The 56,894-nt window shown below is 62.8% G+C and carries 50 protein-coding genes and 1 pseudogene (2 of these 51 running past the window's edge); 24 read left to right on the top strand and 27 right to left on the bottom strand.

Going from position 1 to position 56,894, the window contains the following annotated elements; translation table 11 throughout:
• On the bottom strand, window positions 1-885 hold the 5' portion of the coding sequence (locus tag ACF8EA_RS13560; RefSeq protein ID WP_392522312.1) for an aspartate aminotransferase family protein. Its footprint begins 498 nt before the window's first position; only the first 885 of its 1,383 coding nucleotides appear in the window; its start codon is at window positions 883-885; the stop codon falls past the left edge of the window.
• 42 nt (window positions 886-927) lie between these two features.
• Window positions 928-1,770: a helix-turn-helix transcriptional regulator gene (locus tag ACF8EA_RS13565; RefSeq protein ID WP_190869149.1), complete on the bottom strand. Its 843-nt coding sequence runs from the start codon at window positions 1,768-1,770 to the stop codon at window positions 928-930.
• A gap of 282 nt (window positions 1,771-2,052) precedes the next feature.
• Here ACF8EA_RS13565 and ACF8EA_RS13570 point away from each other — a divergent pair, with 282 nt between their 5' ends.
• Window positions 2,053-3,435 carry an APC family permease gene (locus ACF8EA_RS13570; RefSeq protein ID WP_021783118.1) on the top strand — a complete coding sequence of 461 codons (1,383 nt, stop codon included), beginning with the start codon at window positions 2,053-2,055 and terminating at the stop codon, window positions 3,433-3,435.
• Between the two features lie 235 nt (window positions 3,436-3,670).
• Window positions 3,671-5,044: an 8-oxoguanine deaminase gene (locus ACF8EA_RS13575; RefSeq protein ID WP_392522313.1), complete on the top strand. Its 1,374-nt coding sequence runs from the start codon at window positions 3,671-3,673 to the stop codon at window positions 5,042-5,044.
• An 87-nt stretch (window positions 5,045-5,131) separates the two neighbouring features.
• Here ACF8EA_RS13575 and ACF8EA_RS13580 read toward each other — a convergent pair whose 3' ends face one another.
• The gene (locus ACF8EA_RS13580; protein WP_021783120.1) at window positions 5,132-5,623 is read right to left on the bottom strand and encodes a GNAT family N-acetyltransferase; all 492 of its coding nucleotides are present in this window, start codon (window positions 5,621-5,623) and stop codon (window positions 5,132-5,134) included.
• Between the two features lie 162 nt (window positions 5,624-5,785).
• Here ACF8EA_RS13580 and ACF8EA_RS13585 point away from each other — a divergent pair, with 162 nt between their 5' ends.
• On the top strand, window positions 5,786-6,376 hold the full coding sequence (locus ACF8EA_RS13585) for a biliverdin-producing heme oxygenase (RefSeq protein WP_338443604.1): 591 nt from the start codon (window positions 5,786-5,788) through the stop codon (window positions 6,374-6,376).
• A 199-nt stretch (window positions 6,377-6,575) separates the two neighbouring features.
• Complete coding sequence (locus ACF8EA_RS13590; RefSeq protein WP_103444582.1) at window positions 6,576-6,950, top strand: hypothetical protein; 375 nt, start codon at window positions 6,576-6,578, stop codon at window positions 6,948-6,950.
• A gap of 27 nt (window positions 6,951-6,977) precedes the next feature.
• Here ACF8EA_RS13590 and ACF8EA_RS13595 read toward each other — a convergent pair whose 3' ends face one another.
• Window positions 6,978-7,133: a DUF2986 domain-containing protein gene (locus ACF8EA_RS13595; protein ID WP_252459935.1), complete on the bottom strand. Its 156-nt coding sequence runs from the start codon at window positions 7,131-7,133 to the stop codon at window positions 6,978-6,980.
• Between the two features lie 213 nt (window positions 7,134-7,346).
• Here ACF8EA_RS13595 and ACF8EA_RS13600 point away from each other — a divergent pair, with 213 nt between their 5' ends.
• Entirely contained in the window at window positions 7,347-9,101 is a 1,755-nt protein-coding gene (locus ACF8EA_RS13600) for a phosphoethanolamine transferase CptA (protein ID WP_392522314.1), read from the top strand.
• A 12-nt stretch (window positions 9,102-9,113) separates the two neighbouring features.
• On the opposite strand, the gene ACF8EA_RS13605 is transcribed toward ACF8EA_RS13600, so the two are convergent.
• The 6 genes from ACF8EA_RS13605 to ACF8EA_RS13630 all read right to left on the bottom strand — a co-directional run bounded on the left by ACF8EA_RS13605 (window position 9,114) and on the right by ACF8EA_RS13630 (window position 13,893).
• Window positions 9,114-9,644: a membrane integrity-associated transporter subunit PqiC gene (locus ACF8EA_RS13605; protein ID WP_135192803.1), complete on the bottom strand. Its 531-nt coding sequence runs from the start codon at window positions 9,642-9,644 to the stop codon at window positions 9,114-9,116.
• A gap of 11 nt (window positions 9,645-9,655) precedes the next feature.
• Window positions 9,656-11,296, bottom strand: coding sequence for an intermembrane transport protein PqiB (locus ACF8EA_RS13610; protein ID WP_392522317.1), 1,641 nt, complete (start codon window positions 11,294-11,296; stop codon window positions 9,656-9,658).
• Complete coding sequence (locus tag ACF8EA_RS13615) at window positions 11,296-11,925, bottom strand: paraquat-inducible protein A (RefSeq protein WP_103469086.1); 630 nt, start codon at window positions 11,923-11,925, stop codon at window positions 11,296-11,298. Before ACF8EA_RS13615 ends, ACF8EA_RS13610 begins: the two co-directional genes overlap by 1 nt.
• Entirely contained in the window at window positions 11,922-12,518 is a 597-nt protein-coding gene (locus ACF8EA_RS13620; RefSeq protein ID WP_014860839.1) for a paraquat-inducible protein A, read from the bottom strand. The genes ACF8EA_RS13615 and ACF8EA_RS13620 overlap by 4 nt, the downstream gene beginning before the upstream one ends.
• Window positions 12,519-12,645: 127 nt before the next feature.
• Window positions 12,646-13,557, bottom strand: a complete 912-nt coding sequence (locus ACF8EA_RS13625) for a LysR family transcriptional regulator (protein WP_392522318.1) — start codon at window positions 13,555-13,557, stop codon at window positions 12,646-12,648.
• A gap of 150 nt (window positions 13,558-13,707) precedes the next feature.
• The gene (locus tag ACF8EA_RS13630; RefSeq protein WP_103469087.1) at window positions 13,708-13,893 is read right to left on the bottom strand and encodes a hypothetical protein; all 186 of its coding nucleotides are present in this window, start codon (window positions 13,891-13,893) and stop codon (window positions 13,708-13,710) included.
• A gap of 161 nt (window positions 13,894-14,054) precedes the next feature.
• Between ACF8EA_RS13630 and ACF8EA_RS13635 the strand changes: the two genes are divergently transcribed.
• Together ACF8EA_RS13635 and ACF8EA_RS13640 are read left to right on the top strand one after the other, a co-directional pair.
• The gene (locus tag ACF8EA_RS13635) at window positions 14,055-14,441 is read left to right on the top strand and encodes a VOC family protein (RefSeq protein WP_021783131.1); all 387 of its coding nucleotides are present in this window, start codon (window positions 14,055-14,057) and stop codon (window positions 14,439-14,441) included.
• A 41-nt stretch (window positions 14,442-14,482) separates the two neighbouring features.
• On the top strand, window positions 14,483-15,052 hold the full coding sequence (locus ACF8EA_RS13640) for a hypothetical protein (protein WP_021783132.1): 570 nt from the start codon (window positions 14,483-14,485) through the stop codon (window positions 15,050-15,052).
• A 51-nt stretch (window positions 15,053-15,103) separates the two neighbouring features.
• On the opposite strand, the gene ACF8EA_RS13645 is transcribed toward ACF8EA_RS13640, so the two are convergent.
• The 3 genes from ACF8EA_RS13645 to ACF8EA_RS13655 form a co-directional block, all read right to left on the bottom strand.
• Window positions 15,104-16,783: an MFS transporter gene (locus ACF8EA_RS13645; RefSeq protein WP_392522319.1), complete on the bottom strand. Its 1,680-nt coding sequence runs from the start codon at window positions 16,781-16,783 to the stop codon at window positions 15,104-15,106.
• A 252-nt stretch (window positions 16,784-17,035) separates the two neighbouring features.
• A complete protein-coding gene (locus ACF8EA_RS13650) occupies window positions 17,036-17,455 on the bottom strand; it encodes a VOC family protein (protein ID WP_392522320.1) in 420 nt (139 codons plus the stop codon).
• Between the two features lie 75 nt (window positions 17,456-17,530).
• Window positions 17,531-18,457: an alpha/beta fold hydrolase gene (locus ACF8EA_RS13655; protein ID WP_021783135.1), complete on the bottom strand. Its 927-nt coding sequence runs from the start codon at window positions 18,455-18,457 to the stop codon at window positions 17,531-17,533.
• Window positions 18,458-18,640: 183 nt separating this feature from the next.
• On the opposite strand from ACF8EA_RS13655, the gene ACF8EA_RS13660 reads away from it, so the two are divergent.
• On the top strand, window positions 18,641-23,530 hold the full coding sequence (locus tag ACF8EA_RS13660; protein WP_392522322.1) for an NEL-type E3 ubiquitin ligase domain-containing protein: 4,890 nt from the start codon (window positions 18,641-18,643) through the stop codon (window positions 23,528-23,530).
• Window positions 23,531-23,537: 7 nt separating this feature from the next.
• Here ACF8EA_RS13660 and ACF8EA_RS13665 read toward each other — a convergent pair whose 3' ends face one another.
• Entirely contained in the window at window positions 23,538-26,042 is a 2,505-nt protein-coding gene (locus tag ACF8EA_RS13665; protein ID WP_392522324.1) for a UvrD-helicase domain-containing protein, read from the bottom strand.
• 185 nt (window positions 26,043-26,227) lie between these two features.
• On the opposite strand from ACF8EA_RS13665, the gene ACF8EA_RS13670 reads away from it, so the two are divergent.
• Complete coding sequence (locus ACF8EA_RS13670) at window positions 26,228-26,926, top strand: pirin family protein (protein WP_021783138.1); 699 nt, start codon at window positions 26,228-26,230, stop codon at window positions 26,924-26,926.
• Between the two features lie 206 nt (window positions 26,927-27,132).
• Window positions 27,133-29,904 (top strand): amino acid adenylation domain-containing protein, encoded by a 2,772-nt coding sequence (locus ACF8EA_RS13675; RefSeq protein ID WP_392522326.1) that lies wholly within the window; start codon window positions 27,133-27,135, stop codon window positions 29,902-29,904.
• 35 nt (window positions 29,905-29,939) lie between these two features.
• Here ACF8EA_RS13675 and ACF8EA_RS13680 read toward each other — a convergent pair whose 3' ends face one another.
• Window positions 29,940-30,416: an isochorismatase family protein gene (locus tag ACF8EA_RS13680; RefSeq protein ID WP_392522328.1), complete on the bottom strand. Its 477-nt coding sequence runs from the start codon at window positions 30,414-30,416 to the stop codon at window positions 29,940-29,942.
• Window positions 30,417-30,666: 250 nt separating this feature from the next.
• Between ACF8EA_RS13680 and ACF8EA_RS13685 the strand changes: the two genes are divergently transcribed.
• From ACF8EA_RS13685 to ACF8EA_RS13695, 3 genes are read left to right on the top strand one after another with little or no spacing between them, the layout of a single operon-like run.
• Entirely contained in the window at window positions 30,667-31,530 is an 864-nt protein-coding gene (locus ACF8EA_RS13685) for a sensor domain-containing diguanylate cyclase (RefSeq protein WP_103444588.1), read from the top strand.
• Window positions 31,531-31,547: 17 nt separating this feature from the next.
• Window positions 31,548-32,900, top strand: a complete 1,353-nt coding sequence (gene chrA / locus ACF8EA_RS13690) for a chromate efflux transporter (protein WP_392522330.1) — start codon at window positions 31,548-31,550, stop codon at window positions 32,898-32,900.
• Between the two features lie 11 nt (window positions 32,901-32,911).
• Window positions 32,912-33,580: a class I SAM-dependent methyltransferase gene (locus ACF8EA_RS13695; RefSeq protein WP_392522331.1), complete on the top strand. Its 669-nt coding sequence runs from the start codon at window positions 32,912-32,914 to the stop codon at window positions 33,578-33,580.
• Between the two features lie 68 nt (window positions 33,581-33,648).
• Here the strand turns inward: ACF8EA_RS13695 and quiC are convergent, their stop codons facing one another.
• Window positions 33,649-35,556, bottom strand: coding sequence for a 3-dehydroshikimate dehydratase QuiC (quiC, locus tag ACF8EA_RS13700; protein ID WP_021783144.1), 1,908 nt, complete (start codon window positions 35,554-35,556; stop codon window positions 33,649-33,651).
• A gap of 289 nt (window positions 35,557-35,845) precedes the next feature.
• On the opposite strand from quiC, the gene ACF8EA_RS13705 reads away from it, so the two are divergent.
• Complete coding sequence (locus tag ACF8EA_RS13705) at window positions 35,846-37,219, top strand: MFS transporter (protein ID WP_103444591.1); 1,374 nt, start codon at window positions 35,846-35,848, stop codon at window positions 37,217-37,219.
• 67 nt (window positions 37,220-37,286) lie between these two features.
• Here the strand turns inward: ACF8EA_RS13705 and ACF8EA_RS13710 are convergent, their stop codons facing one another.
• The 5 genes from ACF8EA_RS13710 to ACF8EA_RS13730 form a co-directional block, all read right to left on the bottom strand.
• Complete coding sequence (locus ACF8EA_RS13710; protein ID WP_021783146.1) at window positions 37,287-38,699, bottom strand: DOPA decarboxylase; 1,413 nt, start codon at window positions 38,697-38,699, stop codon at window positions 37,287-37,289.
• A gap of 81 nt (window positions 38,700-38,780) precedes the next feature.
• Window positions 38,781-39,725 carry a LysR family transcriptional regulator gene (locus ACF8EA_RS13715; protein ID WP_021783147.1) on the bottom strand — a complete coding sequence of 315 codons (945 nt, stop codon included), beginning with the start codon at window positions 39,723-39,725 and terminating at the stop codon, window positions 38,781-38,783.
• A 137-nt stretch (window positions 39,726-39,862) separates the two neighbouring features.
• Complete coding sequence (locus ACF8EA_RS13720; RefSeq protein WP_004575404.1) at window positions 39,863-40,576, bottom strand: YebC/PmpR family DNA-binding transcriptional regulator; 714 nt, start codon at window positions 40,574-40,576, stop codon at window positions 39,863-39,865.
• A 97-nt stretch (window positions 40,577-40,673) separates the two neighbouring features.
• On the bottom strand, window positions 40,674-42,065 hold the full coding sequence (locus tag ACF8EA_RS13725; RefSeq protein ID WP_330508052.1) for an FAD-dependent oxidoreductase: 1,392 nt from the start codon (window positions 42,063-42,065) through the stop codon (window positions 40,674-40,676).
• A 14-nt stretch (window positions 42,066-42,079) separates the two neighbouring features.
• A complete protein-coding gene (locus tag ACF8EA_RS13730; protein WP_103462611.1) occupies window positions 42,080-43,396 on the bottom strand; it encodes an MFS transporter in 1,317 nt (438 codons plus the stop codon).
• A gap of 243 nt (window positions 43,397-43,639) precedes the next feature.
• On the opposite strand from ACF8EA_RS13730, the gene ACF8EA_RS13735 reads away from it, so the two are divergent.
• Together ACF8EA_RS13735 and ACF8EA_RS13740 are read left to right on the top strand one after the other, a co-directional pair.
• Entirely contained in the window at window positions 43,640-44,509 is an 870-nt protein-coding gene (locus tag ACF8EA_RS13735; RefSeq protein WP_392522332.1) for a LysR substrate-binding domain-containing protein, read from the top strand.
• Window positions 44,510-44,664: 155 nt separating this feature from the next.
• The gene (locus ACF8EA_RS13740) at window positions 44,665-45,036 is read left to right on the top strand and encodes a DUF2784 domain-containing protein (RefSeq protein ID WP_392522334.1); all 372 of its coding nucleotides are present in this window, start codon (window positions 44,665-44,667) and stop codon (window positions 45,034-45,036) included.
• Here the strand turns inward: ACF8EA_RS13740 and tam are convergent.
• The gene (tam, locus tag ACF8EA_RS13745) at window positions 45,026-45,802 is read right to left on the bottom strand and encodes a trans-aconitate 2-methyltransferase (protein WP_392522336.1); all 777 of its coding nucleotides are present in this window, start codon (window positions 45,800-45,802) and stop codon (window positions 45,026-45,028) included. The genes ACF8EA_RS13740 and tam overlap by 11 nt on opposite strands.
• Window positions 45,803-45,916: 114 nt before the next feature.
• Between tam and ACF8EA_RS13750 the strand changes: the two genes are divergently transcribed.
• Window positions 45,917-46,096 (top strand): hypothetical protein, encoded by a 180-nt coding sequence (locus tag ACF8EA_RS13750; protein WP_028698076.1) that lies wholly within the window; start codon window positions 45,917-45,919, stop codon window positions 46,094-46,096.
• A 3-nt stretch (window positions 46,097-46,099) separates the two neighbouring features.
• On the opposite strand, the gene ACF8EA_RS13755 is transcribed toward ACF8EA_RS13750, so the two are convergent.
• On the bottom strand, window positions 46,100-47,512 hold the full coding sequence (locus tag ACF8EA_RS13755) for an amino acid permease (RefSeq protein WP_004575400.1): 1,413 nt from the start codon (window positions 47,510-47,512) through the stop codon (window positions 46,100-46,102).
• A gap of 325 nt (window positions 47,513-47,837) precedes the next feature.
• Between ACF8EA_RS13755 and ACF8EA_RS13760 the strand changes: the two genes are divergently transcribed.
• From ACF8EA_RS13760 to ACF8EA_RS13770, 3 genes and pseudogenes are all read left to right on the top strand, one after another.
• Window positions 47,838-49,262 (top strand): PLP-dependent aminotransferase family protein, encoded by a 1,425-nt coding sequence (locus ACF8EA_RS13760; RefSeq protein WP_252459977.1) that lies wholly within the window; start codon window positions 47,838-47,840, stop codon window positions 49,260-49,262.
• A gap of 228 nt (window positions 49,263-49,490) precedes the next feature.
• Window positions 49,491-49,718 (top strand): annotated as a pseudogene (locus ACF8EA_RS13765) (NAD-dependent DNA ligase); the annotation flags it as partial.
• Between the two features lie 361 nt (window positions 49,719-50,079).
• Window positions 50,080-50,631 (top strand): WYL domain-containing protein, encoded by a 552-nt coding sequence (locus tag ACF8EA_RS13770; RefSeq protein WP_021783158.1) that lies wholly within the window; start codon window positions 50,080-50,082, stop codon window positions 50,629-50,631.
• A gap of 75 nt (window positions 50,632-50,706) precedes the next feature.
• Here ACF8EA_RS13770 and ACF8EA_RS13775 read toward each other — a convergent pair whose 3' ends face one another.
• Both ACF8EA_RS13775 and ACF8EA_RS13780 read right to left on the bottom strand, forming a co-directional pair.
• Window positions 50,707-51,429, bottom strand: a complete 723-nt coding sequence (locus ACF8EA_RS13775; RefSeq protein ID WP_021783159.1) for a hypothetical protein — start codon at window positions 51,427-51,429, stop codon at window positions 50,707-50,709.
• Between the two features lie 79 nt (window positions 51,430-51,508).
• Window positions 51,509-51,811, bottom strand: a complete 303-nt coding sequence (locus ACF8EA_RS13780) for a DUF3077 domain-containing protein (RefSeq protein ID WP_392522338.1) — start codon at window positions 51,809-51,811, stop codon at window positions 51,509-51,511.
• Window positions 51,812-52,008: 197 nt separating this feature from the next.
• Here ACF8EA_RS13780 and ACF8EA_RS13785 point away from each other — a divergent pair, with 197 nt between their 5' ends.
• Complete coding sequence (locus tag ACF8EA_RS13785; RefSeq protein WP_392522340.1) at window positions 52,009-52,632, top strand: glutathione S-transferase family protein; 624 nt, start codon at window positions 52,009-52,011, stop codon at window positions 52,630-52,632.
• Window positions 52,633-52,684: 52 nt separating this feature from the next.
• Here the strand turns inward: ACF8EA_RS13785 and ACF8EA_RS13790 are convergent, their stop codons facing one another.
• The gene (locus tag ACF8EA_RS13790; protein ID WP_392522342.1) at window positions 52,685-53,860 is read right to left on the bottom strand and encodes an MFS transporter; all 1,176 of its coding nucleotides are present in this window, start codon (window positions 53,858-53,860) and stop codon (window positions 52,685-52,687) included.
• Between the two features lie 94 nt (window positions 53,861-53,954).
• On the opposite strand from ACF8EA_RS13790, the gene ACF8EA_RS13795 reads away from it, so the two are divergent.
• Both ACF8EA_RS13795 and ACF8EA_RS13800 read left to right on the top strand, forming a co-directional pair.
• A complete protein-coding gene (locus ACF8EA_RS13795; RefSeq protein WP_392522344.1) occupies window positions 53,955-54,854 on the top strand; it encodes a LysR substrate-binding domain-containing protein in 900 nt (299 codons plus the stop codon).
• A gap of 255 nt (window positions 54,855-55,109) precedes the next feature.
• Window positions 55,110-56,105, top strand: coding sequence for a D-2-hydroxyacid dehydrogenase family protein (locus ACF8EA_RS13800; protein WP_367251300.1), 996 nt, complete (start codon window positions 55,110-55,112; stop codon window positions 56,103-56,105).
• Between the two features lie 7 nt (window positions 56,106-56,112).
• Here ACF8EA_RS13800 and ACF8EA_RS13805 read toward each other — a convergent pair whose 3' ends face one another.
• On the bottom strand, window positions 56,113-56,598 hold the full coding sequence (locus ACF8EA_RS13805; RefSeq protein ID WP_392522345.1) for a hypothetical protein: 486 nt from the start codon (window positions 56,596-56,598) through the stop codon (window positions 56,113-56,115).
• Between the two features lie 142 nt (window positions 56,599-56,740).
• Here ACF8EA_RS13805 and ACF8EA_RS13810 point away from each other — a divergent pair, with 142 nt between their 5' ends.
• Window positions 56,741-56,894, top strand: partial view of a 5'-nucleotidase gene (locus ACF8EA_RS13810; RefSeq protein ID WP_392522347.1) — the start only. The gene runs 842 nt beyond the window's last position; the window shows 154 of its 996 coding nt (coding positions 1-154); its start codon is at window positions 56,741-56,743; its stop codon lies beyond the right edge, outside the window.

The following is a 56,894-nucleotide window of genomic DNA, read 5'->3' on the forward strand; positions in this document are numbered from 1 at the left end:
GCTGGTCAGGCCCTTGGCAATCGACAGGGTGTCGGGCTCGAAGCCGAAGTATTCATGGGCGAACCATTCGCCGGTACGGCCAAAGCCACCGATCACCTCATCGGCGCACAGCAGCACGTCGTACTGGCGGCAGATACGCTGGATTTCCGGCCAGTAGCTTTCCGGCGGGAAGATCATGCCGCCCGCCCCCTGGAAGGGTTCGGCAATGAAGCCGGCAACGTTTTCGGCACCCAGCTCAAGGATCTTTTCCTCCAGTTGCAGGGCGCAGCGGCGGCCGAACTCGGCCGGGGCCAGTTCACCGCCCTCGGCGTACCAGTAGGGTTCGTCGATGTGTGCCACATCCGGAATCAACCCGCCCATGTCGTGCATGAACTTCATGCCGCCCAGCGCCGTGGCCGCCAGGGTCGAGCCGTGGTAGCCGTTCCAGCGGCCGATCATGATTTTCTTGCTTGGCTGGCCAACCACCTGCCAGTAGCGGCGTACGGTGCGGATCAGTACCTCGTTGGCCTCGGAGCCAGAGTTGGTGTAGATCGCGTGGCTGTAGTGCCCCGGCAGCAGGCTGAACAGCAGCTCGGACAGTTCGATCACCGCCGGGTGGGTGGTGTGGAAGAACATGTTGTAGTAGGCCAACTGATCCATCTGCGTGGCCGCAGCGGCCGTCAGGTCACGGCGGCCATAACCGAGCTGGGTGCACCACAGGCCGGACATGCCATCCAGGTAGCGCTTGCCCTCACTGTCCCACAGGTGCAGGCGTTCGCCACCGACGATCACACGCGGCCCTTCGGCGTTCAGCGCCTTCTGGTCGAGGAAGGCATGAATGTGGTGGGCTGCATCGGCTGCCTGGTAGTCACGGGTCTGGCGTTGCGGGGCGAAAGGCGCGTTCATTGTTGGTTTTCCTTTGCGGTGGGGTTGCAGGGCGGCTGGCGTTCAGCGCAGCTTGCCCATGTAGCTTTCCAGCGGGTCCTTGCCCAGCACGCCCTGGGCATTGGCCAGTGCATCGATGAACAGGGAGAACAGTTCGGACTGGGTGCCGATGTCGAGCTTGGCGTAGACGTTCTTGCGGTGCGACTTGATGGTGTCTTCCGACACGCCCAGCCGCTCGGCCAGCGACCTTGTCGAGTGGCCACGCAGGATCAGCTGGGCGATACGGCATTCACGCTCGGTCAACAGCGAGCTGCCGAAGTTGTTCAGGGCGGCATGGATACGTTGCTCGAGGATGTTCTCGAAGCGGCCTGCGCGGCTGTCCAGCCCGGCAAAGTGCTTGCCGAGTACCGCCAGCACCCAAGGCGTGATCAGCCCGAACCGCGTGCGGCTTTGCCCATCCAGCTTGTCGGTGAAGGCCAGCGACACCGCGAGGCTTTGCCCGGGCGCCACCTGCAGGATGTAGTTGAGTTCATCCTCCAGGTGCGAGTGGCGATAGAACGATTGGTAGTATTCGCTGACCTCGAAGTGATCGGGTGCCACTTCGAACAGGCCGTAGCAGCCGGATTCGACCTGTTCCACGCAAGCACCGTAGAACGGGTCGAGCAGGTAGAAGCCCGACAGGTAGCGGCTGACATTGCCCTCGGGCTGCCAAGGCGCCTTGTCATCCTGCTCGAACAGCGCACAGGGCATGCCGTCGTGCGGGTACAGGTACACCGTGGTCGCCTGGATCGGCCGGATCACACCCAGTGCCGCAAACAGGCTGGCGGCAAAGCCCGGCCGGCCGATCGCCTCGGTGACCTTGGCCTGGTGCTCGAACCATTGTTCTGAAAGCAGTTGATTAGTCACTGTGGGCCTGCCGTTTCTTTTCAGTGGCACCGCCGCCAGTGCGGTGCGTCGTTGAGCAGATACTCCCACGCCGCTGCTGGCACCGGAATCACCCTTTGGGGTGAGCCGGGCAAGGGCAGTGGCCGCTCACCCCAAAGGGTGATTCCGGGTACCTGCAGGGTGTGGGAGCATCGACCTGCCCCAGCGCTGCGAGCTTTCCGCTCGACCTCCTTGCACAACACCCAACGGTTGCGAGCCCGCTCGCCTGCCGCGGTGTCCTGCATCCCTTTTCAGGAGTTAGCAATGCATACAACAACAAGTACAGCCCATAGCCCCGCCCCGCATGCACCCTCGCAACCCGGCACCAGCACAGGCCGCTTCCGCAAGTCCATGAGCATGACCGCCCTGGTGCTATTTGGCTTGGCCTACATGGTGCCCCTGGCCGTATTCACCACCTACGGGCTGGTCACCCAGATGACCAAAGGGCACCTGCCCACCGCCTACCTGCTCACGCTCGCCGCCATGCTGCTGACCGCTTACAGTTACGGCCGCATGGTCCAGGCCCATCCCTACTCCGGCTCGGTCTACACCTACACGCGCAAGGCCTTCGGCAGCCATATCGGCTTCATCACCGGTTGGACACTGCTGCTCGACTACATCTTCCTGCCGCTGCTCAGCTACCTGCTGATCGGCATCTACATGTCGGAATACTTCCCGACCATCCATGCCTGGGTGTGGGTGGCGGGCTCCATTGCCCTGGTCACCTTCCTCAACCTGATCGGCATCGAGTCGATCACCCGGGTCAACTGGATACTGGTAGTGGTGCAACTGGTGTTCATCATCGTCTTCGTCGCCTTGTCCATTCTCAAGCTCAGCGGACAGGCGGAGCCGGTGTCGCTGCTGGCCCCCTTCCACCACGAAGGCTTCAGCGTGCCGTTGATCATGACCGGCGCCGCCGTACTGTGCCTGTCGTTCCTCGGTTTCGATGCGGTGTCGACCATGGCTGAGGAAACCAGCAACCCGACCTACCGCATTCCCGTGGCGATTCTTGCGGTGTCGTTGATCGGCGGGCTGCTGTTTCTGGTGGTGTCTTACTGCGCACAGATGGTGTTCCCCGACTGGGGCAGCTTCGCCGACCCGGATTCGGCCTCGGTGGACGTGATGCGCCGGGTGGGCGGCGAGCTGCTGGTAACCGCCTTCACCGCTACCTACGTGGCCGGCTGCTTTGCCTCGGCCATGGTGTCCCAAGCCAGCGTGTCGCGCGTACTGTTCGCCATGGGCCGTGACGGCGCATTGCCGCGGGCATTCGGCCAGCTGGTGACGAAAAAGCGCGTGCCGGCCACTGCCATCCTGGTGGTCAGCCTGCTGTCGCTGATCGCCCTGGTGATCACCCTGGATACCGTGGCCAACATGATCAGCTTTGGTGCACTGTTCGCCTTCTCGGCGGTGAACCTGGCGGTGGTCAAGCACTACCTGGTCGACCAGAAACTGCGCGGTTGCCGCAACGGCCTGCTGTACGGCGTAATTCCCGGGCTGGGCTTTATCAGCACGCTGTGGCTATGGAGCAGCCTGACCAGCCTGTCGTTCACCATCGGTCTGTGCTGGATGGGCATGGGCCTGTTGGTGCTACTGGGGCTGACCCGCGCGTTGCGCGTGAAGCTGCCAGAGCTGCAGATGGCCGAGTGACACCTGAAGACTTGCGCGCCTTTGCCTCGCGGGAACCGGTGCTGGAACGCAAGGCCGGGCGCCGAGGCGGTACGCGCATTCATGGGTTTAACCTGTGCCGGCCGCTTCGCGGTCTTACCTGCTGAGAGGCCGGCACTGGTGCTCCGGGCTGTATACAATCAGTAAAAAGCTTGCTTACAATACCTAGCGCCTATGACATCGGTAATCGCCGATGCGTATTGCGCAGGCTTGCACCATGTCATCTACAAACCCTGTAAAAACGCTACTCGTCAAAAACGCCGCGCTGCTGGTCACCATGGACGGCGAGCGCCGCGAGATCAAGAACGGCGGCCTGTTCATCGAAGACAACCTGATCAGGCAAGTCGGCCCCAGCGATACCCTCCCGCAGCACGCCGACGTGGTTCTGGACATGACCGGCAAAGTGGTCATCCCAGGGCTGGTCAACACCCACCACCACATGTACCAGAGCCTCACCCGCGTGGTACCGGCAGCTCAGGACGGCGAGCTGTTCAACTGGTTGACCAACCTATACCCGATCTGGGCGCGCCTGACCCCCGAGATGATTGCGGTGTCGACCCAGACCGCCATGGCCGAGCTGATTCTCTCCGGCTGCACCACCTCCAGCGACCACCTGTATATCTACCCCAACGGTTGCAAGCTCGACGACAGCATCCACGCGGCTGCCGAGATCGGCATGCGCTTCCACGCCGCGCGCGGCAGCATGAGCGTGGGCCAGAGCCAAGGCGGCCTGCCACCTGACTCGGTGGTGGAAAAGGAAGCCGACATCCTCAAGGAGTCGCAACGCCTGATCGAGGACTACCACGATGCCAGCCACGGCTCGATGCGCCGCATCGTGGTCGCGCCATGCTCGCCGTTCTCGGTCAGCCGCGACCTGATGCGCGAAGCTGCCGTGCTGGCGCGCCAGTATGGGGTGTCGCTGCACACCCACCTGGCCGAGAACGTCAACGACATCGCCTACAGCCGCGAGAAGTTCGGCATGACCCCTGCCGAGTACGCCGAAGACCTTGGCTGGGTCGGCCACGATGTATGGCATGCCCACTGCGTGCAGCTCGACCAGCACGGCATCGAGCTGTTCGCCCGCACCGGCACCGGCGTGGCCCACTGCCCATGCTCGAACATGCGACTGGCCTCGGGCATCGCCCCGGTGCGCAAGATGCGCGACCATGGCGTACCGGTGGGCCTTGGGGTCGACGGCTCGGCCTCCAACGACGGCGCCAGCATGATCGGTGAAGTGCGCCAGGCACTGCTGCTGCAACGGGTGGGCTTCGGCCCTGACGCGATGACTGCACGCGAAGCACTGGAGATTGCCACCCTGGGTGGCGCGAAAGTGCTCAACCGCAATGATATCGGCGCCCTGGCCCCTGGCATGGTCGCCGATTTCGTCGCCTTCGACCTGGGCCATGTGGCGTATGCCGGCGGCCACCACGACCCATTGGCAGCACTGGTGTTCTGCACCCCGACCCAGGTGCATACCAGCGTGATCAACGGCCGCATCGTGGTGAAAGACGGCCAGCTGACCACTGTCGACCTGCCGCGCGTACTGGAGCGCCACAACCAGCTGGCACATCAGTTGGTCAGTGGCACTTGATGCCAGGCATCAGCTCGGCATCGCCGGGTTGAATGAAGGTAGTGCGCAGCCCTTTTGGGCTGCGCTGTCACGCAGCGAGATGTCCACTCAAAGGTCCATGACCATCTCATGCCAGGCCATGCCGCCGTGTTCCGACGGTGACGGTTTCACATACTGGTAGCCCAGCTTCTGGTACAGGGCCACATGCTGCTCCTTGCACATCAGGTGAATGGCCTGCTTGCCCGCCGCGTGCATGCGTCCAATGAATTCGTTCATCAACACTTTGGCGTAGCCTTTGCCCTGGTGGGCCGGGTCTACAACCACCGACATGATCACCACGTTCGCTGCCGCCGGGTCATGGCCGACCAGCTCTTTGAATGCCTCGTCGGACATCACGACCTCGTGGGCGCAACCACTGTTGATGAAACCAACGATCTCGCCGTCACTTTCCAGCACCAGGAAGCCTTGTGGGTACTGCGTGATACGCGTGCGGATTTTCTCCAGCGTGGCTGCCTCATCCCCTTCATAGGCGCCAATTTCGATGGCGTAGCAACGCTCGGCATCTGCGGGAACGGGGGTGCGAAACTGGAGGGCGCTCATGGCAAGTATCCTTGGCAATGGTAAAGGCAGCCGCCATGATAAATGAGCATCGTCCTTGCGCTCCATCATTGCGAACTCGCTCAGGTCGGGCGTGTGATGCTTGCTGCTTGCCAAGGACGGCAAGCATCATGGAAGCCTTGCTCTATTGCCACGGATACGCCGATGACCGCTGTAACTTCCCCCACCACCGAACCAAGCCGCTGCAAACGCCTGAAAGCGGCCAGCAGCAGGGATCATGACAGCGTTGATCAACTGGTGATGGCAGCGCGGCCTTTCGAGAACCGCGTGCGCTATGGACGCTTCCTGCAGGTGCAGCACCGCTTTCATGGCAGCCTGCTGGCGTTGTATCAGGATGAACAACTCAACCAGCAACTGCCTGGGCTGGCGGCGCTGTCGCGTTTCGCGGCGGTAGAGGCCGACCTGCTCGACCTGGGCCTGCCACTGCCAACGTCCACCCAACCGGTCTGCGTCAGCTCGGCCCAGGCCCTGGGATGGCTGTATTGCAGTGAAGGTTCGAACCTGGGGGCGGCGTTTTTGTTCAGGCACACACAACGTCTTGGGCTGGATGGCGACAAGGGCGCCCGCCACCTGGCCCCCCACCCGGATGGCCGAGCGCTGCATTGGCGCGAGTTTGTTGCCAGGCTGGACAGCCTGGTGCTGGAGGAACAGGAAGAAGCAGAGGTGGTGGCAGGGGCAATTGCTGCATTCGACAGTTATCGGGGGCATCTGCGTGAGGTATTTGCAGGCAGTTGACTGAGCGCAATGGCACCTGTTGCGGGTACTGCCCAGCACCAACCACCCCGGCAAAGTTCTTCAAGTTGTTGCTGCAGCGAACTTTTTCTTGATTCCCTGTCTATGTGTGAGGCGCAGAAAGGTAGCGGAACGCGAGACAAGGTTCGCCCCACACCTGCTGGCCAGATGGCTCAATTGTTATCAGAGGTTGGCTACGCTCATGAAAATACATGTCGCAAGGTTGGTGCTGCTCGGCCTGTTCTCGTTCGCGGCGGTGGGCACGGCATCGGCAACACAAATGAAAGCCACCGAGGCAGTTGCACCGGCCGTTCAATCACCGTTGCAACCAGCCGGCAACCCTTGGTCCAGGGTGGCCAGTGCAGCCGTTGAACAGCCGGCCACGCTGCTGGCGCATGAGGACGATCGCTGGCATGGCCACCGAAGCGACTGGCGCCGCGAACAGTGGCGCCGTGAACAAGCCCGGCGGGACTGGGAGCGGCGGCGCGACTGGGAACGGCGCCGAGATTGGGAGCGCCGCCATGAGCGCGCCATGCGCCAGCGTCATCATGACGAGCATCGCTACTACCGCCGTTGAAGCCTAGGCGAGCGTGCAGGCGCGGTGTCAGTCGGCCAGCTGGTGAGCATCGCCCGCCGCCTCTGCCTCCATCTTCAAGCGGTCAGCCTTGCAGATGTACTTGGGCTTGCGCGGCGCCAGTTTGGCACTGGCCTTCTTGGCATGCGCCTGCAACAGTTGTTTGATCTTCTTACGACGGTTCATGGTCCACGGGGCCTGTCAGTACGGTTTCGCTGCCGCCATCATACCTCGGCAGCCTGGGGAAAACGCGGGCAAAGGCCAAGTTCATGCCTGCTCCGGCCGCAGCAAGACACATGATTCGCCGCGTTGACGTTATTTTCACAGTCCGCAGATTAGCGTCACGCCCTTTCCGGCCACGAGCACAACCGCTGGCCGCCAAGGTACGACGAGGCATACGTGTCACACACTACATCCCCCGCCGCGCACAAGCGCGTGGACTGGGCCGGCTTGGGCTGGCTCTTGCTGTTCTTCTGGTATTTCTCCGGCGTAACCCAGGCGCTACTGCTGTTCAGCGGGACTACCGGCTTCGCCGGTTTTCGCGATGCGCTATTCCTCAGCAGCCTGTGGCTGGCACCCGTCCTGTTGCTGCCGCGCTTCACCCGCGCCACCGCGGCAATCATCGGCCTGGTGCTGTGGGCTGCATCGCTGGTGGGCCTGAGCTACTTCGGCATTTATCGCCAGGAGTTTTCACAAAGCGTCATCTTTGTGATGTTCGAGTCCAACACCGCCGAGGCCGGTGAGTACTTCAGCCAATACTTCAACGTGTGGCTGGGCCTGGCACTGGTGCTATACACGCTGGTTGCGGTACTGCTTTGGCGGCGCGTGCGCCCGGTCAGCCTGCCGCTGCGCAGCCGCCTGCCGGTGGTCGTGCTATTGCTGGTGGCCAACCTGGTGTGGCCGTTCTACAAGCAGATGGTCACCCAGGAACGCAACTTCGCCGATGCGCTCGAAAAAGTGCAGCAGCGCATGGAACCGGCCGTACCTTGGCAGTTGCTGGTCGGCTACCGCCAGTATCGCCAACAGCTGGACAACATGCAGAAGCTGCTGGCCCAGAATGCCGCACTGCCACCGCTGCAAAACCTGCGTGACAGCAGTGGCAAGGCGCCACGCACCCTGGTACTGGTGCTGGGCGAGTCGACTACCCGCGAGCACATGCACCTGTATGGCTATAACCGCGACACCACGCCCAACCTCGACGCGCTGGCCGCCAGTGACAAGGGCCTGACCGTGTTCCGCGACGTGGTATCGCCGCGCCCGTACACCATCGAAGTGATGCAGCAGATCCTCACGTTCGGCGACGAGCAGAACCCGGACCGCTTCCTCAGCGCCCCGTCGCTGATCAACTTGATGAAACAGGCAGGCTACAAGACCTTCTGGATCACCAACCAGCAGACCATGACCAAGCGCAACACCATGCTTACCACCTTCTCGCAGCAGACGGACGCGCCGGTGTACCTGAACAACCAGCGCAACCAGAATGCCAGCCAGTACGATGACGTGGTGCTGGCACCGTTCGAGAAAGCCCTGCAAGACCCTGCGCCCAACAAATTCATCATCGTGCACCTGCTGGGCACGCACATGGACTACCGCTACCGCTACCCGGACGACTACGCGCACTTCAACGACAAGCAGGGTGTGCCAGGCGCGCTGACGGCAGATCAGGTAGAAACCTATAACTTCTATGACAACGCGGTGCGCTACAACGACTATGTGGTGTCGACCCTGATCAAGCGTTATTCGGCAGGCAACCCCAATGGGTTCCTGATGTACCTGTCCGATCATGGTGAAGACGTGTACAGCTCCGGTGACCACGACCGCCTGGGGCGAAACGAAGGCGCACCAACCCGGCCGATGTATACCATCCCGTTCCTGCTGTGGACTTCGCCTAGCTGGCAGGCCGACCACCCACGTGACTTGCAGGCAATGGCCAACCGCCCGTACAGCAGCTCACACCTGATTCACACCCTGTCTGACCTGGCTGGGTTGAGCTATGACCTCTATGAACCGGCCAAGAGCCTGGTCAGCCCACAGTTCTTGGTAGCGCCACGCTGGATCGGCGACCCATACCGCAAGGATGGCTTGCGCGAGTTCGATCAGCTACCGCGGGACAAGGCCGACGGGGTGCAGGAAACAGCCAGCACCCGGCAGTAATGAGGCCACGGGTCATGCAGGGCAGCTTCCCTGCCGGGCACTCCCCCGCACCGCCTCGGCCAACTTGCGCAGGTTGGCCTGGTGCGCAATCACCAGGCTGGTGATGCTGTTGTCCGCGGCAGTCTGCACCGACGTACGGCAGGTCAACTCGGCCTGCCCTTCCTGCTTGAGGCGCCACACGGCCTCCAGCGAGGCGTAGCGCCCTGGTACCGTGTCGAAGCGCTGCACATCCACCCGCAGCGACGCCTTGCCACCGCCCGCCGGGCCGCCCAACTGGTCCTGCAGGGCGCTGCGGAATTCATCCACCAGGTTGGCGCCCCACCATTCCGTCTCCAGGATGGCCAGGCCGCTCTGCCCTTGCCGCACCACCAACTGTGGGCGGTCGACCTGGGGCGGCACAGCCACCCTGACTACCTGTATGCGCTGGCCGCTGCCACGCACCGGTTCGCTCGGTACCAGCGTGTGGTAGTTGTTCGGCGTACTGCTGCAGCCCCCGAGCCACACCAGCAGGCTGGCCACACATACATTGCGCAGTCGTTGCATCGGCTGTCTCCTCAGGGTTCAAGGTCTGCGGCCCCGGCCGCTTTCGGCCGGCCACGAATCAGCGACTCGGGGTGGCGGCCCAGGTAATCGGCAAGGTCACGTAGCGAACGCGACATCCGCTCCAGCTCGTCCAGTGCTTCGCCCATTCGCTGGCGCTGTGGCGAGTCTTCGGAAATGGCCGAGTTGGCCGTACGCAGGGTCTTGTGCACCTCGTCCAGCGCCACGTTCACGTCCGGTAGTGTCTGGCCATTGAACTGCCTGAGGCTGGCGCGCAGCTCACGCAGACTGCCGTCCAGGTTACCGGCGATGCTTTCCAGCGGCAGCTTGGCAATGCGCTCCACTACCCGCTGCAACTGTTCCTGCAATTGCTCAAGGCTGCCGGGCAGCGTCGGGATCGTGATGGGGTTGGCAGCCATGTCGAAGGTCACCTTGGGTGCATCCGGGTAGAAGTCCAGCGAAATGAACATCTGTCCGGTGATCAGGTTGCCGCTACGCGCCTGGGCCCGCAGCCCATGTTCGACAAAAGTGCCAATCAGTTGCCGCGCACCTTCCATATCACCCTCGGTGTGCTTGAACACCGCCAGCATCTTGCGGTGCACCGGCCCTAACCGCTGCGGATAGATCACCGCATCGACCACTACCGGAAAGGTCTGCCGCGCAGCATCGTAGTCAAGCTGGATCGAGGTGACCCGGCCAAACTCCACACCCTTGAATTCCACAGGTGCGCCCACCGACAGGCCGCGCATGGCCTGGTCGAAGCGCAACTGCAGGTACTGCGCCTGGCCATGGGGCGGTGCCAGCGCCATGTCGCGGTCAGCGAATAGCTGAAAGCGGGCCTGGTCGGCAGCAGGCTCAGCTTGCGCGGCGAAATCGGGCGAGCCGAAGGCCAGCCCGCCCACCAGAATCGACGACAGCGATTCGGTATCGACCTTCAGGCCATTGGCACCAATCTGCATGTCGATGCCACTGGCATTCCAGAAGCGCGTGTCAGCAGTGACGAACGTGTCGTAGGGCGCCTGCACGAATACGCCAATCTCTACCCCCTTGCCATCGTCCTGGAGCGCAAAGGACACCACTTCGCCCACCGGGATCTTGCGGTAGTAGATCGAAGAGCCGATATCCAGCGAGCCCAGGTCGCTGGCGACAAGAACAAAACGCTTGCCCTTTTCGTCATAGGTGATCGGCGGTGGCAGCTCCAGGCCGACAAAGGACTTTTCCGGCACTTTCGAGTCGCCGGAATCGGCCCCAATGAAACTGCCCGAAAGCAACGTGTCCACCCCGGAAACCCCGCCCACGCCGATGCGCGGTCGCACCACCCAGAAGCGCGCCCCTTGGGTAGCAAACGAACGGGCATCGTTGGAAAGCTGAACCTTGGCCACCACACTCTTCTTGTCGTCGGCCAAGTCCACCGTGGTCACTTCGCCAATCACCACGCTGCGGTATTTTACCTGGGTCTTGTGCGCCACCAATCCCTCCCCGCTGTGGAAAGAAATGGTAATCACCGGCCCTTGCTGCATCCAGTTGCGCACCACCAGCGAAGCGCCGATGAGGATCGCCAGGATCGGCACGATCCATACCAGCGACACACTCCAACGTCGGGTGCGCACTTCAACCTGCCCAGGGCCCTCGCGTTTGTCAGTCTGTTGCCCCATCAATGCGGCCTCCCCTCGTTGGCATGGCTATCCCAGATCAGGCGTGGATCAAAGCTCATCGCAGAGAACATGGTCAGCACTACCACCATGCCAAAGAACAGAATGCCCACACGCGGTTCGATGGTGCCCAGCCCGCGCAGTTGCACCAGCGCAGCCACCAGCGCCACTACCATCACATCGAGCATGGACCAGTAGCCGATCAGCTCGACGAAGCGGTACAACTGCGAACGCTGCCGGCAGGCCCAGGAAGAACCACGCTGGGCAGTGAACAGCAGCAGGCCAAGGGAGAAGAACTTGATGGCGGGCACCCCCACGCTGGCAATGAAAATGATCAGCGCGATGTCCCAGGCCCCGGCTTCCCAGAACTCCAGCACGCCACCGCCAATGGTGCTTTCTGTACCACTGCCGAGCATTTCGGTGTGCATCACCGGCAGCAGGTTGGCGGGGATGTAGAAAACCAGGGCTGCCAGCAGAAACGCCCAGCCACGGCTGATGGCATTGGCCTTGCGCCGGTGAATGACGGCGCCGCAACGGTCGCAGGTGTGCGCGCCACTGCGCGTGTCGCAGGCCTGGCCACAGCCATGGCACAGACACAAGCCAAGGTCGTGCGCATTGGCTGGAGTAGTCATACCTGTTCCCACAAGTCGCGGATGTCCTTGCCGGCAATGTGGATGATCAACATGCTAAGCGCAGCCAGGGCCAGCAGGCCGATACCGGGGATCACATCGAGCAGCCCCGCCAGCTTGATCACCGCCACCATCGCCCCCAGCAGACACACCTCCAGCATGCTCCAGGGCCGCAGGCTTTCCAGGCCACGCATGCACAAGGCGAAACCGGGGGCACGCTGGCCGGCAAGGGCAAAACTCAACACCCAGCACAACAAGGCAATTTGCAGCAGCGGCGCAAAAATGATCGATAGCGCCATGACCAGGGCGATGAAGGTGATACTGCCGTGACTGAGGATCTGCACGGCGTCCCACAACGTGGCCGAGTGGGTCAGCCCCTGCATGCCGATGGTCATGACCGGGTAATAGTTGGCGAATACCAGCAGGACGCCGCCCGTCACACTCAATGCCAGCCGCTGCTCAATGGTCAGTGACCTGTGCCGGTACAGCACGCCGCCACAGCGCTGGCAAAGGGCACGTTGATGTTTGAGCAGCGGTGCCCGGTGGTACACCGTGTCGCAATACTCGCAGATGATCAGATCTTGCGTCTGGCTCATGGTTTGCCCACAGGTAGCCTTGGATCAGGCCAAGAGGCTAATCGGAACGGCGTCTGATATCCGGTGTAGCCCATCTGGGCAAAACTTCCATCACCGCGTCAAAGGCGAACTATCCTGTGAGGCGGGCTCAGTTCACGAACTTCGCCAGCTCTTCCCGACAAAATTCCACGAACAACTGCGCCGGTTTGGTCAGTTGGACTCGCTTCAACCGCGCCGCAGCCAGCCCCGACAGCGCCACCGGCTCGGCAATGTCGAGCATCGCCAGGCGCTGGCCGTCATAGGTGTATTCCGAGTGCGGGCGGGTTACCAGCAACGAAAAACCGAAACCCTGACCCACCATGCCACGCACCATCTCGATCGACGGCGAACTGAAGACGATGTTCGGTGCCAGACCCATCTCGTTGAACAGGCTGACGAAGTAGGTGCGGCTAGGGGCCACGTCCAACAGGATCATCGGTTCCGGGCACAGGTCGCGCAGCGAGACCTGGGCCTGGCCGGCAAAGCGGTGGTTCTCTGGTAGCAGCACATAGGGCTTCTGCGGCGGCATCAGCGGTTCGGCCTCGATGGTGCCGTCCAGGTCGTGGTCATAGAGAAACGCCAGGTCGAAGGTACCGGCGGTCAGGCCCTGGATCAGGTCCTGCTGTTCACCGTCGCGCAGGCGAATGTCCACACCCGGGTAACGCTGGCGAAAACCGGCGATCAGGCGAGGCAGGTACAGCGGTGCCACGGTTTCGAAACAGCCAATGTCGATTTGCCCGGCGACGGTATCGTTGTCGGCCAGGGCGTTCTGTTCGAACTCGTGGGCCATCTGCAGCAGCGACTTGGTCTTGGCGTAGAAGCGTTTGCCGCTGGGCGTCAATGACACGCCCTGGGCGTGGTGGCGGATGAACAGCTGCACACCGAAACTTTCCTCCAGACTCTTGATAGCCGTGGAGATGGACGGCTGGGCGATATACAGCTGGCGTGACGCTTCGGCCACACTGCCCGCTTCCACGGTGGTGACGAAGTACTTCAGTTGTCGCAAGGTATAAGCAGCCACAGGGTACCTCTCTGACGCTTGTCTGGGCAGACTGGGATCGTGCCTCACACTTTACCCTTGGCTATCGCTGAGCGGGCGCTGAGCGCTGAAGGATTTACCTATACCTTGAACAGTTTTTTTGTATGGGCCGGGTTGCCCCGGCCCGGTGCATCACTCAAACCCGGGGTTCGCCCGAATGCAGTCGTCACCAATCTGCTTGTACCCCGACTCACAGGGCATGCCGGAAACTGGAGCCGCACCGCGCTTACGCCGGGACAGCGTTGCAGGCGGCTCAGTGGTATCTGCCTGATTCTCATCATGGGCGTCTGGCAGGTCTTTCATCGGTTCTTCTTGCATGCATTTCACTCCTTGGTGGGTTGCTAAGGCCAGGCCAACGATAGGTCGCGCCTGCGCTGTCGCGCAGCTGGAAACAGGTCCCAGAGGCACGGCAGCCACTGGTCAAAAACGCCCGAGCGTCTTTACTGATAGTCATCGGCCCAGGTAAGCGGTGTGCGCTAATGAAGATCGTGGTCACCAGCATCCTCGTCGACGACCAGGCCAAGGCCCTGGCTTTCTACCACTACGTACTCGGTTTCGAGCCCAGACACGACATCCCCATGGGCCGGCACCGCTGGCTGACTCTGACTTCGCCCAACGACCCCAATGGCGTCGAACTGCTGCTGGAACCCGACGCGCACCCGGCGGCCAAGGTGTACAAGGCCGCGCTCAAGCAGGATGGCATCCCCGCCACCTCGTTCGGCGTGCGTGACATCCAGGCCGAATACATGCGGCTATGTGCAGCAGGTGTGAAGTTCATCCGGCCACCTACCCCAATGGGGCCGGTTACCGTGGCGGTGTTCGATGACACGTGCGGCAACCTGATCCAGATTGCCCAGAAGCACTAGTCGGTTACCCTTACCCCAATGCGCACCCACAAGGAAAAAAGATGCGCCACGAATTCAGCGAAGTGCTCAACGACCTGGTCGACTACTTTCTGCTCGGCGATATCCAGTTGCTTGAGCGCTTCAAGCAAGACCATCAACTGCCCGACGACCTGGCCCATGCGTTCACCCACGGTGACAGCGGCGACCAGGCTGTGCGCGAAGGTGTCGTGCTGCCGCTGGCCGGTGTCGACAACCTGCCCTACCGCATCCTGTTCACCCTCGATAACCACACACCGGCCCTGCGCGAGGCCGGCAGCCGTCTGAAGCACCGGCGCAATGGCTATGTACTGCGGGTCGAGCACGGTGCGCTGATGCTGTACACCTGGCGCATCCTGCAGCACTTCACGCCCAAGACCCTGGGTGACCTGATGGCGCGTTACCAGGTGACAGGGCGGCCGATCATCGAACTGGACAATGGCTGGTACGACGTGGAGGTGCTGGCGGGGGCACTGGTGCGCGACGGGTTGTACGAGCCGGCGTTCGAGTTCGTGTTGAAGAAGCGCTGGAGCCGGGGTGAGGCGACAGCTGTGGATACCGGGTATGCATTCGGGCTACGTGGCTACTTCGACTGATTGATCGCCTGTGCTTGCCCGCGAAGGGGCCAGCACAGGCAAACTCGACCTTCAGGTGTGATTGATATCCCGATCCTTGGTCTCAGGCAGGAAGAAGATCCCCAGCACCGCCGTCATCAGGGCAATCACGACCGGGTACCACAAGCCGTAATAGATATCTCCGGTCGCTGCCACCATCGCAAACGCCACGGTCGGCAGGAAGCCGCCGAACCAGCCATTACCGATGTGGTAAGGCAGCGACATCGAGGTGTAGCGGATACGCGCCGGGAACAGCTCCACCAGCCAGGCGGCAATCGGGCCGTAGACCATGGTCACGTAGATCACCAGAATGGTCAGCAGCAACAGCACCATCGGGTAGTGGATCTTTGCCGGGTCGGCCTTTTCTGGGTAGCCCGCCTCTTTCAACGCACCATTCAAGGCTGCGGTAAACGCTTCGCTCTGCACCTTGAAGTCCGCCGCTGCCAGGCTGCTGCCGTCAAAACTCGGCAGTACTCGCTCACCTATGCGGATCTGCGCCACGCTGCCGGGTTCAGCCGCTTCGTTGGTATAGGGAATGGCGCGCTTGGCCAGCAGGCTCTTGGCAATGTCGCAGGAGGTGGTGAATTTGGCCTTGCCCACCGGGTCGAACTGAAATGCGCACTGATCTGGGTCGGCCACCACCACTACCGGGTTCTGCTCCTGGGCAACGAACACATCCGGGTTGCCGTACTCGGTCAGGGCCTTGAAGATCGGGAAGTAGGTCAGCGCGGCGATGATGCAGCCGGCCATGATGATCTTCTTGCGGCCAATCCGGTCGGACAGGCTACCGAAAATGATGAAGAACGGCGTGCCGATCAACAGCGAGCCGGCAATCAGCAGGTTGGCGGTCTGCGGATCGATCTTGAGCATCTGCAACAGGAAGAACAACGCGTAGAACTGACCCGTGTACCACACCACGGCCTGGCCGGCGGTACCACCGAGCAGCGACATGATCACCACCTTGAGGTTGTCCCAGCGGGCAAACGACTCAGTCAGCGGGGCCTTGGATGCTTTGCCTTCGGCCTTCATCTTCATGAACACCGGCGACTCGTTGAGCTGCATGCGGATGTACACCGAAATCGCCAGCAACAGGATCGACAGCAGGAACGGCACCCTCCAGCCCCAGGCTTCGAACACTTCCGTCCCCATGGCCGTGCGGCATGCCATGATCACCAGCAAAGACAGAAACAGCCCCAACGTGGCAGTGGTCTGGATCCAGGCGGTGAAAAAGCCGCGTCGGCCCTTGGGTGCATGTTCAGCCACATACGTGGCCGCGCCGCCGTATTCGCCACCCAAGGCCAGGCCTTGCAGCAAACGCAAGGTAATCAGGATGATCGGCGCAGCCACGCCGATCGCACTGTAGCTTGGTAGCAGGCCCACCAGTGCCGTAGACAGGCCCATGATGACTATGGTGATGAGGAAGGTGTGCTTGCGCCCGATCATGTCGCCCAGGCGGCCGAACACGATGGCTCCGAACGGCCGTACGGCGAAGCCGGCAGCAAAGGCCAGCAAGGCAAAGATGAATGAGGTGGTTTCATTGACGCCTGCAAAGAAATGCCTGGCGATGATCGCGGCGAGTGAGCCATACAGGTAGAAGTCGTACCACTCGAATACCGTACCCAGGGACGAGGCGAAGATGACCTTGCGCTCCTCCTTGGTGATGCCGCGTTGGGGCGCGCTGCTGCCCGTGGATGCGCTGTCGAGAACCGCCATGGGTTGCCTCCGTCATGTTGTCATGCAGGCCGGAGCACCCCACAACCACTTCACCGTCGCACCCAGGCCCTTGAGCTTGCTTTGTTTGCGCGAAGCACGACGAGGCGGGCCGCCTCGGATCGCAGCAAGGTAAATATAATCGGGATTGCCTGGATATCCACCCGCCAGGCCCTGCACACGAAGGCGGCCTGGACGACACGGCAGGACCGGGTGTTGCGCGATATCTGGTTGGCGATTCTGGCGAGGGCGGTTTCACCCGCCAAGCACTACCGGCCCCTTCAACTCGACCTGATTACCATCCGGGTCATAGCAGTAAAGCGAAAGCCCCTCGCCTTCGGCACCATAACGCTTCTCTGCAGGCTCCACCTTTACCCCGGCGGCTTCCAGATAGGCAGTCAATGCGGCCTCGTCGAACGGCTCGATGCGCAGGCAGAAATGGTGCAGGTTGCGCCCCTCCACCCCCGGCGCCGCCCCACCTGGCTGCCCCAGCGGCCCGTCCAGGGTCACCAGGTCGATCATCGCCGCGCCCGTGGCCAAATGCACCATGCCCAGGTCTTCGCGCACGCGGCTGACCGTGCAGCCGAGCAGCTCGGTGTAAAAGGCAACACTGCGCGGCAGGTCGCGGACCCGCAACACAAGGTGGTCGATTTGCTTGATGGTGAACGGTCGCATGCCAGGCTCCTTGTGGCGTGTTTGCAAAAGCGTGCGCCACCATAGCGCAGGTTCACGCGGCGTGACCAGAATCAGCTATTCGTTCACCAAGCGTTGCAGTACACCCCCTTCATGGCGCGTCAGGATACGCAGCAGTTGGTCGACCAGCGCCCGGTCTGGCGCATCCAGGTGGAAGTGGTGCCCGCCTGGGTGCCAGGAGACTTTCGCGTGACTGGGCAAGGCGGCCTGACGCCGGGTGAAGGCCTCGCCGGTGAACGCCCCCTGGCGGCCGAACAACAGGTACAACGGGCAGCGGATCTGGCTGAGCAGGTCGCACGCTTCGCGCTCGGTCAGTGGCATGGGCTCGGGCAATACCAGGCGCGGGTCGTGGCGCCAGCAATAGCCATCGCCCAGTTGAAGCAGGTCGCGCAGCGCCAGCAGCCGAGCGGCATCTTCCGACAGTTCGGTGTCCAGACGCTCGCGGCGTTGTGCCAAAGCGGTGTCCAGGTCGTCGAAGCGACCGACATCGGGCTCGGCAAAACCCGGCAACTGGCTGCGCTGTACCATGCGCTTGAGCCGGTAGGCCCGCGCCAGGTGCTGCACCCGGTCATCCTCGGCCACCGTGAACGGTGCACCCATGCCGTCGAGGAAGGTCATGCTGGCAATGCCACTGGTCATGGCCGCCAGCAGCGACGCTATACCGGTGCCCATACCATGGGCCAGCACATGAAATTGCGCCAGGCCCAGGCTGTCGGTCACCGCCAACATGTCTTCGGCATGCTCCCACAGGTAATAACCACTGTCGTGGCGACGATGGCCAGAACGGCCATGGCCGATCAGGTCGGGGGCTACCACGAAGCAGCCGTCCAGCATCGGTGCCAGGCGCTCGAACGAGGCAGCGTTATCCAGCCAGCCATGCAAGGCCAATATGGGAATACCGTCTTCTTGCCCCCAGGTACGGACCGCTATTTCAATACCATCGAGGTCTAGCAGGTGGTCTTTCGGACTGCACAGCGAACGCATTGCAATTCTCCTTGGCTGAGGCCTGCACCATGACCTGTCCCACCCTCTCGCAGATCCTCCCTCGCTGCCAGCCCCTCACCGACCCGCACATGCGCAGGACCGACCGCTGCCAAACAACTATCTACCGCACACCGACGCCTTGATCAGCGTGGACTATCTCCCCCCACAAAAGAGATGGTTACCATGACAACTCCGACACCGTTGCATCAAAGCCAGATAACCCGATCGTTACCGAAATGGAGCAAGGCGCTCCAACCCACGCATACACGCAAAGTGGTGCAGAGCCTGTACAAGGAGTATCTCGATGAAGATGGCAGCCCTTACGCGTGGTATGCCACTGCCGATGAGCCAACGCGCGAGCAGTTGCACAACGCGTTGCAAACCCGTAACAAACGGCTGGCGCAAGTCAAGCAGGCGCTGGGCGAGTTCAAGGACATCATTGCGTTCTGCGGCCCTCTGCTGACCGAGCGGTTGGGGGTGAATGTGCCCGTAGACAGGGCGCAGTATGTGTTCCAGCCCTTTGAGTCAGAGGCCAACATCTGGGTCGGCGTTCCCGATGTGGAAACACCTTTGGTCCCGGACGTGGATGCGGATGTGCTGGCTACTCGCCCGGCAGGCCAGCCGCAAACACGCAGCTTGCTGGAGGCTGCCCTGCACAACTTCGAGGGGCTGGACGAAGTCGGCCCCTACAGCAGGCTCACCAACGCCGCAGGCAGCGACATGCCGCTGGCAGGCCTGACGATGGCGGACTTCGTCAGGCATTGTCGGGCGCTGGACCTTGGCAAACGCTATCAAGACCATCTGCTTGCAACCCATGAAGGCGCCAATCGCGCTGAGATCCAGCGCCTGTCGATTGCAGCGAACCGTGAGACGTTGAGGGTCCAGGCATTGATCGCCAAGCTCAAAGGCCTGCTGAGCAAGGCCGGGCTCGATGCGCTTGCGCAACTGTGCGACGGCAGCCCTCACCCCACCTATGACAACGAGGCGTTGCATTGCTGGAACTTCAACCTCTTCGATGTCCCCGTCCACGAAGTACTGTTCATTGGGCCAGACAACCCTTACCGCCAGAATCCCTGCATCGTGTATATCCCTGGCGACAGCGAGCACCCGATAAGGGAGTTCGCTTCTCGTCAGGAAGCGGGCAAGCACCTGCGCAGTCGGCTATTGCAAAGCGAGTTTCGTCGAGCCTTGGTGCATTTCGCCTACAAGGACAGGCAAAAAGAACTCGCCGGAAAGCTGGAGATCGCGCTGTTCGAAGAGAATGAAGCGGGCATACGCAAACCCCGAATCATGCCAGTGATCCCTTTCACGCTCTCGCCAATCAGAATCGATCCTTGGGCGACCTTGTACAACGCACACCTTGCGCGCATGAAGGCCGACGCAAAAACCATTGCAGTCCCTACCGCCGAAGTCGACGCCAACGCCCGCCACGAGCGTCTGAAGTACTGGTTCGATCTGGGTATGAACGTGCTGAATGTCGCCGCGTTCTTCGTGCCGGGGCTGAACACGGTCATGCTAGGCGTTTTTGCTTACGACCTGATGAGCTCGGTTTTCACCGGGTTCGAGGCCTGGGAAGAAGGAGATACCCGTCAGGCACTGGCACAGCTGGAATCGTTGGCCATCAACGCGGGGGTGATTGCCGGCTTTGCAGCGGGCGCCAGGGTTGTCCAGGCCTCTGGCTTTGTAGATGCTTTGAAGAGTGTGTGGCATGAAGACAAGGAAGTGCTTTGGCACCCCGACATGAAACCCTATGCGAGCACGGTGGCTATTCCTGAGGGGGCTCAACCCGATTTGCTCGGCCATGTGCACGTCGACGGGAAGACCTACCTGAAGCTGGATGGGACCCTGTACGAGGTGTTTCAGGACGCTGATCAGCAGTGGCGCGTGCGCCACCCCAAGGATGCGCAGGCCTATGCACCACGCTTGCTGCATCATGGTGATGCCCGCTGGCAACTGGCCCATGAACAGCCTCTGGAATGGGACCGCGAACAGCTCGCGCGCCGCCTCGGCAGCCATGGCGCAGGCCTGGACGACAGCGAACTGGACCATGCCATGCGCAGTACCGGTACCGATCCAGACGTGCTGCGACGCGCCCAGGCAGCGGGCCTGCGTCCACCCGCCTTGTTGCTCGACACGCTGCAGCGGTTGCAACTGGACAATCAGACACAACAGATCATCAACTGCGTACGCCATGGGTTGCCGCTGGCTGCGTACAAGAACTTTGCCTTGCCCGAGTTGCTGCGCCTGCCGGGGTGGCCCGAGGGGAAGGTGCTGAAGGTTTACCAAGGGCCAGAGCCCTGGGGCGAATCGGTGCGCTACGGCCCTCCTGACACGCTGGGCCAGGTAGAAATCGAGGTTACCCGAACCGATCTGGACAATGGCCAGTTGAGCCAGACCGTGCTGGATCAGATGGATGAAGAAGCCATTGAGCAGTTGCTCGGTAACACACCAACCGAGCACCGAGCGTCCGCACTGAACAACAAGCTCGCGCAACACCTGGAACAGCATCGCAAGGCGCTGTTCGAGAGCCTGCACCAAAGACGCCATCCCACACGCCCGCCAATCGCACAAACCCTCGCCCGGCAGTTTCCGGGGCTGCCGGACAGCGCGCTTGAAGAATTGCTTGCCAACATCAGCAACGCTGAACGGGAACGCCTGACAGCCGGACGGGTGCCGCTGCGCATTGCCGAGGAAGCACGCCTTCTGCAAGCTCGAGCGCGGCTTGACCGCGCCCTCCTCGGCCTGTTCAGGCCCAGCCTGGCCAACGACGACAGCCTACGCATCAAACAGGCGCTGCAAGCCGCACACCCGCAGGCTGACCCGGCCCGGTTGCTGCAACTTGCCCTTGATGATCGCCAGCACTGCGCCTCACTGATCGGCCAGCAACCCATCAACCCCAGGTTCCGCTCCCCTCTGCGGTTGGCCAACGGCCAGCTGGGCTATCCCCTGAGCGGCCGTGGCTTGCAAGGACGAGCCTTGCCGGCTGCACGTCGACTCCGGGCGCTCTACCCCGAACTCAGCAGCGAGCAAATCAGTGGGCTGCAAGCCGAACTGGCTCGAGGAGGCGACCTGGGTAGCGCCATCAACCAGCTGGAAGTCGAGCAGCGTACCCTCAACCGGGATCTCAACCGCTGGGTAAGCACCGCCCGCACCCTTGAAGAGCGCTTTGATCGCCAGCAATGCACCGAGCGACTGATGAGTGCTTCGCGCCGTGAAGGCGGCGTGCAAGCCGAGACACTGGTACTGGACCGTATGCAACTCGAAGCGCTACCCGCTTTCACTGCACGCATGCCGCATATCCGCAATCTCAGGCTCGAGGGGCTGCAGATGCGGCATCTGGAGGGCAGCTTCCTGGCAAACTTCCCTAACCTGGAAACCCTGGAAATCGTCGGCAACCCGGACATCGATGCCGAAACATTGTTCGAGGCGCTCAGGTCAGCACCGCGGCTGCGCGAGCTGGGCCTGACTGACAATGGCTTGACCACCCTTTCACCCACCGCCCAACAGGCCATCGGGGCAATGCCCGGCCTGCGGCTACTGTGGCTCAGCCGCAACCGGCTGCAACTCGACACCAACAGTTTAGGCTTCCTGACGCGCTTGCCCCTGGACGCCCTCGGCCTGGGTCACAATCAAATCACCCTCGACGAAAGCCTTGCCGCCCAGTTTCAGGACATGATCCACCCCACTGTACTGCACCTGTCAGGCAACCCACTGCGACTGGCGCCCGACCTGCGCTTCATGGCGCGTCTTGTCCACCTGGAACTTGAGCGTTGCGAACTGCAGCAATGGCCCGACAGCCTGACAGTCCTGATGAGCCAGCCCCAGTACCAACTGCGCTATCTGAACCTTTCGTCCAACCGCATTCGTACCCTGCCAGACTTGCCTGGCGTGCTGCGTACCCCTTTTGCCCGCGATGTCGCCGCGCACTTGCCGGAGCGCCGCTGGCTGTTCAACTACAACACCCTGGAAGCCCAGACACGTGCACGCCTGGGCAGTAGCGGCGTCAACGTTTTCGAGCACGCAGAAGACGTGCCACTGTGGCAAGGCATCTTCCGTGGCGAGGCGAGCAGTGCCGAGGAGCAGCTGTGGAGCGACCTGTTCGACCAAGGTGAAAACGCAGCGCTGCTGGGGGTACTCGAACGCCTTGCCCAATCGGCCGAAGCGCAGCGTGATGGCGAGGCCCTGAGGGCACGCGTCTGGAAGCTGTTGGATGACGCGGCCCACGACACCGCCCTGCGTGAACGCCTCGCCACCGTGGCCGGCGACTTCCCGCCAACCTGTGGCGACGCAGGTGCCGACGCGTTCAGTGCCCTGGAGATAGAAGTGCTGGCCCACGAAGCAGCCGCCGCCGCCGGTAGTCGACCGGCTGATCTACTGAGCCTGTATGGCAAGTTGTATCGACGCAGTCAGGTCAATCAACTGGCCGACCGCATCAGCTGGAGAAGGTCCTTGCGCAAACAGGCACTGCTCGATGGGGTCTTCGATGAAAACCTCCCCGCATACGATGAGCTCGACGATCCCTCAGCCTTTCCAGACAGCGAACTTCAAACGGGGCTGGTGGACGATATCGAGGTACGCCTGGCCTTGCGCCAGTCCTTGGCCAGCGCGCTGGACTATCCTGAGCCGAGCCGAGGCATGCTGTACCGCCATACGGCCAGAATCAACGATACAGTCATCGAAAGGGTGCAAGCTGCGGTCCTTTCCCTGGACAGGGATGTCACCGCCCGGGAGCAATGGTTGAACCAGCAGCCGGGCTGGGTCGAGTACTTGAAACGAGAGCATGCGGCACAGTTCAGCCTGATCACCGACTTTTGGCGGCCGGGCCTTGATTATCTCTATTACTGCCTGGATGAAACCGCCGACCCGGTGACGTCCCTGGACAGCTCTGTGCTGCGAGCCTTGGCCACGGTCATGCCTGAAAGCCCTGTGGATGCTCAAGGCGTTCTGCGTCGCGTCGTGATCAACGAGCAGCAGTATCGCCAGGGTGTGGACGCGCTGACTGCCGAGCAGCAGCAGGTTGAAACGGGTCTGCTGACCAGTCTCACCCGCCAGACGCAAACAATCGGCCGCTAAACCCCACTCACTGCCCGCGCAGGTCTTCGAAGAAGGCCTGCTTGCCATCCACCTGGCTGGAAGCCCTTGGAGCCGCTGCGGCGTCACCGCTGGCGGCCTCCACATGCCAATAGCAGTGCCGCACTGCGCGGGTCACCGCCACGTAGGCCAAGCGCTGCACTTCGTCCTTCTGTGCCGAATCGAACGGTTGGGTATCACCTGCCTTGCCCAGCCCGGCCTGGCGGTATACCTGGTTCTTGTAGGGTGAGCTGGTCAGGTACTGGCAGTCACCCAGCATGAACACCGCATCGGCCTGCAAACCCTTGGCACTGTGATAGGTCAGCTGACGCAGCCGGCGCTGGTCGGCCGGCAGCGCCGCGTCGGCGTGTAACACGCTTTGCAGATGCTCGTTCATCAAGGCCCTGTCACTGCCCTTGCGGTACAGCATCATGACCGTCTCTCCCCGCTGGTAGTGCTCGACAAGCGTTTCGCCCAAAGCAGCCTCGTCACGGTCGAACACCTTGACCGGCGAGCCGGGCAACTCGGCCGCCGGGCCACTGGCGCGCGCTTTCTTGCCGGCAATCGCCGGGGTGCCCTTGACCAAGTGTTCGGCCGCGTCGATCACCTGCTGCTGGCATCGGTAGTTGTCGACCAGCATCACCCGCGTGTTGGCCGGCGACGGGAATGCCTTGGTGAACTCCATGAAATACTTGGGCGAGCTGCCACGCCAGCCGTAGATCGATTGCCAGTCGTCACCCACGCACAGCAACGACGAATGCTGGGCATGGCGCCCGGTGTGCATGGCCGGGCCGCGGCGCCGTATTTCAGCGAGGCTGGCACGCAACCAGCTGACGATCTGCGGCGACACGTCCTGGAACTCGTCGATCATCAGGTGCGCCAGCGGCCGCAGCAACGGATCGGGCAGCAGGTGCAGGTTTTCCGGGTTGTTCTCGCCAAACAGGGCGAACATGCGGTTGTAGCTCATCACCGGTGGCGACTGGTCCAGCAGGTGCGCTTCCAGGGCTTTCCAGTAAAGTGCCAGGGCCTCGAAGAACAGTGCATCGCTATCGCCAGACGGGAAGCTCATCGCCGCCACCGCTTTGTTCACCTCCAACCCAAGGTTTTCGATGAAATTGGCCGCACTGACGAACGCATCCAGCAGCGGCGCCGGGGCCAGTTCACCCTTGACCTTGTACTCAAAGCCAGGGCCGGCCACAGCATCGCCCGCCAACGATGCCGCCAGGCGCCTGGCCATGGCGTAGTTGTCGAGCCAGATCAGCGGCCTGTCGCAGAACGCCTGCAGCAGCGTGCGCTTGACCGCCCACTCGGCACGCACGGTCAGCTTGGCGCCGGGGCGCTGGTACTGCGCACTTTGTGCGGGATCGAAACCCAGCACCACCAAAGGCCCCTGGCCTTCCAGGCGGCCATGCACATAGAAGCGGCTGCCACGGATCTCGACCGTTTCGCGGCAGGGCTCGATGCCCTTGATCGGCCAGACGCCAGCGGCGAACCACAGGTCCTCGATCACGTCGCACAGTTCTTCGTCGCGCTGGGCCGCCAATTGGGTCACCTGTGCGCGCTTCTGCACATCGGGGTTGTTCGGGTCCAGCGGCTTCAGTTGCAAGGCTTCGCTGCGCAACTGGCCGACCAGTTCGGCAAAACGCGGGCTCTCGCCCAGCAAGCTGCTGTAGCACTGGTTCAGTTGCTGGCGCTGGGCATCGTTCAGGCGCAGGTCGAACGGGTTGCTGTCGGCCTCGGCCTCACGCCCCGCAGGCATCTCGTGGCCCAGTGTTTCAAATGCACGCACCTGCCCGAAGCCCGGCAGGCTGCGCACCAGCGGCAGGATGCGCGAATGGAACGTGCGCACCAGCTCGCGGGCCTGCACAGGCTGCAGGTTGATCTGCCACAGGGCGAACACCTGCAACAGCCGCTTGATGAAGTCTTTGCGCGATTCGCGGGTGAAGGTGACCACGGTCATCGCATCCAGCTCGTAACCCAGGTAATGACGCAGCAGCAGGATGCGCAGCACCAGCGACGTGGACTTGCCTGCCCCGGCGCCGGCCACCACGCAGGTAGACGGGGTGTCACTGAAGATCAGCTTCCATTGCGCGGGGCTGGGCTGGGCTTCGGCAGGCAGGCGCTGGGCGACATCGGCCTTGAAGCGCTTTTTCAACTCGGCCGTCAACGGCAGGCGCCAGTCGTCGAACAAGTTGTCATCCTGGCCTGGCACGGCAGCGCTGTCGGGGCGCGTATCGCGGATCACCAGCACCTGGCGCCCAGCCTCATAGCCCTCCACCCGACCACGCTCGAACCCTTCACGCACGCCATCGGCATGACCAGTGCGCTGTCCTGTGGCGTGGCCGAGGAACCACGAGTCGCGGTGCTGGGCTTGCAGGCGGGTCAGGCCACGGCCCAGCAGACGGGCGGCCAGCCGGCGAAACCAGGGCAACTGGGCAGGAGGGGTAAGGTCGGCGGGGGCCAGGGGTTGCTCGTGGGCCACGGTCACTCCGTTGAAAATCAAAACAGCAGGCATGTTCGCCGCATCGACGAAAAATCGCCAGCGAATGCTTGCAGATCAGTGGATTAGGCGATGAAGCGAATAAAGCGCAGCAGGAAAAACATCTACCAAATAGATTGTTTTAAGCCGATATTTACGCTTATTTTCGATGTTTCTTTAGCGCATCATGGCGCCATTCCATTGATTCAAGGAGCACGACCATGCTGCAACTGCGACCCTTCGAAAGCCTCGGCCACGCTAACCATGGCTGGCTCGACGCCCACCACCATTTCTCGTTTGCCGAGTACTACGACCCGGCACGCATGCACTGGGGTAACCTGCGGGTTTGGAACGACGACCTGATCGCGGCCGGCAGCGGCTTCCCGCCGCACCCGCACCGCGACATGGAAATCATCACTTATGTGCGTGAAGGCGCGATCAGCCACCAGGACAGCCTGGGCAACAAGGGCCGCACCGAAGCCGGTGATGTTCAGGTAATGAGCGCCGGTACCGGCATCGTGCACAGCGAGTACAACCTGGAGGACATCGACACACGTATTTTCCAGATCTGGATTGTGCCGGAGCGCACCGGTGAAGCACCGCAGTGGGGTAGCCGGCCGTTTCCCAAAGGCGAGCGCGGCGAAGGCTTCGTGACCCTGGCCAGCGGCCGCACGGGTGACGAGGACAGCCTGCAGATCCGTACCGATGCCCGCCTGGTGGCTGCCACCCTGCAGGCAGGTGAAACCGCCGAGTACCGCTTCGATGCCGCACGCCGGGGTTACCTGGTGCCGGCCAAGGGGCTGGTGGAAGTCAACGGGCTTCGGGCCAAGGCGCGCGATGGCGTGGCGATCGAGCAGGAAGCGGTGCTGCGGGTGACCGCCATCGAGGACAGCGAGATCGTGCTCGTGGACGTGGCCTGAACATCCGGCCAGGGATAATCCATATCGCAGTGCAAGGCTGCCCCCATAGACCAACCCGGTTTAGCAGGGTTTTGTGGGGGCTGGCTTGCGGCCCTGGACCGCCCCGGCTATCGCAAGGTAGCCATCAAACATTGGCGCCATCCGCCAGCCTGCACTAGCGTTGTGCTACCAGCCAGCCCAACGTTCCTGCGGAGCACTCGATCATCATGCCGGACCTGCGCCCGAATCCAACGCTGTGCCTGGAGTACCGTGCCGAACAACCCATTCACCACGCCTTCATCAAGCAGGCCGACCGCTGCCCGGCGGCCATTGCCATCATTGGCCAGCACACAACCTGCAGCTACTCCCAACTGGAGCAGATCAGCGCGGGCATTGCCGCGTTTCTGGTTAAAAACGCCGCCAGCGGCACCGATCGTGTAGTCATCGTCACCCACCGCAGCGCCGCCCTGGTATACGCCATGCTCGGCTGCCTGCGTGCCGGCCTGGCCTTCACCGTGGCTGACGCCGCTTACCCTGCCGCGCGTATCGAGCAAATCGTCAGCACCCTGAAGCCTGCGGTGGTCCTGCGCTGTGCCGAGGCAACCGTCGACGTCGGCCAACCCATGGTCGTCACGGTGCCTGAAGCCCCCGCTGAAGCGCTGCTGGCCTTCCCTCGCCAACCTGTCGCGCTGCCTGCGGTCAGCCCTGAGCAGGCGGCCTACATCACCTTCACCTCGGGCAGCACCGGTGAACCCAAGGGCATCGTTACCCACCACGCACCGCTGGTGCACTTCATCGACTGGCATGTGCGCCAGCACGGCTTTACCCAGGCCGACACCTTCTCGCTGCTTTCTGGCCTGGGCCACGACCCGGTATACCGCGACGTGTTCACGCCACTGTCGCTTGGCGCGACCATTGCCTGCCCGGCCCAGTCGATCCTGACCGACCCCTCACGGCTGGCCAGCTGGCTTCACCAGCACGGTGTGAGCGTGATCCACCTCACCCCGCCGCTGGGCAAGCTGATCGAAACTGGCGCACACCTGAACGGCCAGGTTCTTGACCAACTGCGCTACCTGTTCTGGGGTGGCGATGCACTCAGCCCGACGCAGTACCAGCAGGTCCGCGCCATCGCACCGAATGCCGTCAATGTGAACTTCTACGGCACCACCGAAACCCCACAGGCCATGGCTTTCCACACCCTCGACCCGGAAATGGACAATGCCCGGGTGCCCCTGGGCAAAGGCATTGCCGATGCACAATTGCTGGTGATAAATCCGGCCAACCAGCTGGTCAGCGAGGGCGAGACAGGCGAAATCCTGATCCGCAGCCCCTATCTGTCACGGGGTTACTGGGGCGACCCAGGGCTGACCGAAGCCAAATTCATCGCCAACCCGTTCACCGCTGACGCGGCCGACCGCTGTTACCGCACTGGCGACCTGGGTACCTACCTGGCCGATGGCAGCGCCAGTTTTCTGGGGCGCGCTGACAGCCAGGTGAAGATCCGTGGGCATCGCATCGAGCTGGCGGAAATCGAGAACGCCATCTGCCGTCACCCGCACATAGGGCAATGCGTGGTCCTGGCCAACCACGACAGTGCATCGACCCGGCTGGTTGCCTATTGCGTCGCACAGCAGCCCACCCGAGCTGACGAACTGCGCCAGACGCTCGCCGGCCAGCTGCCTGACTACATGGTACCGGCGCTGTTCGTGTTCCTTGATGCCCTGCCGCTCACCCCCAACGGCAAGGTCGACAAACGCGCGCTGCCTGCTGCATTTGACGACAGTATCAACCTACCCTTGTCACCCCTGGCCGAAAAGCTGAGTACAGCCTGGGCACGCATCCTCCAGGTGCCGCGCCTGGACGCCAGGTTGAGCTTTGTCGAGCTGGGCGGCGACTCGCTGTCGTTTGTGCAGGCCTCGCGCGTGCTCGAGGCGCTCATCGGCCACCTGCCTGAACGTTGGGAAACCCTGCCGGTGTGCCAGCTGGCCGAGCTGAGTACGCCGCCCAAGGGCACGTGGCGGGTAATGGAAATGCCGGTGTTCATACGCATGCTCGCCATCATCCTGATTGTGGTCGGCCACCTGGGCGAGTTCGACCACTGGATGATCGTCGGCGAAACCTCGGTGCTGTTCCTGGTCTCTGGCATCGCCCTGGCGCGCTTTCAGCTCAAGGCCATCGAAACGCGCGGTGATGCACGCACGCTGCTCAGGTCACTGGCAGCCATCGTGGTGCCAACACTGCTGTACACCGCATTGATCCAGCTGGTATTCGACCGCCTGCACTGGCAATCGCTGCTGCTGGTTTCCAACTGGTTCCCCGCCAGCGAGGTCAGCCTGTTCAACTATTGGTACATCGAAGTGTTGGTGCAGATGATCGTGATCATTGGCCTGGTGCTGTCGATCAGGCGCGTGCGCCAGGTGCTGCTTGCCGACCCGTTTCGCTGGCTGATCATCGCTGCCTGTGCACTGGTGGCGCTGGATGTGTTCCTCAACCAGTTCGTATTCGATGCCAGTGCCCTGCTCAACCGGGTTCCTCAGCACTTCCTGGCGGTGATGGTGCTGGGCATGGCCGTGCACCATGCCGATACGGCCTCACGCAAATGGGTGGCCAGTGTGGTGGCCGTGCTGGTGGTGGGTGAGCTGGACCTGATGGCGGTTGCCCATATTGGCTGGCAAGCCTTGACACACTATGTCGACATCGCCCTGCCAGCGATACTGGCGCTTGTCTGGTTCCGCTCGGTGCCAGTGCCCGCCCTGGTTGCACGGGCAGGTACGGTGATCGCTTCGTCAACCTTGTATATTTACTTGACGCATTTCCAATTCGAATCGGTAGCGGAGCATGTTTTCAGGCACCCGCTGTTCGAGGTGGCCCTGGCACTCGCTGGTGGTGTACTGGTGAGCTATTGCTGGAACACCCTGTTGCGTCTGCTGTTTACCCGCAGGCGCAAGCAGCACCAGGCGCCGGGAGCCGATCCAGCTGAACGCGTCACCTCTGCCTGAGCGAAGATGAGCCGCCACCCCATGCGCTACTCTTGTCAGGCCAGTTCGGCCAGCACCTCGGCCGAGGTGGTGACCTGCCGGAAGTGGTGCTTCCACAGGTCGGTACCCAACTTGCCCGAGCGGTCCAGCGATGACCCTATTGTCATGTCTGTCACCAGCGTGGGCATCAGCCCTGCGTCGAACAGGGCAAAGCCTGCAGCCAGCACGCAGGTTTCGGTCTGCAACCCGCACACCAGCACCCGGTCTACACCCAGTTGCCGGATGTAGTCGATAGCTTCGGCACTTTGCCCATAGCCATGCTTGACGAACACCTGGTCGGCCTCGACCAGGCTCTCGTCCTCGGCCGCCGGGTGCCAGCCAAGCTGGCGCTCGAACGGCGTGATCTGTTCATCGTGCAACTCGACCGAGGCTATGGTGGGAATGTTCGCTGACAACCGGCGCAAACCATCGACCAGCCACTCGGGCGGGCTGAAGGTGGACTGAACATCGACGATGAGCAAAACCTGGCGCATAGCGTACTCCGGCCATCATGCAAAATGGCGCGGAGTATAACGCGTGGCACCGGGCCTTGATCGCCCATCGTTGCTCCCCCCACCGACAAGGCCGGCGCAAGTTGGGCAAATACCTTGGCGAGCAGCACAAGGCAGCTTCTGCAAGCACTGGACTGTGACGACAATCGGCGCCCTGGCCCTGCAGGCTGCCGTAGCTGCGACGTATTCCTTCAGGCTATGATCGGTCACCCTGCCGCGGACCCCCTGAACCATGCCCGTAGACCTGCAAGCGTTGTACCCCAGGCTGATCCACCTGATGCTGGACACGGTATTCGTGGTCGACAGGGACAACCAGATCGTGTTCGTCAGTGATGCCTGCAAGACGCTGCTGGGCTATGAAGCCTGCGAACTGATCGGCACACCGATCACCCGCTACATGCACCCTGACGACCTCCCGGCTACGCGCGCCTCGATCATGCGGGTGATGAACGGCCAGCCGCACTACGACTTTAGCAACCGTTACCTTCGCAAGGATGGCAGCGTGGTGCACATACTGTGGGCGGCCTGCTGGTCCGACGAGGCCCAGGCACGTATCGGCGTGGCACGGGACGTTACCGCTCTGCGCGAGGCCGAAGACGAACTGCGCTTCCTCGCCCATCATGACCCACTGACCCGGCTGGCCAACCGCGCCATGTTCAATGAGCGGCTGGACACCGCCCTGGCCGCGGCCCGGCGTCACAACCGCAGGCTGGCCTTGCTGTTCCTCGATATCAATGACTTCAAGCAGATCAACGACAACCACGGCCACAGCGTGGGTGACCGGGTACTGTGCACACTGGCCCGGCGCCTGGAAAGCTGCGTAGGGGCGGCTGGCACGGTAGCGCGGATGGGCGGTGACGAATTCACCGTGCTGTTACCCGATTGCCCGTCGCCGGAGGCCATTGCCACGCACGTACAGCACATTCTCGCGGTCATGGCCAAACCGCTCGACGCCGAATTTTCCGGCATCGAGGCACCTTCCTGCAGTATTGGCGTGGCCTGCTTTCCCGAAGACGGCAACGATGCCGACATGCTACTGCGCCATGCTGACGGGCACATGTACCGAATCAAGCGCCAACGCGCTGCGACGGGCTGAAGGCAAGGGCACACCGCATGGCTGAACACCTGCAAGCAACTGCCGGGCAAACACCCGCCTCTGTCGGCCTGGGCCAGGCATTGCTGTTCTGGCTGAAGCTGGGTTTCGTCAGTTTCGGTGGCCCGGCCGGGCAGATTGCGATCATGCACCAGGAGCTGGTGGAGCGGCGCCGCTGGATCAGTGAGCGGCGTTTTCTGCATGCCCTCAACTACTGCATGTTGCTGCCCGGGCCGGAGGCCCAGCAACTGGCCACCTACATCGGCTGGCTGATGCACCGCACCTGGGGCGGGGTGATTGCTGGCGCTCTGTTCGTGCTCCCGTCGCTGTTCATTCTGATCGGCCTGTCGTGGGTGTACCTGACCTGGAGCGAAGTACCGGTGGTAGCCGGGATTTTCGAAGGGATCAAGCCGGCCGTGACCGCCATCGTCGTGCATGCCGCCCACCGCATTGGCACGCGGGCGCTAAAGAACGGCTGGTTATGGGCCATTGCCGCGGCCTCGTTCGTGGCCATTTTCGCGCTCGACGTCCCCTTTCCGCTGATCGTGCTGGCGGCCGCACTGCTGGGGTATGTCGGTGGCCGGGTGCTGCCGGCACAGTTCGCGCCAGGTGGTGGCCACAGCGCAGCCAGGGCCCGCCAGCGCCAGGCGCTGATCGACGACGAGACCCCGATACCCTCGCACGCCCGCTTCAGCTGGGGCCGTCTGGTGACCTTGCTGCTGGCAGTGGCGGCGCTTTGGCTTCTGCCCATGGGCCTGCTGACGGCGGCCTTTGGCTGGCAAGGCACACTGACGCAAATGGGCTGGTTCTTCACCAAGGCGGCGCTGCTGACCTTCGGAGGTGCCTATGCAGTGCTGCCCTATGTCTATCAAGGGGCTGTCAGCCACTATGGCTGGCTGTCGCCCACGCAGATGATCGATGGCCTGGCGCTGGGCGAGACCACGCCCGGGCCGCTGATCATGGTGGTGGCCTTCGTCGGTTTCGTCGGCGGCTACCTGCAGCCGATGTTCGGCGCCAATCAGGCGTTCCTCGCGGGCGCTGTGGCGGCGGGCCTGGTGACCTGGTTCACCTTCCTGCCCTCGTTCCTGTTCATCCTCGCCGGAGGGCCGCTGGTGGAGTCGACCCACAACGAACTGAAATTCACCGCCCCGTTGACCGCGATAACTGCGGCTGTAGTTGGGGTAATCCTCAACCTTGCGCTGTTCTTCGGCTACCACGTGCTGTGGCCGGCCGGGTTCGATGGCGCGTTCCACTGGTCCTCGGCTGCGATAGCGCTCGCGGCGGCTGTGGCACTGTTCCGTTACAAGCGCGGGGTGATACACGTGTTGATCGGCTGCGCCGTTGCCGGGCTCGCCCTTCACCTTTTCCGCTGATGGAGCCGATCATGCGCAACCCTGAAGACGCCTTGCTCGACAGTTGGCACCATAACGCCCAAGCCTGGATCGACGCCGTACGCAACGGCGCCATCGAGAGCCGTCACCAGGTCACTGACCAGGCCATCCTGCTGGCCATCCTTGGCCGCCAGCCCGAACGGGTGCTCGACCTGGGTTGCGGTGAGGGCTGGCTGCTGCGCGCGCTGGCCGACCGGGGTATCGAGGCCGTGGGCGTCGACGGCGACAGAACGCTGGTAGATGCAGCGCGAGCTGCGGGCGCGGGTGAGGTGCACCTGGCCAGCTATGCGCAGTTGGCTGAGGCGAAGGTGCATGTTGGCAAGAACTATGACCTGATCTGCGCCAACTTCGCACTGTTGCACCAGGACATCATTGAACTGTTGTCGGCAATGCGTGCTTTGCTGGTGCCAGGCGGTGCGCTGGCGATCCAGACCCTGCACCCGTGGAGCGTGGCCGACGGGGATTATCAGGATGGCTGGCGAGAGGAGTCTTTTGCCGGGTTCGTCGGGGATTGGCAACCGATGCCTTGGTATTTCCGCACCTTGGCCAGCTGGCTGATTGCGCTGGACATGGCGGGGTTGCGACTGGTCAGTCTGCAGGAACCGCAGCATCCGCAGAGCGCGGTGCCGCAGTCATTGTTGATGGTGGCTGAGCGTCACTGAATCGGGCCGTAATAATCCTGTGGAAGCAGGGTTCACCCCACTCCCACAAGACAGGCCAGTGCAGGCGACTACAGCACCGGCTTGCGCGCCGCTCCGCTACGGGCCTTGGCCATGGCTGCCAGGCGCACCGCAACGTTGGCAGCGCCGTAACCGGCGTACCCCGCCTTGCGCTGGATGATCTCGAAGAAGAAACGCTCCTCGAACGGCTCGGTATAGACGTGGAACAGCTCGCCACCTTGAGCGTCGCGGTCGTACAGCACGTTGTAGTACGCCAGTTCGCTGAGGAACTCGTCGTCGAAATCGAAACGCGCCGCCAGGTCGTCGTAGTAGTTCAGCGGGATTTCCAGCAATGGCACCCCTGCCAGCTTGGCCCGCGCCACTTCGCGGAAGATGTCGTCACAATCGAAGGCGATGTGATGCACGCCCGAACCACGGTAGCTTGAAAGCGCATGGGCGATGGCGGTGTTGCGGTTTTCCGAGATATTCAGCGGCAGGCGCAAGGTGCCGCACTGGCTGCGCAGCGCGCGGCTCTTGACCAAGCCGTACGGGTCGGGGAGCACCACTTCGTCGTCGGCGGCGAAGTCGAACAAACTCTTGTAGAACAGCACCCAGCTGTCCAGCGACTCGGCCGGCAGGGCCAGGGCCATGTGGTCGATGCGGCGCAGGCCGCCGGTCGCGGCTGCGTTCTTGTCCAGGCTGAAGTCGGTGTCGTACAGGGAGTGGCCGGCAGTGCCCTGCTCTACCAGGTACAGCAGGCTGCCATCGGGCGCACGCACGGCCGGCACTTCACATTCGTTGGGGCCGACCAGGCCGCGGAACGGCTGGCCACGGAAGGCAGTGGCACGCTTCAGGGCCGCTTGCTGGTCCTTGACCCGCAGCGCAGTGGCGCACAGCGACGGGCCATGGGCCTCGAAGAAGTTGTGGCCGAAGGAGTACGGTTCAGCGTTCAGCACAATGTTGATATCACCCTGGCGCAGCAGTTGCACTTCTTTGCTGCGGTGCTTGCCGGCTTCGGCAAAGCCCAGGCGCTTCAACCAGTTGCCCAGCCGCGCGCCGACGGCTTCGTCGACCGCGAACTCCAGGAACTCCACGCCGTCGTAAGCGCTGGCCGGCGGAGGGGTGAACAGTACGCCAGGTTCGATCGGCGTGTTTTCCTGCTCCAGGCGCAAGCGAGTCTGCTCTTCGAGGTACAGCAGCGAACGCAAGCCGTCGGCGGCATTCTGCCGGGTTGGTGCGGCGCGGAAGCCGTCATTGAAAATTTCCAGCGACAGCGGGCCACGGTAGCCCGTGGCGAGGATCGGCGCCAGGAAACCCGCCATGTCCATTTCGCCCTGCCCCGGGAAGCAGCGAAAGTGGCGGCTCCACTCCAGCACATCCATGGCCAGGATCGGCGCATCGGCCATTTGCACGAAGAAGATCTTGTCGCCGGGGATGTCGCGGATCGCGCTGGGGTCACCTTTGAGCGACAAGGTGTGGAAGCTGTCGAGGATCACCCCGAGTGCCGGGTGGTCGGCCTGGCGCACCAGGTTCCACACTTGCTGGTATGTGTTGACGTGGCGGCCCCAGGCCAGCGCTTCGTAACCAATGCGCAGGCCGCGCTTGCCGGCATGTTCGCCCAGCAGGCGCAGGTCGTCGACCAACAGCTGCTCGTCACCCAGGGCATCGGCCTGGACGTTGCTGCACACCAACACCAGGTCAGTACCCAGCTCCTGCATCAGGTCGAACTTGCGTTCGGCGCGGTCGAGGTTTTTCTGCAGGCGGTCGCGGCGGCAGCCTTCAAAGTCGCGGAACGGCTGGAACAAGGTGATGGCAATGCCCAGGTCGGCGCACATCTGGCGCACCTGGCGCGGGCTGCCAGCGTAATAGAGCAGATCGTTTTCGAAGATCTCGACGCCGTCAAAACCGGCGGCGGCGATGGCTTCGAGCTTTTCCGGCAGAGTGCCGCTCAAGGACACGGTAGCGATCGAACGCTGCATGGCGGGAGTTCCTTGTTGTTGGAGGAATACGGTGCCATTCGGGCAAATAACCCCTGTCACAGTCTATGGCACGATCGATTATTCGCAGGTAAAGTCGACGCTTCAATATCTTTGTACGGAATGGTTAGTTTTGCGTTCGATTATCGCACAAAACCCGTTTTAGCGAATTGCTAGACCGCGGGCCCGTGGTCAACATGGACCACAGACGCAGGCACACCGACCGTTGCCTCCTGCCTTGGCATAACCTCTGGCGGAACCTGCGCAAACAACAATAACAACGGAGACAACGATGGCTCACTCCAGCTCGCAAGCAAAGAAAGCGACCGCCAGTGGATGGATAGGCTCGGCACTCGAGTACTACGACTTCTTCATCTACGCCCAGGCCGCTGCGCTGATTTTCCCGCAGATTTTCTTCCCCAACACCGACCCGAAAATGGCCATCATTGCCTCGTTGGCCACCTATGGCGTGGGCTACCTGGCACGTCCGGTCGGCGCCTTCGTACTGGGCCACTGGGGTGACACCCGCGGTCGCAAGAACGTACTGCTGCTGTGCATGTTCCTGATGGGCCTGTCGACCATGGCTGTCGGCCTGCTACCCACCTACCACGACATCGGCTACCTCGCACCGGCCTTGCTGGTTGTGCTGCGCCTGATCCAGGGCTTTGCCGTGGCCGGGGAGATTTCGGGTGCCAGCTCCATGATCATGGAGCACGCGCCGTTTGGCCGAAGGGGCTACTACGCCAGTTTCACCCTGCAAGGTGTGCAAGCGGGCCAGGTACTGGCGGCGGCGGTATTCCTGCCACTGGCTTACTTCATGCCCAGCGAAGCCTTTACCGAATGGGGCTGGCGCATTCCGTTCCTGATGAGCGCCATCGTGCTGATTGCCGGCTTCATCATCCGTAAGGAAGTGCACGAAACCCCGGCGTTCGTTCAAGAAGAGAAACAGGACAAGGTTGTCAAATCGCCCATCAGCGAAGCCTTCCGCCACAGCTGGAAGCACATGGTGCTGGTGATGTTCATGGCCCTGATGAACGTGATCCCGGTCGTGGCCACCATCTTCGGTGCGGCCTACGCGGTACAGCCGGCGTATGGCATCGGCTTCGACAAGAGCGTGTACCTGTGGATTCCGGTGGTCGGTAACATCGTCGCGGTACTGGTGATCCCGTTCGTGGGCAACCTGTCGGACAAGATCGGCCGCCGCCCGACCATGATCGCTGGCTGCCTGGGCTCAGGCCTGCTGGCCTTCGTCTACCTGTATGCGATCAGCATCCAGAACGTGCCAATGGCGTTCGCCGCCTCGATCGTCATGTGGGGCATGGTTTACCAGGGTTACAACGCGGTGTTCCCAAGCTTCTACCCAGAGCTGTTCCACACCCGCTACCGCGTTACCGCCATGGCCATCGCGCAGAACATCGGCACCATGCTGACCGCCATGCTGCCCGCGCTGTTCGCAATGGTTGCCCCACCTGGCTCGGACAACATTCCGCTGGTAGTCGGTGGGCTGGCCTTCTTCATCACCGGCGTGTGCGCCCTGGCGGCCTACATTGCCCCCGAAACCCACCGCCTGGCGATGGAAGACCTGGGCAACCCAGAGGCCAAGCCGATGGAAAAGGCAGCCTATGAAGCCAGCCGTAAAAATAGCTTTCAGGCAGTAAGTCACTGATAGATTGCAGGGGCTGCTTTGCAGCCCCTTCGCGGTCAAGCCCGCTCACACACGTACCGTACAGGCTTCAGCCTTTGATCACGTCCTGCAGACGTGCCCACAGCCGCTGCACATCCCCCCGCTCGGTCGGCAGCGCACCAATCGACACCCGCACCATCCACCGCCCGTCCAGTGTAGCCGGCGTCACATAAGCATCGCCGGATGCATTCAGCCGCTCGGCCCAGCCCTTGGTATGCGCATCCAGCGCCTCCCCTTCAAGCCCCGCCGGTCGATGGCGAATGCACAAGGTTTGCAGCTGTACTGGTGCCAACACTTCCCACTCCGCCGCCGCCTCGACCTGCCCCGCCAGCCACTGGGCGTTGTCCAGGTCACGCCGCAGCCGCGCCTGCAATGCGTCGACACCCTCGCTGCGCAACATGAACCACAGCTTCAAGGCGCGGAACCGACGACCCAGCGGAATGCCCCAGTCGCGCAGGTTCTTCACCTCGCCATCCACCGCCGACTGCAGGTAGCTGGGATTGGTGCTCATCACCCGGATCAGGTGCTGCGGATCGCGCACGTAATAGATCGAGCAATCGAAGGCCACACCCAGCCATTTGTGCGCGTTGACCACCACCGAATCGGCCAGCTCGATGCCGTCCCACATCCAGCGGCACTCGGGCAGGATCATCGCCGAACCGGCCATGGCCGAGTCAACGTGCAACCACAGCCCATTGGCCCGGGCAATTTCGCCCACCGGGCGCAGCGGGTCGAGGGCAGTGGTCGTCGTAGTGCCGGTGGTGGCAACCACGGCGCAGGGCTGGTTGCCGGCGGCCAGGTCCTGTTCGATCGCCGCCTGGAGTGCCTCTGGGCGCAGGGCGTAGCGTTCGTCGGTGGGGATCAGGCGGATATTGTCGCGCCCAAAACCTGCCAGCAGTGCAGCCTTGTCCACCGAGCTGTGGGCATGAGCGCTGACATATACGATCAAAGGCTTGGCTTCGGCCTGCAGGCCGCCGCGTACCAAGGCGTAGTCGGTGGCACGTTCACGGGCGCTGATCAGCGCCACCAGGGTGCTGGTCGAGGCGGTGTCCTGGATCACGCCACTCCATTGGCCAGACAGGCCGAGCAGCTGGCGCAGCCAGTCGAGGGTGGTTTCTTCCAGTTCGCTGAGGGCCGGGCTGGATTGCCACGACAGGCCCAGCACGCCCAGACCGGTACTGAGGAAGTCACCCAGCACCGAGGACAGGGTGCCGTTGGAGGGGAAGTAGCCGTAGAAGTCCGGGTGCTGCCAATGGGACAGGCCAGGCATGACCAGGTTGTTGACGTCGTCGAGAATGGCCGCGAAAGGTTCGCCTTGTTGAGGGGCAGTTGCGGGCAAGGCGGCCTTGAGATAGCCAGGTTCGACCTGGGCCATGACCGGGCGTTCGCCCACGGTCTGGCGGTAGTCGGCGATCAGATCGATCAGCTGGTGGCCGTACTGGCGGAATTGTTCGGGGGTCACACTCGCTCTCCTGTGGGTTACGTATCGCCCCCAGTCTAGGCACCTATCCCCAGCCGAATAACCCCGCTTCCCGCATAGCTGCTATGGCGAACCCGCATGCCCGCCCTGCACACCAAACTGCGACTGGCGCCACAACTCGAATACCCGGTTACGCAACCAGCGGTGCTCGGCCGAGGCTTGCAGGCGCTGGTGCCACACAACCCAGTACCGCTGGCTGTGGTCGATAAAGCCCAGTGGCCGCCAGGCCAGATCATGCAAACGGCTCAACTGCCGGGCGATGTGCTCGGGGACCGTGGCCACGGCCTGGCTGCTGGCAATCACGTTGACCGTGGCGGAGAAAAACGGCACTTCCAGGCTGACCCGCCGCTGCAGGCCCTGCGCGCGCAGATGGCGGTCGATGAAGCTGTCCTTGTCCCCGCCGCCGGAGATACGTACGTGCTTGTGCGCCAGGTAGTCGGCCTGGCTGAGCGCGCCATGTGCAGTCAGCGGGTGATCGCGGCGCATCAGGCACACTGCGCGGTCCTCCCCCAGCAGGCGCCCGTGCAGGTTGGGCGGCGACTCGTCGAACAATGTGGTCGCCAGGTCGATTTCGCCACTGGCCAGCAAGGCATACTGGCCGGCTTGCCAGGTGCGATACTCCAGCGAAACGCCGGGCGCTTCGTGCTCCAGCGCAGCGACCAGCAACGGCAGCATGTGCTCGGCCACATAGTCCGAGGCAGCCAGGCAGAAGCGCCGCTCGCAGCGGGCCGGGTCGAATACGGCAGGTTGGCGCAGCGCCTGCAGTTCTTCGAGCACTTGGCGCAAAGGCTCGACCAGGGCTTCGGCGTGCTCGCTAAGCACGTAACCACGCCCTTGGCGCACCAGCAATGGATCATCGAAGGCTTCGCGCAGGTGGGCCAACTGGCGGCTAAGGGCCGATTGGCTGACGCCCAGGCGCTCGGCCGCGTGGCTGAGGTTTTTAAGCTGCAACAGGTGGTCGAGGGTACGCAGGTGGGCGAGGCTGAGGGAGGCGAAGGTGGGGTTCATGCAGGCTCCCTGCGGTGGAATTCAAGGGCCCTCTCGCGGGCAAGCCCGCTCTCACAGGGTTCTCACATCGTAAAGCATCGTGAAAAACCTGCGGGAGCGGGCTTGCCCGCGAACAGGCCGCAACGCGGCCCGGACGATTACTCGGTCAGGCCAACATAGACGTTCTGCACGTCATCGTGCTCGTCGATCGCTTCGAGGAACGCTTCAACCTCAGCCAGTGCTTCTGCACTCAGGCTCGCCGCGCTTACCGGGTTTTTAGGGGTGTAGCCGATTTTCGCCGCGGTCACGGTGAAACCATGCTCTGGCAGGGCCTTCTGCACCGCGTCCAGGTCGGTGGTGTCGGTGATGAACAGGGTCGAGCCCTCTTCTTCACCTTCCTCGAAGTCCTGGGCACCGGCTTCGATCGCGGCCATTTCCGGATCAGCGTCAGCGCTCGCAGGCGTGGCTTCGATCAGGCCTACATGGTTGAAGTCCCACGCTACCGAACCGCTGGCACCCAGCTGGCCCTTGCGGAACAGCACGCGGATCTGCGCGACGGTGCGGTTGATGTTGTCGGTCAGGCACTCGACGATCAGCGGTACCTGGTGCGGTGCGAAACCTTCATAGCTCACCGCATGGTATTGCACGGCATCACCGTCCAGGCCTGCGCCCTTGCGGATTGCCCGATCCAGGGTCTCGCGGGTCATCGAAGCCTTCTTGGCTTGCACGATGGCCAGGCGCAGGCGCGGGTTCATGTCGGGATCGGCACCCGACTTGGCCGCGATCTGGATTTCCTTGGACAGCTTGCCCATGATCTTGCCTTTGGCATTGGCCGCTGTTTCTCTATGTTTGGCTTTCCACTGTGCGCCCATGTCGACTCTCTTGTTTCAGCGGCCGGTTCAGGAAGCGACCGGCCAAAAGTGGGTGCATTTTATACGCCCTCGAGCATGGGATCGACAAGAAATCTCATCAGCCTTTATCGGCCTTGCCCGCCGCCGCGGCAAACCGCGCCAACCGCACGTCCAGCCTTCGCGGGCGCACACCACGATCTTCGGCCTGCTCCTTGCGGCGGATGGCATTGCGCACCATCAGCGAACCCAGGTAGCGGATCGGCTCGGGCGGGAACAGCCCCAGCGGCCCCTTGACCAGCGGCGACCGGGTCCACGGGTTGTCCAGCCCCAGCGCCAGCGACGAAAGAATCTGCCCGCCCATGTGGCACGGGCCAACGCCGCTGCCGGAGTAACCGAAGCCGTAGAACACGTTGCCCTGCCCGTCCAACCGGCCAAAGAATGGCAAGCCGGTCACCGAGCGATCCGACGGCCCGTTCCAGCTGGCCGCCAGTGGCACCTCGGCCAAGGCCGGGAAAAAGCCGCCAAGGCTTTCGCCCAGCAACCGCCGATACGGCGACGGCTGGTCGAACACCGGCAACATGCGCCCGCCATAGGCAAACGTGTTGCCGCCCTTGCCGAGCATCAGCCGGCCATCGGAGGTGTTGTGGTAGTAGTGCACGAAAATACGCGAGTCGAGCACGCTGATCCCGCTGTCCAGGCCGATCTGGCGCAACAGTTCGGGGCACGGTTCGGTAATGACCATGTCGCTGGAAACGATCGCCACACTGCGCTCGAACTGCGGAAAGACGCGCGCCATCCAGGCATTGAGGCCCAGCACTACACGGTCGGCGCGCAGCGTGCCGTGGGCCGTGCGGACCTGCACCGGGGCACCGTGCTCCAGGCCGGTCATGGCGGTGCCTTCGTAGAGGCGCACGCCGCGCTGCAAGGCCACCCGGCGCAGGCCGCGCACCAGTTTGCCCGGCTGCACGGTGGCGGCGGCCGGCGAGAACCAGCCTTCCAGGTGCCGTGCCGAACCGGCCAGGCGCTGCACCTGCTCCAGCGGCAAGCGGCGGAACGAGTTGATGCCCTTGCGCTCCAGCGCGGCGATCACCGCGTCGGTGGCACCCACCTGGGCTGCATTGGTGGCCGTGTACAGCGTGCCGTCCAGGCGGAAGTCGCAGTCGATGCCATTGGCCGCGCAGAACACACCGATGTCTGTGATGCTGCGCTCCGACTCGCGCACCAGCCGCACCGCCTCCTCCCCCCCGAACAGGCGTTCGAGGGTGAAGTACTTGGCCGACCAGGACAACGCACAGCCCCCATTGCGGCCGCTGGCACCAGCACCGCAGATGTCGGCCTCGATCAGCACCACATCCAGGGCCGGTACCGCCTCCTTGAGCATCAGCGCTGTCCACAGACCGGTGTAGCCACCGCCCACAATGCACACATCGCAACGGGTATCGCCTTGCAGCGGCGGGCATACCGCCTCCTGCGCCGAATCCAGGGCCTGTTGCAGCCAGAAGGGTCTCATTCGCTCGCTTTCCTTTAAGTACGCAGTGGCTTGATTGCCATGCTGGTGTTCGGTGCCACGTCGGTGCCTTGCGCGCTGCTGGCCGGGCGGCTGTTCCAGTGCGGCAGCAACACCAGCGCCGAGAACAGCGCGCAGCCCGCGAACACGATGAACACCGTGACGCCGTCGAAATAACCCGGCAGCAGCCCGCCCAGCACCGCGCCCACCGACCCACAGCCGTTGACGAAACCTGCTGCGGTGGCGCCGGCCTTGGCGGTGCCGAAGTCGATGGCCGCAGCGCCGCTGATCATCGAGTCCGGCCCGTACAGGGTCAGGCCCATGACGAACAGCAAGGCCACCACCAGCAGCACGCTGCCGGTGTGCATGGCCGCCATGAACAACGCCAGTGTCACGGTCAGCAGCACCAGGCTGATCACGCAGGCCGGCATGCGGCGGGCGCCAAACAGTTTGTCCGAGGCCAGGCCGATCATGATCGGGCCAAGCAGCCCGGCCAGTTCGAAAGCGGTCGGGATGATTGCCGCGCCCACCTTGCCCACCGAGGGCATCTGCTCGAAGACGATCACAGGGCCCCACAGCAAGATGGCGTAGCGCGCCGGCTTCAGCAGGAAGTACGCCAGGCCCAGGGTCAACACCGTGCGGTTGCGCAGGATTTCCCGCAGTGGCGCCCACACGCTGCACAGGTTGTCGGCCGGGGCCATGCTTTGCGGCTCGGGCTCAACCGCCGGCAAGCCGACGTCCTCAGGTTTGTTGCGCTGCAGGAAGAAGAACAGCACCGCCACCAGCGCCACCACGACCGCGCTGGAGAAAAACGCCGCATGCCAGGTGCCCACCAGGGTGTAGGCCCACCAGCCCGCGAACGGCGAGGCCACCAGGCCGCCGAAGGCATAGCAGGAACTCCACAGGCCCAGCACCCGCCCACGCTGCGAAGCCGGGAAGAAGCTGCCGATGTTCTTGCACAAGCCGGCCCAGCCAGTGGATTGCGCCAGCCCCTGTACCAGCATGCAGGTGGCGAAGATCGGGAAGGTTGCGTAACTGCCCATCACCACTGCCGCCGCCGCAGAGATCAGCAACCCGCCCAGTACGACCACGCGAGGGCCGAAGCGGTCGGCAAGCATGCCCCAGGTGAACTGGCCCACGGCATAGGCGGCCAGGTAGATGGCGTCCAGGTTGGCCATGGCGGCCTTGTCGAGCATGAAACCTGGGTCTTCGGCGATGCCCAGCTTGGCCACCGAGAAGGCTTTGCGGGTGAAGTAGAAGGCGGCGTAAGCCAGCCAGGTGATGGCGAAAATCTGGATGCGCCAGCGTTTGAACGCGGCTAGGGAATGATTCATGTAAGTCTGACCTCTTGCTCAAGTGTGCCGGCAGAATGTGAAGAAACGCCTGTCTTGTTCTTGTGTTACGCACAGCGATGACGAGGCTGTCATCGGGTCAGGTGGCGCCGTGTGAGCGCCATGGCCCTGGCGGCATTCGTGGTGCCAGCGTCGGGCTGAAATCCATGGAAACAGTTGCTGTAAGATAAATAAAATCGATTTATCGTATTACACACATAAGCTCAGCTTGTTACTGAGGTCGTCATGTCGGTTTCCCACGCTCAACTCAAGGCTTTCCACGCGGTGGCCGTGCACGGCAGCTTTACCCGTGCCGCGGAAAAGTTGTTTCTCACCCAGCCTGCGGTGTCCGACCAGGTGCGCAAACTGGAGGAGCGCTTCGGCGTATTGCTGTTCCACCGCAACAAACGCTCGGTGCAGCTCACCGACCTTGGCGAGCGGCTGCTGGGCATCAGCCAGCGCCTGTTCGCCTGCGAGGCCGAAGCCCAGGAGCTGCTGCACGACTCGCGTGCACTGCAGACCGGCAGCCTGGTGCTGGCAGTGGATGCGCCGGTGCACGTGCTGCCGCAGATCGCCCGCTTCTGCCAGCGCTATCCGGGGATCCAGGTGAAGATCGAAACCGGAAATACCGACGAATCGTTGGCGCGGCTGTTCAGCTATCAGGCTGACCTGGCCCTGCTGGGCCGGGATGTCGATGACGAGCGCCTGCATTGCCTGCCGCTGCGTCGTGACCCGATGGTGGCGTTCGTTTCCCACCACCACCCATGGGCCAGCCGCGGCTCGATCAGCCTGGCCGACCTGGACGACACGCCACTGGTGCTGCGCGAGCCCGGCTCGGTGACGCGGCAGACGCTGGAAGAAGAGATGCAACGTGCCGGCCTGCGGATGCGCGCAGCGATCCAGGTGGAGGGGCGGGAAGCGGCGCGTGAGGCAGTGGTAATAGGGATTGGCGTGGGCGTGGTGTCGGCGGCGGAGTTCGGTGCCGATGCGCGGGTATGTGCGTTACCGATAGTGGATTGCCAGCGCCATTTGACCGAGACCCTGGTGTGCCTGAGCGAGCAGCGAACCCGCCGGGTGGTGGCGACTTTCCTGCAGATGGTCGAGGAAAGGGTGTAGCCTGTGCTGGCCTTTTCGCGGGCTCGCCCGCTCCCACAGGTCCTGCGCAGCATCCACAATCCGCGGTAAAGCTGTGGGAGCGGGCGAGCCCGCGAAGGGGCCAGTTCAGGCAACCCAACTATGCTGGGATAACCTCAATCCGTGGGCACCCACCCATGCTCTACCGCCTTGCCGCCGACACCTTGGTGCTGCTGCACCTGGCCTTCATTCTGCTGGTGCTATTCGGCGGCCTGCTGGTGCTGCGCTGGCGCCCTGCCCTGTTGCTGCACCTGCCGGCCCTGGCCTGGGGCCTGGGGGTGGAATGCCTGCACCTGGGCTGCCCGCTCACCACCTGGGAAAACCGCATGCGCAATGCCGCCGGTGACGCAGGTTACCAGGGCGGTTTCGTTGAGCACTACATCTGGCCACTGATCTACCCCGCTGGCCTCACCCCGCAGACCCAGCTGCTGCTGGGCACCCTCGTGCTGGTACTAAACCTCGGCATCTACGGCTACGTGGCCTGGTGCAGGCGCCGTCCTAGCGGGTAGCGACCACGAACAACCGCGGGAAGGGCAACAGGACCTTGCCATCAGAGGCTGGCGGGTAATCGCGCTGCATGGCCTGCAGGTACATCTGCAGGAAGTCAGCCTGCTCCTGCTCATCAAGCCTGGCCAGATAAGGCCGCAACGCCGAGCCCTTGAACCATTCCACTACCGCTTCGGCGCCCCCCATCAACGGGTGATGATAGGTGGTACGCCACACGTCCACCCGTGCGCACAGCGGGCTGAGCAAGTCGTAGTAGAACGCCGCGTTGTGCCGGGGCGGCAGCTGCAAATCGGCGAACTTCGCCGCCCAGGGGCCTTGGCTTGCGATCTCGCGCAACTGCCGGTGGGCCGGTTCGTCAAGGTTGTCCGGGGTCTGCACGGCCAGGCTGGCGCCCTCGCTGAGCTGGCGCACCAGGTGCGGATACAGCAAGGCGTGGTCAGGCACCCATTGCAGCGAGGCATTGGCCAGGATCAGGTCCTGCGGCTCGGGGGCAGTCCAGCCGGCAATGTCGGCAATGACCGTGCGCACACGCGGGATGCACAGCCGCTTGCGCTCACGGGCCTTGTCGATCATGTCCGGGTCGCTGTCCAGCGCCGTCACCTGGGCATCGGGGTAACGTTGCAGCAGCACTTCGGTCGAGTTGCCGGGGCCGCACCCCAAGTCAGTGGCGTGGCGCACCGGCCGTGGCGGGATGGCGGCAATCAGGTCGCGCACGGCGCGTGTGCGTTCGTCTTCGAACAGGGAATACTGGGTGGCGGACCAGGCCATGTGCGGCTCCTTTGGGCGGGCAATGTGCCTAGCATATGCCATCTGTCGCCCGGCGGGACGGTTGCGAAGGGATAACACCGGAACTGATCACCTATGCTTGAAGTCAGTCCTTCCATGCGCACGCCCATGAAGACCTACATCGCCCTCGCCATCCTGGCCCTGATCGCCGCGGCCGCCCTGCTCGGTTCACCGTGGATGAACCAGCGTTTCCACATGCCCGCAGAAAAAGCCCAGGCCCAACAACGCGAAACGGCCGGGTCCCCAAGGGAGCCGGCCGTTTCCAGACGCGAGTAACGCTTAGTGCTGCTTGCTACCAGAGCGGATCTGGTGCACCACACCCATCGCCACCACGACCGCCGCAGCGATACCGGTGGAAATGACCAGAATCTGGTAGTCAGGCATGAAGGCCATGGTGACCAGGGCAGCCACGATGAACGCGATCACCAGGTAGGTCAGCCACGGGAACAGCCACATCTTCAGGCGTACTTCCTTGCCCTCGGCAATCAGCTTGCGGCGCATGCGCAGCTGCGAGAAGGCGATGACCAGGTACACCAGCAGGGCGATCATGCCGGTGGTGTTCATCAGGGTGTCCAGCACGTCTTTCGGGCGCAGGGTCTCGCTGAAGTTGATCAACGCACACACCACGGCCACGGCGCACGAACCCATGATCGCGTACACCGGTACACCGGTACCGGCGCGGGTGATCTTGAAGAACGACGGCGCGTCGCCACGCTGGGCCAGGGAGAACAGCATGCGCGATGCGGTGTAGTGGCCAGAGATCAGGCAGCTGCTCACCGAAGTCAGCACCACGAAGTTCATCAGCAGCTCGGCATACGGCACGCCCAGCAGTTCCAGGGTACGGCGGTAAGCGCCATAGCCAGAAACCCCCAGGTGCGGGTCGTTCCACGGTACCAGGCAGACGATCAGGAAGATCGAACCGACGTAGAACAGGCACACACGCCAGACCACCGAGTTGGTTGCCTTGACGATCTGCGCAGCCGGGTCTTTGGCTTCGGAAGCGGCGATGGTGACGATTTCGGCGCCGAGGAAGGCGAACATCACCCCGAGCAAGGCACCGATCACCGTGGTGATGCCATTGGGCATGAAGCCTTCGGCAGTGAGGTGGCTGATGCCACGCACTTCACCGAACTGCCAGATGTTCATCACGGCAGCGGTACACACGATCAGGAAGCAGACGATCGCAATCACCTTGATCAAGGCGAACCAGAACTCGAACTCACCGTAGTGCTTGACGTTGAAGAAGTTGACGGTGATCAGCAACAGGGTCGTGGCCAGCACGAACACGTTGACGCTAACGTCGGGGAAGAAGCCATGCAGGATCTTGCCCGCCACATAGGCTTCCCAGGCCATGAGAATGACCCAGTACCACCAGTACAGCCAGCCGATGGTGAAACCGGCCCAACGGCCAATGGCGCGGTCGGCGTAGGTTGAGAACGAGCCGGTGTCAGGCGAGGAAGTCGCCATTTCACCCAGCATGCGCATGATCAGCACCACCAGGATGCCGCCTGCCAGGTAGGCCAGCACAGCGGCTGGGCCGGCACTGTGGATCACGCTGCCGGATCCGACGAACAAGGCGCCGCCAATAACCCCGGCGATCGACATCATCGTCAGGTGGCGCGACTTCAGCGAGGCACTGAGCTTGCTCTCGTGCCCGCTTTTCGCGGTGGTGGTTGTGGATGTTGCGTCCATCAGTTGTGTACCCCGTGCTTCTTTTTATCCAAGGAAAACTGTGAAACCCCGATGGCTGGCGATTTCACCTGTACATCAGTGCTAATGCGGGCAGGATGGTGTGAACGAACACACGCAGACCTTCCATGGCGGCCTGCTGACGCGCCCCAGGGCGACTGCCTGAGGCGAACTGAACATGCTTTATGTGGCGATATCCGACACCTAATGTAAAAATGTCCGACGCAGAGAGCCATGCACAGTGGCATGAATCTCGCACTGCACTGTATAGGTCGCCCATGCAGTACACCCTGCAGACGCCAGGCGATACGCACCCTGAAGGCCCCGAATGTTCGAATTACATCCAGACTCCTCAACCCCGCTGGTCAACCAGATCATCGATGGGCTGCGCGAGCTGATCGACAACCAAACCCTCAAGCCAGGCGCCAAGGTCCCGTCGATCCGCGCCTTTGCCGCAAGCTATTCGGTGAGTACCTTCACCGTGGTCGAAGCCTACGACCGCCTTGTCGCCCAAGGGCTGCTGGTGAGCCGTGGCAATGCGGGGTTCTTCGTCAACCGTGCGGCGGGCGACCTGTTGGAGCAGCACAACGCCGAGGCCGACACCAGTCGACCAATGTTCAACTCCGAGTGGTACCTGCAGCAGATCTTCGAAATCCGCCAGTTGCCTTACAAGCCGGGGTGCGGCTGGCTGCCCAACGACTGGATGTACGAAGACGGCCTGCGCCGTGGCCTGCGCCAGGTGGCCGGCAGCCCGCTGGAGTTGTCCGGGTACGGCGACCCCATGGGCCTGATGGAGCTGCGTGCGCTGACCGCCCAGAACCTGCAGCAAGAGCTGTCGATCGTCGCCAACCCGGCACAGCTGATGCTCACCCACGGCGCCAGCCAGGCCCTGGACCTGGCCGCACGCACACTGGTGCGCCCAGGCGATGTGGTGCTGGTGGACGACCCCGGCTACCCGAACCTCATGAGCATCCTGCGCACCCAAGGCGCAACCCTGGTAGGCGTGCCACGTACACCGGCCGGCTACGACCTGAACCAGCTGGAGCAATTGCTCACCCACCACCGCCCGACGGCGTTCTTCACCCAGCCGCACCTGCACAGCCCGACGTGCTCGCGCACCCCGCTACCGCAGTTGCACCGCCTGCTGCAGCTTGCCAGCCAGCATGGCTTCCGCCTGGTGGAGAACAACCTGTACGCCGACATGGTCGCCGAGCCGCAGCCATGCCTGGCCAGCCTCGACCATCTGCAGCAGGTGGTGTACGTGGGCAGCTATTCCAAGAGCATTTCGCCCAACGTGCGGGTCGGATACATGCTAGCCAACCCCGAGTTGATGCAAAAACTGCTGCACCTGAAGATGCGCTCAGGCCTGACCACCTCGCAGGTGATGGAGCGCGTGGTGTATGCGGCGATCATCGACGGGCGCTGGCGCAAGCACCTCAAACGCCTGCGCCAGCGCCTGGCCGAGGCGCATCAGGAAGTTGGCCGGCACCTGCACCGATTGGGCTTTGAACTGTTCACCGAATCGGATGAAGGCATGTACATCTGGACCCGCCACCCGGCAATTCCCGACAGTGCCGCGTTGCTGGATGATGCGCTGGAGAAAGGCATCATGCTTGGGCCTGGGCAGTTGTTCATGGTCGACGCCAAGGCGACCGGGTGGATGCGCTTCAATGTGGCGTTCAGTACGGACCCGGCGATGTGGGAGTTGTTGGAGAAGGTGCTGGTGAAGCATGTGCGGCGGGGCGGGATGTAAGGCCGCTCCACATCAGTTTTGGGCCACACCTTCCTGTGAGGGCCCGCTGTCCGCCTAGTTTGTTCCCTTGATATCGAAGGTTCCCCGCTGCACCTCATCATTTCCAGCCATGCCCCCGGGGGAGGCTCGCGGGGCGCAATGGCAAGGTGAAATAACACCTGGCTTTTTTACCAATAGCGCATGACGCTTGATTCAGATGACCCCATAACTAACCGGACAACAAAGGAATGGGGGCATCGCAAGGCATGCGAAGCACTGGTAGTCGAACGCGGGGGTTCAATCGCCGCGGGGGTGAGCAAGAAGATCCACTATCTGGTCATTGGCAGTATTGGCAACGAGCAGTGGCTGCACAGCAGTTACGGCACGAAGATCAAGAAAGCAGTGGAAATCAGGGAAGCGGGTGCGAACATTGCGATTGTAAGCGAGGCGCATTGGCAGCGTGCGGCGTTTGGTTGATGACCATGATGGCGTTCACCGCTTCTGAGCAGATCGATAGACCTCGCTACGCTCGCGCTTGCCAACCGATACCACCCACTACAACGATACGCTCGTCTTCGACGCGATAGACGAGGCCTTTGTGGGACATCGCCCACCCCCTTGGACTGCGCAGTCGCGCAGAAAACTCAGCGCGCAAGCGGTCCGCGTACCATGTGGGAGCGAGCCTTTGTGGAATTGGTAGTTGTGGCAAGACAGTGACACGCCTCAAGCCAAGAGCGCGTCCGGGAACTTGGATCCCATTCCTGGAAAAGGTATGCTGGGCAATAGCTAAACGCCACTACCCTGGCAGGCTTGGTGCCTGTCTTCAAGGACGAACCCTTTGCCCAGCCACCCGACCCGCCATACCATCGCCCGCCAGTGGCAACTGCTCAAGTTACTGCCCGGCCGCCACCCGGGAATGAGCTCCACCCAGTTGCAGGCTGCCCTGACAGCCGTGGGCCATACCACCAGCAAACGCACCGTCGAGCGCGACCTGGTAGAGCTCGCCGCACTGTTCCCGCTACAGTGCAACAGTAAAGGCATGCCTTATGGCTGGTACTGGCAACCGGGCTTGAGCCTGGGCGAAGCGCAGCAGCTGCAACCCGACACACTTGCGCCCCCGACACACGTTGTACTGTATGCCTGGGTCGATGACGCGCTGGCCCGCCGCCTGGAACAGTCACCATTGTCCCTCGACATGCAACTGACGCCGCAGGCTAGCGGCGGTGCCGCGCTGGTGGCCACCGTCGTCGACAACCGTGCGCTGATGGGCTGGCTGCTGTCCCAGGCGGGTTCGATCCGCATCCAGGCCCCGCAGGCGCTGCGCGCGGCCATGATTGAACAATTGCGCCAGAGCCTGGCGCTGCATGATGGAGAGAGCTGTAAGCAATAACGCCAACGGCGTCAGTAGGTTCCGGGATACGCTACGGCATCGCCAAAACGCGACGCCGGAATGGCTCAGGTCGCTTTACCGCGGGTCACGACGTGCCAGGCAAGCATAGGCCAGGCCCAGTACGCTGGCCGCCAGTATGCCAAGCAGTATCATCAGCTCACGGCTGTAACGGGCCACCATGGCCGGAAAACCGATGACCTCGCGGTACACCTGCACTTTGGCCTCACCATCGGCATGGCTGATACTGACCCCGCCATGGCGGATCTGTGAGTAGTCGGCATCGAAATACACCCACACCTTGCATGTGCCACCTGGCTCGATGGCCGGTATATCAACCTGGGCGGTGGGGGTTTCCAGCAGCGTGTCGTTGCCGGCAGCATTTCGCACCTGCACCAGGCCCTTGGCTGGCAGGCGGATTTTCACCTGCCGGACCTGCGCATCACCACTGTTGTGCAGTTCGACCAGCAGGCCGGTACGGTGGTCGACCAGCCCGGCCTCGAAAGGCTTGGCGAACAGCTGAGCATAAGGTGCCTGCGCCATTTCGATGAGCCGCTCGACCTGATCATGGCCCAGCTGGCCTTGAACGATACCGTTGATTTGCCCCTGCAACTGCTCGTACTTCAGCTGTTCGCTGGCTTTGCTGATCCGCTCGCTGAACTGGCCGGGGTAAGTGAGGTAGGCATAGGTGAGGGACGCCTCAAGACGCGGATTGCCCCTGAGCAACGCGTAGGCGGCCAACAGGACCATCAGGCCGATCAGCACAGCGACGAGAAGCTTTCCCACCTTGTCCCAGCTCAATGCATGCTTCCTTCTGTCGTGTTACAGACGATTAAAACCGCCCAAGGGTGCCAAGTTCGCGACCCCCAGGCAAGCCTGGCTAGGCTTCGCCCTCGCCTTCGCGCGCCTGACGTATCTGCAGCAGCTGGCCGTCGATCAGTGACTTGGCCATCCCGGCCAGGTAGTACGTGGCCTTCATCATCACCTGGCGGTCGTCAGGCCTGTCGATGGCCTTGCGAGTGATTTCGGTGATGCAGCCCATGATGCCCGAAGCTTCCATCAGTGCGGTGCGTATTGGCAGCTGCGGTTTCATTTGCACCAGTTCGGCATCGCTGTTGCCGAAGCGGCTCGCTGCACGCACGACAGTGGGTTTGCTGCTGTTTTTCGGCGTTTCGCTGTCCATGTCCATTCCTCAAGGTTAGGCGCGTGCAGAGGCTAGGCCGCTGTCTACCCCATTACAATGACAAAGGCGTGGAAACGGTCACTTTAGGAAATGGACTACAAGAACCCTGCAAAGGGAGCGCCGAGCCACCGCTCAGCCCCTTGACCCGCCCCCGGCAGTGGCGGACGATCAACCTCCCCCACACAAGGACGAACACCATGCTGCGGATACTGGGAAGAACCTCTTCCATCAATGTGCGAAAAGTCATGTGGGCCTGTGCCGAATTCGAGATCGCATTCGAACGTGAAGACTGGGGCTCTGGTTTCAAGGCCACTGACAGCGCCGAGTTCCTCGCGTTGAACCCCAACGCCATGATCCCGGTGATCCAGGACGGCGACTTCACCTTGTGGGAATCCAACAGCATCATCCGCTACCTGGCCAACCGCTACGGCGCCACCGCGTTCTATCCCGGCGAGGCCCAGGCGCGAGCCAGAATCGACCAGTGGATCGACTGGCAGGCCTCGGACCTGAACCGCTCATGGAGCTACGCGTTCATGTCGCTGGTCAGGCACTCATCCGCTCACCAGGACCCGCAAGCACTGGCTGCAGGTTGTGCCGAGTGGTCACGCTACATGCGCATCCTCGACCGCCAACTGGCGAGCACAGGCGCCTATGTGGCCGGCAGCCAGTTCACCCTGGCCGACATCCCTATCGGCCTGTCGGTCAACCGCTGGTTTGAAACGCCGTTCGAGCACCCGCACCTGCCTGCTGTGCGCGATTATTACGAGCGACTCAGCGAGCGCCCTGCCTATCACTTGCATGGCCGAAACGGTACTCCGTAGTCCCGCCAGGAAGTGTGTCGAGGGGCGCAAAGCGCCCCAAGGTTCCGGCCTGTTACAGCGCAACCTGCCGCGCAGCTACCCCCCCTCGCCCCCGCCAGGCAAACAGCAGCACCAACACCAGCCCCACCGCCGCCATCGCAGCCCCCGCCAGGGAGATCGCCGGGTAGCCCAGCCCCGCGTTGATCACCGCGCCGCCCAGTGCAGCACCGATCGCATTGCCCAGGTTGAACGCGCCAATGTTCACCGCCGAGGCCAGGTTGGGCGCATCCTTGGCCGCCTCCATTACCCGCATTTGCAGCGGCGGCACCAGGGCAAAGCTGGCCGCCCCCCAGACCAGGATCGCCAGAGCGGTCGGCAGCGGCCAGTCCAGTACCAGCGGGAGCACCAGCAGCACGGCAATCAGCCCAGCCAGCGACAGGATCAGGGTGCGATCGATCGAGCGGTCCGCCGCCTTGCCGCCCCACACGTGGCCCAAGGTCAGGCCGACACCGAACAGCACCAGCATGGTCGTCACGAAGGGGGTGGACGCCGCCGCTTCATGCTGCAGGATCGGCGCAATGTAGGTGAACACCGTGAACATGGCACTGGAGCCCACCACGGTCAGCAGCAACGCCGCCAACACCGGCCTGCGGGCCAGCACACGGATCTCGGCCATGGCCCCCTCGCCCTTGGGCGACGCTACATTGGGCAGTGCGTACCAGAGTGTGGTCATCGCCACCAGGCCAAGCCCGGCAATACCCCAGAACGCCGTGCGCCAACCCAGCATTTCACCCAACCAGGTCGCCAACGGCACCCCGCCGATGGTGGCCAGGGTCAAACCCATGAACATTGCAGCCACGGCCCCGGCGCGCTTCTCGGGCGGCACCACACTGGCCGCGACGATCGAGCCGATGCCGAAGAAGGCGCCATGGTTGAGTGAAGTGACCACGCGGGCGACCAGCAGGCTGGCGTAGTCGCTGGCCAGGGCCGACATCAGGTTGCCCAGGGTGAAAATGGCCATCAGCCCGATCAGCAGGTAACGGCGCGGGATTTTCACTGTGGCCAGGGTCATCAGCGGCGCGCCGATCAGCACGCCGATGGCATAGGCACTGACCAGCAGCCCGGCAGCAGGAATGGAAACGCCAAGGTCGGTAGCGATACTGGGCAACATGCCCATGGGGGCGAACTCTGTAACGCCGATGCCAAAGGCACCGATGGCGAGTGCGACAAGCGGTGGATTGATACGCATGACAAGCTCCTTATCTATGCCGCAAATGCTACGATCCGTTCCAAACACGCACTAGACTGCATTTTTGCGAACCACCTTTGCTTAAGAGGCACAAATGGACTTCAGTGGCAGATCCGGAGAGATGGAGATTTTTGCCAAGGTGGCGCAAGAGGGCAGCCTGTCTGCCGCCGCCCGGGCGCTGGGCCTGACTCCCTCGGCGGTCAGCCGCATTCTCGCCCGCACCGAACAGCGCCTGGGTACCCGCCTGCTACTGCGCACGACCCGGGCGCTCACCCTCACCCCCGAGGGAGAGGCCTACCTGCGCGGCGCACGGCGGGTGCTGGCGGACATGCTCGAAGTGGAAGAAGCCATCACTGACCAAGGCGTGCCACGCGGGCGCTTGCGGGTCAGCGCTGCGCTGGGCCATGCCCGGTTGACCGTAGTGCCGCTGCTGGCGGCCTTCAGCGCACGCTACCCGCAAGTGCTGGTTGACCTGACCCTCAGCGACGAGGTGGCCGACATTCTCGGCGGCCAGGCCGACGTGGCGCTGCGCTTCGGTCACCTGCCGGACAGCTCGTTGAGCGCCCGCGCCATCGGCGAGACCGGCCAGGTAGTGGTGGCCTCGCCCGATTACCTGCAACGCCACGGTACCCCGCTTGCGCCTGAAGACCTGGCCAGGCACAACTGCCTGCGCTTCAACTTCCGCCGCGCGATGCCCGACTGGCCGTTTCACCGCGACGGGCATACGTTCTCACTGAAGGTTAAAGGGAATATCGAATGCAGCAGTGGCGAGGCGCTGGCGCAACTGGCCAGGCTGGGCGCCGGCGTGGCGCGTATCGGCACCTTTACCGTGGCCGATGACTTGGCCAACGGGCAACTGGTGCCGTTGCTGGAGGCTTACAACCCTGGTGATCGGGAACCGATTCATGCGGTGTTCGTCGGCGGCCCGGCGATGCCGGCGCGGGTGCGGGTGTTTGTGGACTTTCTGGTTGAGCAGCTATCTGGCGGCCTGTAGAGCCGGCCTCAGGTCGCGACAGGGCCGCCAACGCACCGTCGAATTCCGGCAGGCACGGTCGATTCATACCGCTGTCTTGGCCCTGTACAAGACGTGCATGCCACAACTGAAAGACCCGTTCGGTAACCGCATGGCGGTTGCATCACTGGGTGACAGAGCCGGTGATGGTGTGCAACGACTGCAGCCTGATCTGACACCGATACCGTCCGTTAGGTTATCTTCGACGCTTCACTGTACCGCCCGGGCCAGACCACCATGCGCATTGTCATTCCCGACGACTACCAGGATGTAATCCGTACCCTCGATTGCTTCGGCAAGCTGAGCGGGCATGCTGTCAGCGTCCTTCATGAGCACCCGCCTGCCACGCTGGAACAACTTGCAGCACGCTTTGCCGATGCCGACGCCCTGGTACTCACCCGCGAACGCACACGCATCGACGCCGCCTTGCTCGACCGCCTGCCCAACCTCAAGCTGATCAGCCAGACCGGCAAGGTGTCCAGCCACCTCGACCTGGCTGCCTGCACCGCGCGCGGCATTGCCGTGACCGAGGGGCGGGGATCGCCGGTAGCGCCTGCCGAACTGGCCTGGGCGCTGATCCTCAATGCCCGCCGGCAACTGGTGCCGGCCATTGATGCCTTCCGCCAAGGTCAATGGCAGGTCAACCTGGGCCAGGCGCTGGCCGGGCAGACGCTGGGCATCTGGGGCTATGGCAAGATCGGCCAGCGCCTGGCGCGTTATGCGCAGGCCTTCGACATGCCCGTGCTGGTGTGGGGCAGCGACAGCAGCCGCGCCGCAGCCAAAGCCGATGGCCACGCTGCTGCCGCCTCGCGCGAGGCGTTTTTTGCCGAGGCGGATATTGTCAGCCTGAACCTGCGCCTTTCGGATCAGACACGCCATGGGGTGACCTTCGACGATCTGTCCCACATGAAGCCCGATGCCTTGCTGGTGAACGTCAGTCGCGCAGAACTGATTGCACCAGGCGCATTACTGCAGGCATTGGATGCCGGGCGGCCGGGCTACGCGGCGGTGGATGTTTATGAGGAAGAGCCGTTACTCGACCCGGCCCATCCCCTGCTGCGCCACCCACGTGTACTCAGCACGCCCCACTTGGGGTATGTGGAGAAGAACGGCTACGAGCTGTACTTCGGTGACGCCTTCGACAATGTGCTGGCGTTTTTCGAAGGGGTGCCGAAGAACGTCGCCAACCCGCAAGCTTTGGCACTTCAACGCTTAAACCCGGCGCAGCCTTGAAGTTGTCCTAATCAAGCAGGTGCAGCCCCAGCGTAAAGACCGCCACGGCCAAGGCGAGCAACGACACGGCATGACGTTCCAGATACGCTGGCCAACCGGGCGCTGACTGCGACGCGCATCCACATTGGTGCTTGGCCAGGCCGGTCAACCGCGCCTCCACACTGTCCATGCGGTCTGCCTGGGCGCTGGTTGCCAGTACGAGCTTCTTCAGCGCCGTGGTCACCGTGATGGACAGCTCCTCCCGAGCCTGGTTGCTGGCGGCCAGTTGCTGCTGGCACTGCTCAAGGCTCTTGCGGATCGCCCCTTCTTTCTGCACGCGGGCCAGGGTACTTGCCACCAGCTTTTTGTTCAGCGCCTCGATACTGGCCTGCAGTGCTTCGTGTTCGGTGGCCCGCAGGGTCGAAGCGTCCGCCTCAAGGTGGGGCTCGTGCATCCTGTTCCCACTCGCCTCGGCAAGCGGAGTCAGGGTGCCGTGTTCATGTAGCTGGTTCATCAATCACTATCCGGATACTGCGGTAAGGGGCGAGAAGCTATCAAATTGACATCATCGGATCCACTGATGAGTCGCGCAATTCGCGGCTTTCGTCAGAGCGTGCGCGTACACTTGCCTTCAAGCCACTCGCAGGAGCCGCTTCATGCCCTACCCCATTGAAGAAAAACTGGTCATCGGCGTTGCCTCGAGTGCGCTGTTCGACCTCTCCGTTTCCGATGACATCTACCAGACACAAGGTGTCGAGGCCTACCGCCAACATCAGGAACAGAACCTGGACGAGCCGTTTCCCAGGGGGG

The organism is Pseudomonas sp. YQ_5 (assembly GCF_043103305.1).
Lineage (GTDB): Bacteria > Pseudomonadota > Gammaproteobacteria > Pseudomonadales > Pseudomonadaceae > Aquipseudomonas > Aquipseudomonas putida_Y.

Excerpts from the sequence above, each read along its gene's own strand:
- ACF8EA_RS13675 (WP_392522326.1), top strand. The coding sequence starts at position 27,133 with ATGCCGGACCTGCGCCCGAATCCAACGCTGTGCCTGGAGTACCGTGCC.
- ACF8EA_RS13695 (WP_392522331.1), top strand. The coding sequence starts at position 32,912 with ATGCGCAACCCTGAAGACGCCTTGCTCGACAGTTGGCACCATAACGCC.
- ACF8EA_RS13780 (WP_392522338.1), bottom strand. The coding sequence starts at position 51,811 with ATGGACAGCGAAACGCCGAAAAACAGCAGCAAACCCACTGTCGTGCGT.
- ACF8EA_RS13760 (WP_252459977.1), top strand. The coding sequence starts at position 47,838 with ATGTTCGAATTACATCCAGACTCCTCAACCCCGCTGGTCAACCAGATC.
- ACF8EA_RS13580 (WP_021783120.1), bottom strand. The coding sequence starts at position 5,623 with ATGAGCGCCCTCCAGTTTCGCACCCCCGTTCCCGCAGATGCCGAGCGT.
- ACF8EA_RS13620 (WP_014860839.1), bottom strand. The coding sequence starts at position 12,518 with ATGAGCCAGACGCAAGATCTGATCATCTGCGAGTATTGCGACACGGTG.
- ACF8EA_RS13635 (WP_021783131.1), top strand. The coding sequence starts at position 14,055 with ATGAAGATCGTGGTCACCAGCATCCTCGTCGACGACCAGGCCAAGGCC.
- chrA (WP_392522330.1), top strand. The coding sequence starts at position 31,548 with ATGGCTGAACACCTGCAAGCAACTGCCGGGCAAACACCCGCCTCTGTC.
- ACF8EA_RS13640 (WP_021783132.1), top strand. The coding sequence starts at position 14,483 with ATGCGCCACGAATTCAGCGAAGTGCTCAACGACCTGGTCGACTACTTT.
- ACF8EA_RS13715 (WP_021783147.1), bottom strand. The coding sequence starts at position 39,725 with ATGAACCCCACCTTCGCCTCCCTCAGCCTCGCCCACCTGCGTACCCTC.
- ACF8EA_RS13590 (WP_103444582.1), top strand. The coding sequence starts at position 6,576 with ATGAAAATACATGTCGCAAGGTTGGTGCTGCTCGGCCTGTTCTCGTTC.
- ACF8EA_RS13680 (WP_392522328.1), bottom strand. The coding sequence starts at position 30,416 with ATGCGCCAGGTTTTGCTCATCGTCGATGTTCAGTCCACCTTCAGCCCG.
- ACF8EA_RS13670 (WP_021783138.1), top strand. The coding sequence starts at position 26,228 with ATGCTGCAACTGCGACCCTTCGAAAGCCTCGGCCACGCTAACCATGGC.
- ACF8EA_RS13800 (WP_367251300.1), top strand. The coding sequence starts at position 55,110 with ATGCGCATTGTCATTCCCGACGACTACCAGGATGTAATCCGTACCCTC.
- ACF8EA_RS13740 (WP_392522334.1), top strand. The coding sequence starts at position 44,665 with ATGCTCTACCGCCTTGCCGCCGACACCTTGGTGCTGCTGCACCTGGCC.
- ACF8EA_RS13645 (WP_392522319.1), bottom strand. The coding sequence starts at position 16,783 with ATGGCGGTTCTCGACAGCGCATCCACGGGCAGCAGCGCGCCCCAACGC.
- ACF8EA_RS13615 (WP_103469086.1), bottom strand. The coding sequence starts at position 11,925 with ATGACTACTCCAGCCAATGCGCACGACCTTGGCTTGTGTCTGTGCCAT.
- tam (WP_392522336.1), bottom strand. The coding sequence starts at position 45,802 with ATGGCCTGGTCCGCCACCCAGTATTCCCTGTTCGAAGACGAACGCACA.
- ACF8EA_RS13750 (WP_028698076.1), top strand. The coding sequence starts at position 45,917 with ATGCGCACGCCCATGAAGACCTACATCGCCCTCGCCATCCTGGCCCTG.
- ACF8EA_RS13575 (WP_392522313.1), top strand. The coding sequence starts at position 3,671 with ATGTCATCTACAAACCCTGTAAAAACGCTACTCGTCAAAAACGCCGCG.
- ACF8EA_RS13755 (WP_004575400.1), bottom strand. The coding sequence starts at position 47,512 with ATGGACGCAACATCCACAACCACCACCGCGAAAAGCGGGCACGAGAGC.
- ACF8EA_RS13725 (WP_330508052.1), bottom strand. The coding sequence starts at position 42,065 with ATGAGACCCTTCTGGCTGCAACAGGCCCTGGATTCGGCGCAGGAGGCG.
- ACF8EA_RS13805 (WP_392522345.1), bottom strand. The coding sequence starts at position 56,598 with ATGAACCAGCTACATGAACACGGCACCCTGACTCCGCTTGCCGAGGCG.
- ACF8EA_RS13595 (WP_252459935.1), bottom strand. The coding sequence starts at position 7,133 with ATGAACCGTCGTAAGAAGATCAAACAACTGTTGCAGGCGCATGCCAAG.
- ACF8EA_RS13655 (WP_021783135.1), bottom strand. The coding sequence starts at position 18,457 with ATGCGTTCGCTGTGCAGTCCGAAAGACCACCTGCTAGACCTCGATGGT.
- ACF8EA_RS13630 (WP_103469087.1), bottom strand. The coding sequence starts at position 13,893 with ATGCAAGAAGAACCGATGAAAGACCTGCCAGACGCCCATGATGAGAAT.
- ACF8EA_RS13610 (WP_392522317.1), bottom strand. The coding sequence starts at position 11,296 with ATGGGGCAACAGACTGACAAACGCGAGGGCCCTGGGCAGGTTGAAGTG.
- ACF8EA_RS13785 (WP_392522340.1), top strand. The coding sequence starts at position 52,009 with ATGCTGCGGATACTGGGAAGAACCTCTTCCATCAATGTGCGAAAAGTC.
- ACF8EA_RS13650 (WP_392522320.1), bottom strand. The coding sequence starts at position 17,455 with ATGCGACCGTTCACCATCAAGCAAATCGACCACCTTGTGTTGCGGGTC.
- ACF8EA_RS13660 (WP_392522322.1), top strand. The coding sequence starts at position 18,641 with ATGACAACTCCGACACCGTTGCATCAAAGCCAGATAACCCGATCGTTA.
- ACF8EA_RS13790 (WP_392522342.1), bottom strand. The coding sequence starts at position 53,860 with ATGCGTATCAATCCACCGCTTGTCGCACTCGCCATCGGTGCCTTTGGC.
- ACF8EA_RS13585 (WP_338443604.1), top strand. The coding sequence starts at position 5,786 with ATGACCGCTGTAACTTCCCCCACCACCGAACCAAGCCGCTGCAAACGC.
- ACF8EA_RS13795 (WP_392522344.1), top strand. The coding sequence starts at position 53,955 with ATGGACTTCAGTGGCAGATCCGGAGAGATGGAGATTTTTGCCAAGGTG.
- ACF8EA_RS13720 (WP_004575404.1), bottom strand. The coding sequence starts at position 40,576 with ATGGGCGCACAGTGGAAAGCCAAACATAGAGAAACAGCGGCCAATGCC.
- ACF8EA_RS13605 (WP_135192803.1), bottom strand. The coding sequence starts at position 9,644 with ATGCAACGACTGCGCAATGTATGTGTGGCCAGCCTGCTGGTGTGGCTC.
- ACF8EA_RS13685 (WP_103444588.1), top strand. The coding sequence starts at position 30,667 with ATGCCCGTAGACCTGCAAGCGTTGTACCCCAGGCTGATCCACCTGATG.
- ACF8EA_RS13735 (WP_392522332.1), top strand. The coding sequence starts at position 43,640 with ATGTCGGTTTCCCACGCTCAACTCAAGGCTTTCCACGCGGTGGCCGTG.
- ACF8EA_RS13705 (WP_103444591.1), top strand. The coding sequence starts at position 35,846 with ATGGCTCACTCCAGCTCGCAAGCAAAGAAAGCGACCGCCAGTGGATGG.
- ACF8EA_RS13570 (WP_021783118.1), top strand. The coding sequence starts at position 2,053 with ATGCATACAACAACAAGTACAGCCCATAGCCCCGCCCCGCATGCACCC.
- quiC (WP_021783144.1), bottom strand. The coding sequence starts at position 35,556 with ATGCAGCGTTCGATCGCTACCGTGTCCTTGAGCGGCACTCTGCCGGAA.
- ACF8EA_RS13665 (WP_392522324.1), bottom strand. The coding sequence starts at position 26,042 with ATGCCTGCTGTTTTGATTTTCAACGGAGTGACCGTGGCCCACGAGCAA.
- ACF8EA_RS13730 (WP_103462611.1), bottom strand. The coding sequence starts at position 43,396 with ATGAATCATTCCCTAGCCGCGTTCAAACGCTGGCGCATCCAGATTTTC.